The 54563-nt window shown below is 70.4% G+C and carries 55 protein-coding genes; 22 read left to right on the top strand and 33 right to left on the bottom strand.

The genetic code is table 11. The annotated features are described in order from the left end of the window. Positions 1-621: 621 nt before the first annotated feature. The 7 genes from MFF06_RS17820 to MFF06_RS17850 all read right to left on the bottom strand — a co-directional run bounded on the left by MFF06_RS17820 (position 622) and on the right by MFF06_RS17850 (position 7776). Complete coding sequence (locus MFF06_RS17820) at positions 622-921, bottom strand: hypothetical protein (RefSeq protein ID WP_238206420.1); 300 nt, start codon at positions 919-921, stop codon at positions 622-624. Between the two features lie 75 nt (positions 922-996). Continuing rightward, the gene (locus MFF06_RS17825) at positions 997-1380 is read right to left on the bottom strand and encodes an SUF system Fe-S cluster assembly protein (RefSeq protein WP_238206422.1); all 384 of its coding nucleotides are present in this window, start codon (positions 1378-1380) and stop codon (positions 997-999) included. Positions 1381-1428: 48 nt separating this feature from the next. Next, a complete protein-coding gene (locus MFF06_RS17830) occupies positions 1429-2673 on the bottom strand; it encodes a cysteine desulfurase (protein WP_238206424.1) in 1245 nt (414 codons plus the stop codon). Positions 2674-2814: 141 nt separating this feature from the next. Next, positions 2815-4137, bottom strand: a complete 1323-nt coding sequence (locus MFF06_RS17835) for a SufB/SufD family protein (protein WP_238206426.1) — start codon at positions 4135-4137, stop codon at positions 2815-2817. Beyond that, complete coding sequence (gene sufC / locus MFF06_RS17840; RefSeq protein ID WP_238206428.1) at positions 4137-4889, bottom strand: Fe-S cluster assembly ATPase SufC; 753 nt, start codon at positions 4887-4889, stop codon at positions 4137-4139. The genes MFF06_RS17835 and sufC overlap by 1 nt, the downstream gene beginning before the upstream one ends. A gap of 182 nt (positions 4890-5071) precedes the next feature. Beyond that, positions 5072-6541: a Fe-S cluster assembly protein SufB gene (gene sufB / locus MFF06_RS17845; RefSeq protein WP_238206429.1), complete on the bottom strand. Its 1470-nt coding sequence runs from the start codon at positions 6539-6541 to the stop codon at positions 5072-5074. Between the two features lie 65 nt (positions 6542-6606). Continuing rightward, positions 6607-7776: a cysteine desulfurase family protein gene (locus MFF06_RS17850; RefSeq protein ID WP_238206431.1), complete on the bottom strand. Its 1170-nt coding sequence runs from the start codon at positions 7774-7776 to the stop codon at positions 6607-6609. A gap of 267 nt (positions 7777-8043) precedes the next feature. Here MFF06_RS17850 and MFF06_RS17855 point away from each other — a divergent pair, with 267 nt between their 5' ends. The 3 genes from MFF06_RS17855 to MFF06_RS17865 all read left to right on the top strand — a co-directional run bounded on the left by MFF06_RS17855 (position 8044) and on the right by MFF06_RS17865 (position 10596). After that, positions 8044-8700 carry an alpha/beta hydrolase gene (locus MFF06_RS17855; RefSeq protein WP_238206433.1) on the top strand — a complete coding sequence of 219 codons (657 nt, stop codon included), beginning with the start codon at positions 8044-8046 and terminating at the stop codon, positions 8698-8700. A 130-nt stretch (positions 8701-8830) separates the two neighbouring features. Further along, on the top strand, positions 8831-9217 hold the full coding sequence (locus MFF06_RS17860; protein WP_238206435.1) for a response regulator: 387 nt from the start codon (positions 8831-8833) through the stop codon (positions 9215-9217). 86 nt (positions 9218-9303) lie between these two features. Then, positions 9304-10596 (top strand): O-acetylhomoserine aminocarboxypropyltransferase/cysteine synthase family protein, encoded by a 1293-nt coding sequence (locus MFF06_RS17865; protein ID WP_238206437.1) that lies wholly within the window; start codon positions 9304-9306, stop codon positions 10594-10596. Between the two features lie 27 nt (positions 10597-10623). Here the strand turns inward: MFF06_RS17865 and MFF06_RS17870 are convergent, their stop codons facing one another. The 14 genes from MFF06_RS17870 to MFF06_RS17930 all read right to left on the bottom strand — a co-directional run bounded on the left by MFF06_RS17870 (position 10624) and on the right by MFF06_RS17930 (position 22324). Further along, on the bottom strand, positions 10624-10926 hold the full coding sequence (locus MFF06_RS17870; RefSeq protein WP_238206439.1) for a type II toxin-antitoxin system RelE/ParE family toxin: 303 nt from the start codon (positions 10924-10926) through the stop codon (positions 10624-10626). Then, positions 10923-11204, bottom strand: coding sequence for a type II toxin-antitoxin system ParD family antitoxin (locus MFF06_RS17875; RefSeq protein ID WP_238206441.1), 282 nt, complete (start codon positions 11202-11204; stop codon positions 10923-10925). Before MFF06_RS17875 ends, MFF06_RS17870 begins: the two co-directional genes overlap by 4 nt. 64 nt (positions 11205-11268) lie before the next feature. Beyond that, a complete protein-coding gene (locus MFF06_RS17880) occupies positions 11269-12438 on the bottom strand; it encodes an acetyl-CoA acetyltransferase (RefSeq protein WP_238206443.1) in 1170 nt (389 codons plus the stop codon). A 47-nt stretch (positions 12439-12485) separates the two neighbouring features. After that, entirely contained in the window at positions 12486-14192 is a 1707-nt protein-coding gene (locus MFF06_RS17885; RefSeq protein WP_238206445.1) for an IlvD/Edd family dehydratase, read from the bottom strand. Between the two features lie 16 nt (positions 14193-14208). Further along, complete coding sequence (locus MFF06_RS22715; protein WP_283207288.1) at positions 14209-14331, bottom strand: hypothetical protein; 123 nt, start codon at positions 14329-14331, stop codon at positions 14209-14211. 4 nt (positions 14332-14335) lie between these two features. Then, positions 14336-15817 (bottom strand): aldehyde dehydrogenase, encoded by a 1482-nt coding sequence (locus tag MFF06_RS17890; RefSeq protein WP_238206447.1) that lies wholly within the window; start codon positions 15815-15817, stop codon positions 14336-14338. Positions 15818-15944: 127 nt separating this feature from the next. Beyond that, positions 15945-16865, bottom strand: a complete 921-nt coding sequence (locus MFF06_RS17895; protein WP_238206449.1) for an ACP S-malonyltransferase — start codon at positions 16863-16865, stop codon at positions 15945-15947. Between the two features lie 175 nt (positions 16866-17040). Next, positions 17041-17688, bottom strand: a complete 648-nt coding sequence (gene mdcG, locus MFF06_RS17900) for a malonate decarboxylase holo-[acyl-carrier-protein] synthase (protein WP_283207289.1) — start codon at positions 17686-17688, stop codon at positions 17041-17043. Then, complete coding sequence (gene mdcE, locus MFF06_RS17905; RefSeq protein ID WP_238206451.1) at positions 17678-18394, bottom strand: biotin-independent malonate decarboxylase subunit gamma; 717 nt, start codon at positions 18392-18394, stop codon at positions 17678-17680. The genes mdcG and mdcE overlap by 11 nt, the downstream gene beginning before the upstream one ends. Further along, positions 18381-19307 (bottom strand): biotin-independent malonate decarboxylase subunit beta, encoded by a 927-nt coding sequence (locus MFF06_RS17910; RefSeq protein WP_238206454.1) that lies wholly within the window; start codon positions 19305-19307, stop codon positions 18381-18383. The genes mdcE and MFF06_RS17910 overlap by 14 nt, the downstream gene beginning before the upstream one ends. 1 nt (position 19308) lies before the next feature. Then, positions 19309-19617: a malonate decarboxylase acyl carrier protein gene (gene mdcC, locus MFF06_RS17915; RefSeq protein WP_238206456.1), complete on the bottom strand. Its 309-nt coding sequence runs from the start codon at positions 19615-19617 to the stop codon at positions 19309-19311. Between the two features lie 141 nt (positions 19618-19758). Further along, entirely contained in the window at positions 19759-21405 is a 1647-nt protein-coding gene (gene mdcA, locus MFF06_RS17920; RefSeq protein WP_238206458.1) for a malonate decarboxylase subunit alpha, read from the bottom strand. Positions 21406-21630: 225 nt separating this feature from the next. Continuing rightward, positions 21631-22026 (bottom strand): cell division protein ZapA, encoded by a 396-nt coding sequence (gene zapA / locus MFF06_RS17925; RefSeq protein WP_238206460.1) that lies wholly within the window; start codon positions 22024-22026, stop codon positions 21631-21633. Positions 22027-22030: 4 nt separating this feature from the next. Continuing rightward, on the bottom strand, positions 22031-22324 hold the full coding sequence (locus tag MFF06_RS17930) for a DUF4164 family protein (protein ID WP_238206462.1): 294 nt from the start codon (positions 22322-22324) through the stop codon (positions 22031-22033). A gap of 531 nt (positions 22325-22855) precedes the next feature. Between MFF06_RS17930 and gap the strand changes: the two genes are divergently transcribed. The 6 genes from gap to MFF06_RS17960 all read left to right on the top strand — a co-directional run bounded on the left by gap (position 22856) and on the right by MFF06_RS17960 (position 28661). Next, on the top strand, positions 22856-23860 hold the full coding sequence (gap, locus tag MFF06_RS17935) for a type I glyceraldehyde-3-phosphate dehydrogenase (protein WP_238206464.1): 1005 nt from the start codon (positions 22856-22858) through the stop codon (positions 23858-23860). A gap of 72 nt (positions 23861-23932) precedes the next feature. Then, positions 23933-24424, top strand: a complete 492-nt coding sequence (locus tag MFF06_RS17940) for a hypothetical protein (protein WP_238206466.1) — start codon at positions 23933-23935, stop codon at positions 24422-24424. 41 nt (positions 24425-24465) lie between these two features. After that, complete coding sequence (locus MFF06_RS17945) at positions 24466-25668, top strand: phosphoglycerate kinase (protein WP_238206468.1); 1203 nt, start codon at positions 24466-24468, stop codon at positions 25666-25668. Between the two features lie 210 nt (positions 25669-25878). Next, positions 25879-26949 (top strand): class II fructose-bisphosphate aldolase, encoded by a 1071-nt coding sequence (gene fba / locus MFF06_RS17950; protein WP_238206470.1) that lies wholly within the window; start codon positions 25879-25881, stop codon positions 26947-26949. Positions 26950-26985: 36 nt separating this feature from the next. Continuing rightward, complete coding sequence (locus MFF06_RS17955) at positions 26986-27639, top strand: thiamine phosphate synthase (protein ID WP_238206472.1); 654 nt, start codon at positions 26986-26988, stop codon at positions 27637-27639. Then, positions 27636-28661, top strand: coding sequence for a tetratricopeptide repeat protein (locus MFF06_RS17960; RefSeq protein ID WP_238206474.1), 1026 nt, complete (start codon positions 27636-27638; stop codon positions 28659-28661). Before MFF06_RS17955 ends, MFF06_RS17960 begins: the two co-directional genes overlap by 4 nt. Before the next feature lie 100 nt (positions 28662-28761). On the opposite strand, the gene mfd is transcribed toward MFF06_RS17960, so the two are convergent. Together mfd and MFF06_RS17970 are read right to left on the bottom strand one after the other, a co-directional pair. After that, the gene (gene mfd, locus MFF06_RS17965; RefSeq protein ID WP_238206476.1) at positions 28762-32376 is read right to left on the bottom strand and encodes a transcription-repair coupling factor; all 3615 of its coding nucleotides are present in this window, start codon (positions 32374-32376) and stop codon (positions 28762-28764) included. Positions 32377-32487: 111 nt separating this feature from the next. Beyond that, positions 32488-33513, bottom strand: coding sequence for a gamma carbonic anhydrase family protein (locus MFF06_RS17970; RefSeq protein ID WP_238206478.1), 1026 nt, complete (start codon positions 33511-33513; stop codon positions 32488-32490). Between the two features lie 176 nt (positions 33514-33689). Here MFF06_RS17970 and MFF06_RS17975 point away from each other — a divergent pair, with 176 nt between their 5' ends. Beyond that, positions 33690-34157, top strand: a complete 468-nt coding sequence (locus tag MFF06_RS17975) for a molybdenum cofactor biosynthesis protein MoaE (protein WP_238206659.1) — start codon at positions 33690-33692, stop codon at positions 34155-34157. An 11-nt stretch (positions 34158-34168) separates the two neighbouring features. Here the strand turns inward: MFF06_RS17975 and MFF06_RS17980 are convergent, their stop codons facing one another. After that, positions 34169-34309, bottom strand: coding sequence for a hypothetical protein (locus MFF06_RS17980; RefSeq protein WP_238206480.1), 141 nt, complete (start codon positions 34307-34309; stop codon positions 34169-34171). A gap of 129 nt (positions 34310-34438) precedes the next feature. On the opposite strand from MFF06_RS17980, the gene MFF06_RS17985 reads away from it, so the two are divergent. Further along, a complete protein-coding gene (locus tag MFF06_RS17985) occupies positions 34439-35584 on the top strand; it encodes an AI-2E family transporter (protein WP_238206482.1) in 1146 nt (381 codons plus the stop codon). Positions 35585-35591: 7 nt separating this feature from the next. On the opposite strand, the gene MFF06_RS17990 is transcribed toward MFF06_RS17985, so the two are convergent. Then, entirely contained in the window at positions 35592-36821 is a 1230-nt protein-coding gene (locus tag MFF06_RS17990; protein ID WP_238206484.1) for an amidase, read from the bottom strand. Between the two features lie 131 nt (positions 36822-36952). Here MFF06_RS17990 and MFF06_RS17995 point away from each other — a divergent pair, with 131 nt between their 5' ends. From MFF06_RS17995 to MFF06_RS18025, 8 genes are all read left to right on the top strand, one after another. After that, positions 36953-37960, top strand: coding sequence for an extensin-like domain-containing protein (locus tag MFF06_RS17995; RefSeq protein ID WP_238206486.1), 1008 nt, complete (start codon positions 36953-36955; stop codon positions 37958-37960). Between the two features lie 64 nt (positions 37961-38024). Continuing rightward, positions 38025-38156, top strand: coding sequence for a hypothetical protein (locus MFF06_RS22720; protein ID WP_283207290.1), 132 nt, complete (start codon positions 38025-38027; stop codon positions 38154-38156). Positions 38157-38231: 75 nt separating this feature from the next. Next, a complete protein-coding gene (locus tag MFF06_RS18000; protein WP_238206489.1) occupies positions 38232-38492 on the top strand; it encodes a type II toxin-antitoxin system ParD family antitoxin in 261 nt (86 codons plus the stop codon). Then, entirely contained in the window at positions 38485-38784 is a 300-nt protein-coding gene (locus MFF06_RS18005; RefSeq protein ID WP_238206491.1) for a type II toxin-antitoxin system RelE/ParE family toxin, read from the top strand. The genes MFF06_RS18000 and MFF06_RS18005 overlap by 8 nt, the downstream gene beginning before the upstream one ends. Before the next feature lie 132 nt (positions 38785-38916). After that, entirely contained in the window at positions 38917-39381 is a 465-nt protein-coding gene (locus MFF06_RS18010; protein ID WP_238206493.1) for a hypothetical protein, read from the top strand. Further along, a complete protein-coding gene (locus MFF06_RS18015) occupies positions 39378-40064 on the top strand; it encodes a ribonuclease T2 family protein (RefSeq protein WP_238206495.1) in 687 nt (228 codons plus the stop codon). Before MFF06_RS18010 ends, MFF06_RS18015 begins: the two co-directional genes overlap by 4 nt. A 66-nt stretch (positions 40065-40130) precedes the next feature. Then, entirely contained in the window at positions 40131-40985 is an 855-nt protein-coding gene (locus MFF06_RS18020) for a 23S rRNA (adenine(2030)-N(6))-methyltransferase RlmJ (protein WP_238206497.1), read from the top strand. Positions 40986-41189: 204 nt separating this feature from the next. Next, a complete protein-coding gene (locus tag MFF06_RS18025; protein WP_238206498.1) occupies positions 41190-42458 on the top strand; it encodes a porin in 1269 nt (422 codons plus the stop codon). 96 nt (positions 42459-42554) lie between these two features. Here the strand turns inward: MFF06_RS18025 and MFF06_RS18030 are convergent, their stop codons facing one another. Then, entirely contained in the window at positions 42555-43103 is a 549-nt protein-coding gene (locus MFF06_RS18030) for a GNAT family N-acetyltransferase (protein WP_238206500.1), read from the bottom strand. Positions 43104-43271: 168 nt separating this feature from the next. Here MFF06_RS18030 and MFF06_RS18035 point away from each other — a divergent pair, with 168 nt between their 5' ends. After that, positions 43272-44738 carry a peptidoglycan DD-metalloendopeptidase family protein gene (locus tag MFF06_RS18035; RefSeq protein WP_238206502.1) on the top strand — a complete coding sequence of 489 codons (1467 nt, stop codon included), beginning with the start codon at positions 43272-43274 and terminating at the stop codon, positions 44736-44738. Positions 44739-45114: 376 nt separating this feature from the next. On the opposite strand, the gene MFF06_RS22825 is transcribed toward MFF06_RS18035, so the two are convergent. Beyond that, entirely contained in the window at positions 45115-45654 is a 540-nt protein-coding gene (locus tag MFF06_RS22825) for a YidB family protein (protein ID WP_373323130.1), read from the bottom strand. Continuing rightward, positions 45594-45992 carry a YidB family protein gene (locus MFF06_RS18045; RefSeq protein WP_238206505.1) on the bottom strand — a complete coding sequence of 133 codons (399 nt, stop codon included), beginning with the start codon at positions 45990-45992 and terminating at the stop codon, positions 45594-45596. Before MFF06_RS18045 ends, MFF06_RS22825 begins: the two co-directional genes overlap by 61 nt. Positions 45993-46109: 117 nt before the next feature. Between MFF06_RS18045 and MFF06_RS18050 the strand changes: the two genes are divergently transcribed. Continuing rightward, positions 46110-47009 (top strand): alpha/beta fold hydrolase, encoded by a 900-nt coding sequence (locus MFF06_RS18050; RefSeq protein ID WP_238206506.1) that lies wholly within the window; start codon positions 46110-46112, stop codon positions 47007-47009. A gap of 655 nt (positions 47010-47664) precedes the next feature. On the opposite strand, the gene MFF06_RS18055 is transcribed toward MFF06_RS18050, so the two are convergent. Further along, complete coding sequence (locus MFF06_RS18055) at positions 47665-49014, bottom strand: sensor histidine kinase (protein ID WP_238206507.1); 1350 nt, start codon at positions 49012-49014, stop codon at positions 47665-47667. Between the two features lie 4 nt (positions 49015-49018). Then, positions 49019-49753, bottom strand: coding sequence for a response regulator (locus MFF06_RS18060; protein WP_238206661.1), 735 nt, complete (start codon positions 49751-49753; stop codon positions 49019-49021). A 240-nt stretch (positions 49754-49993) separates the two neighbouring features. Here MFF06_RS18060 and MFF06_RS18065 point away from each other — a divergent pair, with 240 nt between their 5' ends. Beyond that, positions 49994-51043, top strand: a complete 1050-nt coding sequence (locus MFF06_RS18065; RefSeq protein ID WP_238206508.1) for an HpcH/HpaI aldolase/citrate lyase family protein — start codon at positions 49994-49996, stop codon at positions 51041-51043. Between the two features lie 116 nt (positions 51044-51159). Here MFF06_RS18065 and MFF06_RS18070 read toward each other — a convergent pair whose 3' ends face one another. From MFF06_RS18070 to MFF06_RS18080, 3 genes are all read right to left on the bottom strand, one after another. After that, positions 51160-52086 (bottom strand): HEPN domain-containing protein, encoded by a 927-nt coding sequence (locus MFF06_RS18070; protein ID WP_238206509.1) that lies wholly within the window; start codon positions 52084-52086, stop codon positions 51160-51162. 67 nt (positions 52087-52153) lie between these two features. Further along, positions 52154-53065, bottom strand: a complete 912-nt coding sequence (locus MFF06_RS18075; RefSeq protein ID WP_238206510.1) for an ROK family protein — start codon at positions 53063-53065, stop codon at positions 52154-52156. Beyond that, on the bottom strand, positions 53062-54453 hold the full coding sequence (locus MFF06_RS18080; protein WP_238206511.1) for a dicarboxylate/amino acid:cation symporter: 1392 nt from the start codon (positions 54451-54453) through the stop codon (positions 53062-53064). Before MFF06_RS18080 ends, MFF06_RS18075 begins: the two co-directional genes overlap by 4 nt. Between the last annotated feature and the right edge of the window lie 110 nt (positions 54454-54563).

A 54563-nucleotide genomic window follows, 5' to 3' on the forward strand; every position in this document is an offset into this window, starting at 1 on the left:
CCGGCCATGGGGATGCAGCGCGGATCGAACGAGGCATCTGAGGTCGTGATGAGCTCCCGTCTTGAAGACCTGAAGTTTCTCTTCACCCTCAGCGCCGTCGTCCTGTGCGGCAGCGGCCTGGACCTCATCCTGCGGCATTGAGCCGTTCCGGTTCGACCGGGATTACTTCGGAAAACTTGAAAAACCCGTCGATGGATCCCCGGTCGTCTTTGCGAGCGACGCGAAGCAATCCAGGGAGCCGCCTCGTTCTGGGACGTCCCGCTGCCCTCGATTGCTTCGCTGACGCTCGCAAGGACGGCGGCGGCGTATGATCCAAGTTTCCCCGGAAACGCGCTCGCGCCGGCACGCACTCACTCCGTTCATGCGTGCCGGCGCGAGCGAATTATCTTTGCATCGATGTTTCCAGTCTCGGCTGACGCCTCCGACTTGATCGATGCACGAGTCGCCATGGCGGTGCAGCAACCGCCGACTTGGTCGGTTCTCCGGCCCCCGCGCCCTGTCTGTCGCTTCCCCGTTCCGGAAACGGCCGCTGCCGTCGTCCGGATCGATGCGACGGGGCCCCCTGCGATACATCCATCGCACCGGGGCCGCCTCCGCGCGACAGCGATGCCCGGCGATCGGTCAGGCGGCTGAGCGGTCCAGTTGCGTGTAGAGGCCGAGGGCCCTGTGCAGCGCGGCCCGGGCCGCCGTGGCGTCGTGCTGCGTGTTGGCGGGCGTCGGGACGACGATCACGCGGTGGGGAGCCGGTGCGCCGGAGCGGTGGCCGCCTGCGCCGGCGGCGGTGGCGTTGCCGGTGAGGAGGAGGCCCCGCAGGCCGGCCGCCCGCTCCCGCCGCTCGGTCCGCATCCGCAGAAGGCCGACGACGAGTCCGATCAGCCCGGCGGCCTCGCATGTCAGCGCGATCACATATCCCGGAGCCATCAGGCCGTCCCGCCTCGGTGTGAGGGGCAGACCGTGCCGAAACAGGGTTAATGCAATCCTAACCCGCCCCGTCCCTCACCACATGTCGAGGGCGACGCGGGCCTCGTCGGACATGCGGCTCTGGTCCCACGGCGGATCGAACACCATGGTGACGGAGCAGGATTGAACGCCCTGCACCGCCGAGACGGCGTTCTCGACCCAGCCCGGCATCTCGCCCGCCACCGGGCAGCCCGGCGCCGTGAGGGTCATGTCGATGGCGACCTTCCGGTCGTCGTCGATATCGACCTTGTAGATCAGGCCGAGCTCGTAGATGTCCGCCGGGATCTCCGGGTCGTACACGGATTTGAGGGCCGCGACGATGTCGTCTGTCAGGCGGTCCATCTCGGCCGGCGGGATCGCCGAGGCGCCCTCGACGGCGGGCGTGTTGTTGCCGCCGGTGATGGTGGCGTCGGTGCTCATCGGTCTCACCCTTCCCTCGCCGCGGTCAAGGCGCGGCCGGTTCCCATATCAGGCAAACAGCATTTCGGCCTTTGCCAGCGCCTCCGCAAGCGCGTCGATTTCGGAGGTCGTGTTGTAGAGCCCGAAGGAGGCGCGGCAGCTCGAGGTCATGCCGAAGCGCTTCAGCAGCGGCATGGCGCAATGGGTCCCCGCCCGCACCGCCACGCCCTGCCGGTCGATGACCGTGGCGATGTCGTGGGCGTGCGCGCCCTTCATCTCGAAGCTGACGACGCCACCCTTGCCCTTGGCGTTGCCGATGATGCGGATCGCGTTCATCGCGCCGAGGCGCTCGTGGGCATAGGCCGTGAGCGCCGCCTCGTGCGCGGCGATGTTCTCGCGGCCGAGCGTCATCATGAACTCTAGCGCGGCGCCGAGGCCGACCGCCTCGATGATCGCCGGCGTGCCCGCCTCGAACCGGTGGGGCGGATCGTTGTAGGTGACCGCGTCCTCGCTCACCGTGCGGATCATTTCGCCGCCGCCCTGGTAGGGGGGCAGGCGCTCCAGCCACTCCTTCTTCCCGTAGAGCACGCCGATGCCGGTCGGCCCGTAGACCTTGTGGCCGGTGAAGACGAAGAAGTCGCAATCGAGCGCCCGCACGTCCACGGGCTGGTGGACGGCGCTCTGGGCCCCGTCGAGGAGCACCGGCACGCCGTGGGCGTGGGCGATGCGCACGATCTCGGCCGCCGGCGTCACCGTGCCGAGTACGTTCGACATATGGGTGATCGCCACCATCTTGGTGCGCGGCGTGAACAGCTTTTCGAAGTCCTCGACGAGGAAGTTGCCCTCGTCGTCCACCGGCGCCCACTTGATCACGGCGCCCCGGCGCTCGCGCAGGAAGTGCCAGGGCACGATGTTGGAGTGGTGCTCCATGATCGAGAGGATGATCTCGTCCCCCTCCCCGATCAGCCCGCCCCAGCCCATGGAGGACGCCACGAGGTTGTAGGCCTCGGTGGCGTTGCGGGTGAAGATGATCTCGTCCGTGGAGGCGGCGTTGAGGAACTGCCGCGTCGTCTCGCGGGCGCCTTCGAACCCCTCGGTCGCCGCGTTCGCCATGTAGTGCAGGCCGCGGTGGACGTTGGCGTAGCCGGTCTGCATGCAGGTGACCATCGCGTCGATCACGGCGCGGGGTTTCTGCGAGGAGGCCGCGTTGTCGAGGTAGACCAGCGGCTTGCCGTAGACCTTCTCCGCCAGGATCGGGAATTCCTTCCGGATCTCGGCGACGTCGTAGGTTGGGGTGAGGACGGGTGCGTTCATCGCTTCTCACTCACAGGTTTCCCTCCCCCTTGCGGGGAGGAGTAGGGGTGGGGGTGGTGCCGGATGAGGCGCAACGGTGCCTCCTGAACCACCCCCACCCCCCGCCCCTCCCCGCATAAGGGGGAGGAGAGCGCGGCGCGCTTAGCCCCGCGCCGCCAACCAAGCCTCGATCTCGCCGATCAGCACCGCGCGGGCGCCCTCGTGCGTGACCGTCTCGATGGCTTCGCCGAGGAAGGCCTGGACGAGCAGGCTCTCCGCGATGGGGCGGGGCAGGCCGCGGGCCATCAGGTAGAACAGCAGGTCGTCGTCCGGCGCGCCGCAGGTGGCCCCGTGGCCGCACGCGACGTCGTCGGCGAAGATCTCCAGCTCCGGCTTGTTCATCATCTGCCCCTCGTCGGTGAGGAGGAGACAGTCGGACTTCATCTTGCCGTCGGTCTGCTGGGCCGCCTGGCGGACGATGATCTTGCCCTGGAAGACGCCCGTGGCGTTGCCGTCGATCACCGTCTTGAACTGCTCCCGGCCGACGCCCCCCACCGCCGCATGGTCGGCCAGCAGGGTCGAATCGGCGAGCTGTCCGTCACGGAGCATGGAGGCGCCGTTGACGACCACGTTCGTCCCCTCCCCCGCGATGTTGAGGAAGATCTGGTGACGGGACAGCACGGCGCCCGTCACCACGGCGACGGTCTCCAGCTGCGCCTCGTCCTCCAGCTTGACGCTGATGGTCGAGAGGGCGACGGCGGCCGAGCCTTCCTTGTTCAGGCGGCTGTGCCGGAACGCGGCGCCCTTGCCGATATGCACGTCGAGGGCGTCGTTCGGCTGGTAGGTCAGCCCGTCCGGTCCCTCGTGGCTCTCCAGCACGGTGAAGTCCGTCCCCTCGGCCAGATCGACCAGCACGCGGGTCGCGGTGGAGAAGGCGTCCGCGCCGGTGTTCACGAAGCGCAGGTGAACCGGCCGGTCGGGCTTGGCGCCGGCCGCGACGCTGATCAGCGCGCCGTCCGCGAGGAAGGCCGTGTTCAGCTGGTAGACCGGGTTGTCGCGCGCCTGGGGCACGGGGGCGAGGCGCTTCAGGCGCGCGTCGCCCTTGCCCATGGCGTCGTTGATCGGGGTCACGCTCACGCCGTCCGGAAGGCCGGAGAGGTCGGACAGGGCGCGGATCAGGTGGCCGTTGACGAAGGTCAGCCGGGCGGCCTCGATCGTGTCGAAGCCCTTGGCGGCGGCGACCGCCTTGCGGGCGGCCTCGGCCGAGGGGGCCTCGGCGGGCGGGGCCGCCTCGGTGATCGCGGCGCGAAGGTCGGTGTACTTGAACGCCTCGACCCGGCGGCTCGGCAGGCCCGTGGCCTCGAAGAACTTGAACGCCTCCTCGCGGCCGATGGCCTCCTCGGTGGCGAAGCTCTTGCGCCCGGCCTCGAACAGGGCCGACAGGCCGGTCTCGGCGCCCGTGCGGAGGTTCTTGACCTCGGCCATCACGCGGCCTCCCCGGTGCGGTACTCGGCGTAGCCGGAGGCTTCGAGTTCCAGCGCCAGCTCCTTGCCGCCCGACTTCACGATCTGCCCCTTGGACATGACGTGCACCACGTCCGGGACGATATGGTTCAGGAGGCGCTGGTAGTGGGTGATGACGAGGAAGGAGCGGCCCTCCGCGCGCAGCGCGTTCACGCCCTCGGAGACGATGCGCAGCGCATCGATGTCGAGGCCGGAATCGGTCTCGTCCAGCACGCAGAACTTCGGCTGGAGCAGCGCCATCTGCAGGATCTCCATGCGCTTCTTCTCACCGCCGGAGAAGCCGACGTTGAGGGCGCGCTTGAGCATTTCCTTGTTGATCTCGAGCTTGTCGGCGGCGCCGTTCACCGCACGGATGAAGTCCGGCGTCGACAGCTCGTCCTCGCCGCGCGCCTTGCGTTGGGCGTTCAGGCACGCCTTCAGGAAGGTCATGGTGCCGACGCCGGGGATCTCCAGCGGGTACTGGAAGGCCAGGAACACGCCGGCGGCCGCGCGCTCGTCGGGGGCCATCTCCAGGAGGTTCTGGCCGTCGAGCAGGATCTCGCCCTCGAGGACTTCGTAGTCCTCCTTGCCGGCGATGACGTAGCTGAGCGTCGACTTGCCAGAGCCGTTCGGCCCCATGATCGCGGCGACTTCGCCGTCCTTCACGGTGAGGTTGAGGCCGTTGAGGATGCGGTTGTCCTCGATCTGCACCACGAGGTTCTTGATTTCGAGCATAGGTTGGTCGTCCTGTTTGAATTCGTGGTTCTCCCCGAGCGCGAGGCGCTCTCCTCCCCCTGGCGCGGAGGAGTGGGAGGTAGGGGTGGTTCAGGAGGCACCGCCGAGCATCATCCGGCACCACCCCCACCCCGACCCCTCCCCACAAGGGAGAGGGGGGATGCTCACAGCTGTCGTGACCGTCAGCCCACCGAGCCTTCGAGGCTGATCGAGATCAGCTTCTGGGCCTCGACGGCGAACTCCATCGGCAGTTGCTGCAGCACGTCGCGGACGAAGCCGTTGACGATGAGGGCGGTCGCCTCCTCCTCGGAGAGGCCGCGCTGCAGGCAGTAGAACTTCTGCTCCTCGGAGATCTTTGAGGTGGTGGCCTCGTGCTCGAACACGGCGGAGGCGTTCTTCGACTCGATGTAGGGCACGGTGTGCGCCCCGCACTGGTCGCCGATGAGCAGCGAGTCGCAGTTCGTGAAGTTGCGCGCGCCCTTGGCCTTCTTGTGGGCCGAGACGAGGCCCCGGTAGGTGTTCTGCGACCGCCCGGCCGAGATGCCCTTCGAGATGATCCGGCTCGTCGTGTTCTTGCCGAGGTGGATCATCTTGGTGCCGGAATCGACCTGCTGCATGCCGTTCGACACCGCGATCGAGTAGAACTCGCCGCGGCTGTCGTCACCGCGCAGGATGCAGGACGGGTACTTCCAGGTGATGGCCGAGCCGGTCTCGACCTGCGTCCACGAGATCTTCGAGCGGGCGCCGCGGCAATCGCCGCGCTTCGTCACGAAGTTGTAGATGCCGCCCTTGCCGTCGTTGTCGCCGGGGTACCAGTTCTGGACCGTCGAGTACTTGATCTCGGCATCCTCCAGGGCGACGAGCTCGACCACCGCCGCGTGCAGCTGGTTGTCGTCGCGCTTCGGCGCGGTGCAGCCCTCGAGATACGAGACGTAGGAGCCCTTGTCCGCGATGATCAGCGTGCGCTCGAACTGGCCGGTGTCGCGCTCGTTGATGCGGAAATAGGTCGACAGCTCCATCGGGCAGCGGACGCCCGGCGGGATGTAGACGAACGAGCCGTCCGAGAAGACCGCCGAGTTCAGCGTCGCGAAGAAGTTGTCCGTCACCGGCACGACCGAGCCGAGGTACTTCTTCACGAGGTCGGGATACTCCTTCACGGCCTCGGAGATCGGCATGAAGATCACGCCGGCCTTCGACAGCTCCTTCTTGAAGGTCGTGGCGACCGAGACGCTATCGAACACCGCGTCCACGGCCACCCGGCGCTCGGGGGCGATGCCCTCCAGCACCTCGACCTCGCGGAGCGGGATGCCGAGCTTCTCGTAGGTCTTCAGGATCTCGGGGTCGATCTCGTCGAGGGATTCGGGTCCCTTCCGCTTCGGCGCGGCGTAGTAGTAGATGTCGTTATAGTCGACCTTGTCGTAGGAGACGCGCGCCCACTCCGGCTCCTGCATGGTGAGCCAGCGCCGGTAGGCGTCGAGGCGCCATTCCAGCAGCCACTCCGGCTCGTTCTTCTTGGCCGAGATGAAGCGCACGACATCCTCGGAGATGCCCTTCTCGGACTTCTCCATCTCGATCGTGGTCTCGAAACCGTACTTGTACTGGTCGAGGTCGATCGAGCGGACCCGATCGATGGTTTCCTGCACGGCAGGCATCAGCGTCTCCTGGCATGCCCGGCGTCAAGGGCCGGGAAGCGTGTGGATGGCTTGGAGGGCGGCGCTCAGGCCGCCCGCCCTCGCCTCTCATATAGGGATGTCACGACCCGTTCTAAGGCGTGGAGGAGACGTGACGCATCTTCCTCCACGGTATTCCAGCCCAGACTGACCCGCAGCGCCCCCGCCGCCAGCGCCGGAGGGACCCCCATCGCCGCCAGGGTCGCCGACCGCGCGACCTTGCCCGAGGAGCAGGCCGAACCCGACGAGACCGCCACGCCCGCGAGGTCGAGGGCGATCAGCGCCGCCGGGGCGTCGAGGCCCGGCACGGCGAAGCTCAGGGTGTTCGGCAACCGGGGCGCCCCCGCCCCGAACACCACCGCGTCCGGCGCGAAGGCGCGCACGCCCGCCTCGATCCGGTCGCGCAGCGCGCCGAGCCGCAGGGACTCCGCCTCCCGCGACGCGGCCGCGATCCGGGCCGCCTCGCCCATCCCGGCCAGCGCCGGAAGGGCCTCGGTGCCGCAGCGCAGGCGCTTCTCCTGGCCGCCGCCCCGGACGAAGGGCGCCTCCAGGCTCACGCCCTCCGCGAGGACGAGGGCGCCGACGCCCTTCGGCGCAGCGAACTTGTGGCCCGACAGCGTGAGCGCATCGAGCCCCAGCCCAACGAAATCCACGGCGATCTTGCCCATCGCCTGCACCGCGTCGCTGTGGACGAGGGCCGCGCCATGGGCCTTGGCCAGCGCCACGATGTCGGCCAGCGGCTGGACGACGCCCGTCTCGTTGTTGGCGGCATGCACCGAGATCAGCACCGTCTCGTCCCGCAGTGCGGCCAGACGGGCTTCGAGATGCGCGAGATCGAGAACACCCGCGCCGTCCACCGGCAGAGTCTCGCACGCCTCCGCCGGGAAGCGATGACCCGCCGCCACGCAGGGATGCTCGGTGGCGCTGAACAGAAGGCGCGTCGGCGCGGGCAGGCCCCCGCGCCGCAGGGCGCCGGATAGGACCGCGTTCGCGGCCTCGGTGCCGCCGCTCGTGAAGACCACCTGCGCCGGCTTGGCATGGACCAGGGCCGCCACCTCGGCGCGGGCCGCCTCCAGCACCACGCGGGCCGCCCGGCCCTCGGCATGGATCGAGGACGGATTGCCCGGCAGGAGGAGCGCGCGCGCCACCGCCTCCGCCACGGCCGGACGAGCCGGGGCGGTCGCGTTGTGGTCGAGGTAGGCGCGCTGCGTGCCCATCACCGAACGTTTCGTCTCCTGCGAGCGTGCGATTTGCTTGCACGCGGGGTGGTTCGCCGTGTTAAGGCGCGCCGACGGAAATACCGGTCCCTCCGGCCGGGAGAGTCCCGGACGGGTTGCCGATCACTGGATCTCGCTACTCTTTAGAACTATTCTAATCACCTAGAATTGTTCTAAGAGCGCTTTTATGGCGTGCATCCCTTGAGTCAAGGCGGCCCGTTGCGGCGCGGCATCCCACGGCGAGGGCGACGGAGCGAGAGGACGAACATGCCTGAGGTCATCTTCACCGGTCCCGCCGGCCGCCTGGAGGGCCGGTACCAAGCCCCCAAGAAGCGCGGCGCGCCCATCGCCATCGTGCTGCACCCGCACCCGCAATTCGGGGGCACCATGAACAATCAAATTGTGTACAACCTTTTCTACACGTTCGCCAACCGCGGATTCGCAGCCCTGCGCTTCAATTTTCGCGGGGTCGGCCGCAGCCAGGGCTCCTTCGACCACGGCTCGGGCGAACTCTCCGACGCCGCCGCCGCCCTGGATTGGGTGCAGGCGGTCAACCCGGAGGCCAAGGCGTGCTGGATCGCGGGTGTCTCCTTCGGCTCGTGGATCGGGATGCAGCTCCTGATGCGCCGCCCGGAGATCGAGGGCTTCATCTCCATCGCGGCCATGGCCAACCGCTATGATTTCACCTTCCTGGCGCCCTGCCCCTCCTCCGGCCTGTTCGTCCACGGCTCCGAGGACCGCGTGGCCCCCGCCCGCGAGGTGATGCCGGTGATCGAGAAGGTGAAGACGCAGAAGGGCGTCATCATCGAGCACCAGATCGTGGACGGGGCGAACCACTTCTTCGACGGCAAGGTCGACGAGCTGACCCAGACCGTCGACACCTACCTCGACAAGCGCCTCGGCAAGCGCGAGGAGGCGGCCTGAGTCGCCCAGGCCGTCCACCGGGACCGGGCGCGGCATCGCCCCGCGCCCGGTCCCGGGCGCCTTGACGCAGGGCAGCGCGGCGAATAGGGCCGCCGGTAGACGCCTCTTTCATGGAACTCCCCCTGGCCTGATGACGGACAGCCCCTCCGAGCAACCGGTCGTTCTTCTGGTCGAGGATGACGGCCTCCTCCTGATGGAGGCGTCCGACACCCTGGCCGATGCGGGCTTCACGGTGCTGGAGGCGTCGCACGCCGACAAGGCCTTGGCCGTGCTGGAGAATCGGAGAGACGTCGAGGTCCTGATGACCGACGTCGACATGCCCCAGGGCTCGATGGACGGCTTCGCCCTCGCCCGCCTCGTCGCCCACCGCTGGCCGGGGATCCCGGTGCTGGTGGTGTCCGGGATGGGGACGCCGGGCCCGAACGACATGCCCGACGGGGCACGCTTCATCCCCAAGCCCTACGAGCCGACAACCCTGGTCCGAACCCTGCGCTCCTTCATCCGCCGGGCGGCCTGAGGCATAACGGGCGCCGCCGCGCTCCGGCGCGCCGGGAATCGCGGATGCCGGTTCCAGACGTGCCGGGCCAAAAGCCGATGAGTTCCATGACCGACGACAGCCGACAGCACCGGTTCGCGACCCTGGCGATCCACGCGGGCGCCGCCCCCGATCCGGCCACCGGTGCGCGGGCGCAGCCGATCTATTTCACCAACGGCTTCGTGTTCGAATCCTCCGAGCAGGCGGCGGACATCTTCGCCGTGCGCAAGACCGGCTTCTCCTATTCCCGGGGCTCGAACCCCACCGTCGCCGCCCTGGAACGCCGGGTCGCCGCCCTGGAGGGGGCCAAGGCCGCCGTCGCGGTGGCCTCCGGCCAGTCGGCCGTGCTCCTCGTGCTGATGACGCTGATGCGCTCGGGCGATTCCTACGTCGCCTCCCCGCGCCTCTTCGGCGGGTCGCTCGGCCTGATGCGCCGCCTCGACGGTCGCTACGACCTGAAGCCCCGCTTCGCCACGGGCATGGAGCCCGCCGACTTCGAGGCGGCGATCACGCCGGAGTGCAAGGCGATCGTCTGCGAATCCATCGTGAACCCCTGCGGGTTCGTGACCGATCTCGAAGGGATCGCGGCGGTGGCCAAGCGTCACGGCCTGCCGCTCATCGTCGACAACACCCTTGCCTCGCCCGCGCTGATCCGGCCGATCGCCCACGGCGCGGACATCGTGGTGCACTCGACCTCGAAGTTCCTGGCGGGCTCGGGCCAAGTGATCGGCGGCATGATCTGCGATGGCGGCACCTTCGACTGGGTGAAGGCCGGCGGCTACGACCTCATCAACGAGCCCTGGCCGGATTACGACGGCCTCGTCATCCCCCAGCGCTTCCCGGAGACGCCCTTCGCCGTCGCCTGCCGCCTGTTCGGCCTGCGCGACCTCGGGCCGGGCCTGTCGCCCATGAACGCCTTCCTGACGCTCACCGGCATCGAGACCTTGCCGCTGCGCATGGAGCGGCACTGCGCCAACGCCAAGGCCGTGGCCGCCTTCCTGCGGGACCACCCGGCGGTGGCGTGGGTCAGCTATCCCGGCCTCCCCGGCCAGACCGGCGAGGCGAATGCCGCCCGCTACACGCCGAAGGGGCCCGGCGCGATCTTCACCTTCGCCCTCAAGGGCGGCGAGAGCGCGGCGAAGACCTTCATCGCCTCCCTCGATCTTGTGTCGCACCTCGTGAACATCGGCGAGATCAAGACCCTGGCGATCCACCCCGCCACGACCACCCACCGGCAATTGCCGGACCGCGAGAAGGCCATCGCCTTCGTCGGGCCGGAGACGGTGCGGCTCTCGATCGGGCTGGAGAACGTCGAGGACCTGATCGCCGACATCGCGCAGGCGCTGGAGAAGGTGGGCTGAGGGGAAGAGATTCGCTCCGCGCGGATCTCAGCGCAAGGCGCCGCTCCAGTCGCGGCCCCCGGAAGAAATCCGCAGGATCACGATGCGATCGTCTTCGACGGCGAAGGCCACAGCGACTCGCCGTTCGAAACCGATGACCTGCAGCCCCGGACGGATATCGTCGCGAAGGCTTCCGCGCTCGGCGCCGAGACCGAGCCCTGCGCAGAAGCGGAGGATCCGCTCTTCATAATCCGCGGCGACCGCAGGCCCGGCCGTGTCGGCAATGTAATCGTAGAGTGAGTCCAGGTCGTTGGCGGCGTCCGGCGTGTAGACGACACGCCGCCGCTTCATGCTTCGCCGTTCAGGCGGGAGGCGTGGCGTCGCCGCATCCGCTCGACCATGTCCTCCGGCGTGAGTATGAGGGACGGATCGGTCCGCCAGCGGTCGTAGGTCGTCGCCACATCCTCGCGAAGCCATCGCTCGACGGCGGCGTCCCGTTCCTGCAGTGCGCGAAGGCCGGCACGCACGACCTCGCTCGCGCTGGCGAAGGTGCCCGATTTCACCTGGGCATCGATGAAGGCGGCCTGTTCGGCCGGTAGACTGAACGTGCGCTTCTCGGCGGCGGCCATGCGATCCCCCAACGGAACGGTCGAACACCCCGGTATGACGGTATCATACCGGAGTCCCGTCATCCTATCGCCGCCGCTCCAGGATCGACACGTAGTTGGCGACCGCCGCGCCGCCCATGTTGAACACGCCGGCGAGTTCGGCGCCGGGGATCTGCATGTCGCCCGCCTCGTTCATGAGCTGCAGGCAGGCCATGACGTGCATGGACACGCCGGTCGCGCCGACGGGGTGGCCCTTGGACTTGAGGCCGCCCGAGGGATTGACCGGCAGCTTGCCGCCCTTCTCCGTCATGCCCTCGCGGACGATCCGGTAGCCCTCGCCCGGCGCGGCCAGACCCATCGCCTCGTACTCGATGAGTTCCGCGATGGTGAAGCAGTCGTGGGTCTCCACGAAGGAGAGGTCCTCGTTGGCGATCCCGGCCTGTTCCCGGGCCTTGGCCCAGGCGCGGCGGGCGCCCTCGAAGGCGGTCGGGTCCCGGCGGGAGAGGGGGAGGATGTCGTTGACCTGGGCGCGGGCGCGGAAGCCCACGGCGCGCTCCAGGCGGGCGGCGGTCTCGGCGTCGGCCACCACGAGGGCGGCGGCGCCGTCCGAGATCAGGGAGCAGTCGGTCCGGCGCAGGGGCGCGGCGACGTAGGGGTTCTTGTCCGAGACGCGGTTGCAGAAGTCGAAGCCGAAATCCTTGCGCATCTGCGCGTAGGGGTTGGCGACGCCGTTGTGATGGTTTTTGGCGGCGATGCGGGCCAGTTCCTCGCTGCGGTCGCCGTAGCGCTGGAAGTAGTTCGCCGCGATCCGCCCGAACACGCCAGCGAAGCCGCCCTCGATCTCGGCCTCCTCCTTCCGGTAGGAGGCGCCGAGCAGGATGTCGCCGGTCTCCGCGACGGACTTGGCCGTCATCTTCTCGGCGCCGACCACCAAAGCGATCCGCCCCCGGCCGCTATCCACGAAGTCGAGGGCGGCGTAGAGGGCGGCCGAGCCGGTGGCGCAGGCGTTCTCCAGGTGCGTCGAGGGCACGTGCGCCAGGTCGGGCTGGTTCGTGGCGACGAGGGAGCCCTCGAACCCCTGCTTCGAGAAGCCGGTGTTCATGACGCCGACATAGATGCCGTCGACCTCGGAGGCCGCCACGCCGGCGTGGGACAGGGCCTCCCCGGAGACGCGGGCGATGAGGCTCTCGGTGTCGGGGTCCTCCAGCTTGCCGAAGGGGGTGTGGGCCCAGCCCACGATGCAGGCGCGCGTCATCGTTTCCTCTCAGTTTGTCGGGACGATGGCCCCGGGGGCCGCCCGGATCAAGGGTGGTCGGGTGACGGTCCGGCCAGGAAGTCGAAGTCGCAGCCCTCCGGCGCCTGGGTGACGCTGCGCCGGTAGAGGGCCTTGTAGCCCCGCGCCGGGACCGGCGGCGGGGTGTGGGCGGCGAGGCGCCGGGCGATCTCCTCCGGCTCGACCAGCAGGTCGATCCGCTTCTCGCGCACCGAGAGCCGGAGGCGGTCGCCGTCGCGCACCGCCGCCAGGGGGCCGCCCACCGCCGCCTCGGGCGAGACGTGCAGCACGATGGCGCCGAAGGCCGTACCGGACATGCGCGCATCGGACACGCGCACCATGTCCTTCACCCCGGCCTTCGCGAGCTTCTTCGGGATGGGCAGATAGCCGGCCTCGGGCATCCCGGCGGCGTGGGGGCCCGCATTCTGCAGGACGAGGATGTCGTCGGCCGTGACATCGAGGTCGGGATCGTCGATCCGGGCGGACAGGTCCTCCAGGCCGGTGAACACCACCGCGCGCCCCTCGGTCTCGAACAGGGCGGGCGTCGCGGCGGCGCGCTTGAAGATGGCCCCGTCGGGGGCGAGGCTCCCGCCCAGGGCGATCAGCCCGCCCTGGGGCGAGACCGGATCGGAGAACGGGCGGATCACCGCCCGGTCCACCCACGGTTCCGGCTCGTCAAGCCGCTCGGCCAGGGTGCGGCCCTCGACATCCACGGTGTCGAGGTGGAGGAGGGGGCGCAACTCGCGCAGCAGGGCGCCCATGCCGCCCGCCGCGTGGAAATCCTCCATGTAGCCCTCGCCGACCGGCTTCAGGTCCACCAACACGGGGGTCTCGTCGGAGATAGCGTTGAACCGCTCGTAGGGGATGCGGATGCCGAGCCTCCCGGCGATGGCCGTGAGGTGGACGATGGCGTTGGTGGAGCCCGACACCGCCATCAGCACGCGGATGGCGTTCTCCACCGAGTGGCGCGTGATGACCCGGGAGGGCCGGATCCTCGTCTTGATCAGGCGGACGGCGGCCCGGCCGGTCTCCTCGGCGGCGACGAGCCGGTCGGAGTGGACGGCAGGGATCGCCGCCGTGCCGGGCAGCGACATCCCCAGCGCCTCCGCGATGCAGGCCATGGTCGAGGCGGTGCCCATGACGGCGCAGGTCCCGGCGGTGACGGAGAGCCGCCCTTCGACCTCGGCGATCTCCTCCGCATCGACGGTCCCGGCCCGGTACTTCGCCCAGAAGCCCCGGCAGTCGGTGCAGGCGCCGAGCCGCTGGCCCCGGTGACGGCCGGTGGACATCGGCCCCGTGACGAGCTGGATCGCCGGCAGGTCGGCCGACGCCGCGCCCATCAGCTGGGCCGGCACGGTCTTGTCGCAGCCGCCGATCAGCACCACCGCATCCATGGGCTGGGCGCCGATCATCTCCTCGGTGTCCATGGCCATCAGGTTGCGGTACATCATGCTGGTGGGATTGAGGAAAACCTCCCCCAGCGACACCGTGGGAAACGGCCGTGGCAGGGCGCCTGCCGCCAGCACCCCGCGGGAGACCGCCTCGACCAGGTCGTCCATGCCGCGGTGGCAGTTGTTGAAGCCCGACGGCGTCATGGCGATGCCGACCACCGGCTTTTCGAGCAGGCGCGTCGAGATCCCCATGGACCGGGCGAAGGAGCGCCGCAGGTAGCGGGCGAAATCCCGGTCGCCGTAGTTGGTAAGCCCCCGGTCGAGGCCGTGCGGTCCGTCGGTCATGGGCTTTCCTCGGGCGCTACCGCAGATGAAACGCGATCCAGGCCACGGCGAGGAGGGCGAGGATCGTGAGGGCATAGCGCATCACAGGCTTCACCGCCTCATGTCCCTCCCCCCAGTGCGGGGGAGGGAGGGGAGACATCCTCTCACCGCATCACGAAAGGGTTCTCCGGCGCGTCGCGGCTCGTGGAGATCCACACGCTCTTGGTCTCGAGATATTCGCGGATCGATTCGATGCCGCTCTCGCGGCCGAGGCCGGAGCGCTTCATGCCGCCGAAGGGCATCATGTAGCTCACCGCCCGGTAGGTGTTCACCCAGACGGTCCCGGCCTTGAGGCCCTTCGACATGCGCATGGCCCGGCCGATATCCTGCGTCCACACGCCCGCCGCGAGGCCGTAGATCACGTCGTTGCCCAACTTCAGCGCCTCGGCCTCGTCCTCGAAGCCGATGATGGAGAGGACGGGGCCGAATACCTCCTCCTGCGCGATCCGCATGGAGTTCGTCACGTCCGCGAAGATGGTCGGCTGGACGAACTGGCCGCCCCTGACGCCCTCCCCCGTGGCCGGGCCGCCGCCGAAGACGCAGCGGGCGCCCTCGCCCTTGGCCACCGCGATGTAGTCGAGCACCTTCTGGTACTGCGGCGGCGTGGTGATGGGGCCGATGTTGGTGCCCGCATCCATCGGGTCGCCGAGCTTGGCCGACTTCGCGAGCTCGATCAGCCGGGCCGTGAACTCCTCGCGGATGCTGTTCTGCACCAGCAGGCGGGATCCCGCGATGCAGGTCTGGCCGGTAGCCGCGAAGATGCCGGAGATGGCGCCGGCGGCGGCCATCTTCAGGTCGGCGTCGGCGAAGACGATGTTGGGCGACTTGCCGCCGAGTTCCAGGGCCACGCGCTTGATCTGCTTGGCCGCCTGCTCATAGATCCGCGCCCCGGTGACGTCGGAGCCGGTGAAGGTGATCTTGGCCACGTCCGGGTGATCGACGATCGCCGCGCCGGTCTCGGCGCCGTAGCCGGTCACGACGTTGAACATCCCGTCCGGCAGGCCCGCCTCCTTCATCAGCCCGGCGAATTCCAGCGTGCTGGCGGAGGCGAATTCCGAGGGCTTGATCACCACGGCGCAGCCCGCCGCCAGCGCCGGGGCGCATTTCCAGGCGACGAAGAGCAGCGGCGAGTTCCAGGCGGTGAGCGCGCCCACCACGCCCACCGGCTCGTGAGTGGTGAAGGCGAAGGTCTCCGGCTTGTCGATCGGGACCTGCGCGCCCTCGATCTTGTCCGCGAGGCCCGCGAAGTAATACCACCATTCCGGCTGGTACCGGGTCTGGCCGTGCATCTCGGCGAAGAGCTTGCCGTTGTCGCGGGTCTCGACCTCCGCGAGGTGCTGCGCCTCGCGGGCCACGATGTCGCCGATGCGCCGCAGGACCTTGCCCCGGGCGGAGGCGGTCATGCCCGCCCAGGGACCCTCGGTCATGGCGCGCTTGGCCGCCGCCACGGCCCGGTCGACATCGGTCTTGGAGGCGCGGGGAATCCTGGCCCAGGGCTCGCCGCGATAGGGATCGACCGAGTCGAACCACTCGCCCTCGACCGGATCGACGAACTGGCCGTCGATGTAGAGTTGATAGGTCTTCACGGCGCGGCTCCCCTGTTGCGGGTGGATGGGGCGGATATGGACCAGCCCGGCGGGTGGGGCCAGCCCATCCGGCCCGGCCCCGGTTTCAGCGCCGCCCGCATGGCGTGCGGCGGCAATGCGGGGGGATCTACGGCCTGGCGATCCAGTCCCGCACGCCCTCCGCCGAACGGAATGCGTCGAGGGCGTGGACCCTCGCCCCCGGCAGGGCGGCCTGGGCCATCGTGGCGAGGGCGTGGCCGGGGCCCAGTTCGAGGACATGCGTCGCGCCGTACTCGCCGCAGGCGTCAAGGCAGGCGGCCCAATCGAGGGTCTGCGAGACCTGCCGGGCCAGCTTGTCGAGCCCGGCTTCCGGCCGGAAGACCGCCGCGCCGTCGAGCCCGCTCAGCAGGCGCGGCGCCGAGGGCGGCGGCTGGTGCAGTTCCGCCCCGGCAAGGAGCGCCCGGAACCGGTCGCTCGCGGCGGCCAGGAGCGGCGTGTGCGAGGGCGTCGCCACGGCGAGGGGGACGGCGCGCTGCGCCCCGCGGGCCAGGGCCTCGCGGCAGAGGGGATCGAGGTCGTCCCGTCGGCCGCCGACGACGAAGCTGTCGGCGGCGTTGCGGATCGCCAGATGGCAGTCATGCCGGCGGATCAGGCCGTCGAGGGTGTCGCGCCCGAGGCCGCGGATCCCGGCGAGGCCGAACCCCTCCCCCGAGGCCGCGTCCATCGCCTCGGCCCGGGCGGCGGCGAGGCGCAGGACGGTCGGGGCGTCGAAGCGCCCGGCGACGCCCCAGGCGGCGAGGTCGCCGATGCTGTAGCCCGCCACGATCGACCGGCCGTTCAGGCCCGCCGCGATGACGCTCCAGCCCGCCAAGGCCGCGACGCAGCACAGGACCTGCCCGACGCGGTTACCGTGCAGCCCCTCCGCCGCTCCGGCAAGATCGCGCGGGTCGGCGCCGAGGAGCGGCCGGGCCGCCTCGAACACGGCCCGCGCCTCCGGCCGGTCGGCGGTGAGGGCGAACATGTCCGGGTGCTGGTTGCCCTGGCCGGAGAGGAGGATCGCGAGGGTCATGGGTGCGGCTCGCTCTGACGGGACGGACGGCGACGGGACTGGTTGCCCGCGACGATCCTCGGCATGTTCGCGAACGCCGTGACGCAATCCAGGATGTGGGCCGTTGCCGGATGTGGCGTGTCCCTGGATTGCTTCGCTTCGCTCGCAACGACGGCACAGGTACGATGCGGCGCTTTTAGCGCACCAGCTCGTCCGACCGCTTCATCGCCACGCGGTCGAGCGCCTTCACCAGCACGCTCCCGCCCTCCGGCGCCTCGTGCAACTCCCGCCACTGCACGCCTCCCCCGTCCGGCAGCAGAACCTCCCCGTCGAGGCGCATCGGTGCCGTGGCGTCGATCCGCGCCAAGCCGGCGAGCAGCGTGCGCGGAACCGGGCCGGGGCAGGGCCAGAGCAGGTCGAGGTCGGAGGTGGCGCCGAGGTAGGTCAGCCCCGTCACCGCCTGCCACAGCAGGGCGCCGAAGGGCCGGACCGTGAGGGCGTGCCCGGCCGCGAGCGCCAGCAGGGCGTCGAGGGTGGGTCGCCACGCGGCGGGCGCGTGGGGGGCGGCTTCGGCGAGGTCCGGCGCCGCCACCGGCTTCAGCGCCTCGGCCGGGAGGGCAAGGCCGATCCGGCGCTTGCCGGCGGCGGGGGGCAGGGGCAGGCCGAGGGGGACGAGGCCCCTCTCCTCCCCCGGATAGAGGCGCCGGACGATCAGCGGGCGACCGTCCTGCGCCCACCGGGCCACGTGCGGCAGCCCTTCGAGGTCGGGGCGGGTCGCGAGCATCGCCGCCCAAGCGGCGGGATCGGCCGCGACGAGATCGTGGCGGGCGGGCTCAGCCGCCACGGACCTGCCCGGCCACCACCTCCGCCACCGCCTGCGCCACCGGACGCCCGCCTCGCTCCCGGCCGAGCCGGTCCCGCTCGTCCCGCTCCGGCAGGGCGGCGATGAGGTCGCGGATCTGGGGGCCGAGGGCCGTGTCGGGATCGAGCACCGCGTGGACGGCGCCCATCGCGAGCATGTTGTCGAGGCCGGGCGCGAAGACCGGTGTCGAGTGCGCCATCTCCTGCAGCGTCTCCAACGGCAGCTTGGTGACGCGGGCGACGGAGGGCAGGTCCATCACGCTCGGGGCGGCGCCCGGCAGGGCCGCCAGCACCCGCGTCGCCAGCGCCGTGGCGATGAAGGCGCCCGCCGCCGAATGCCCGTAGAGCAGCCCCACGGTGGGGTGGCCGTGACGGTCCGCGAGCAGCAGCGCCTTGGCGAGGTGGGCGAGGCATTCGTTGAGGCCGAGCAACTCGTCCCGGCGGCTCATCCGCTGGCTGTCGGAATCGACGGCCACCAGGATCGGCGCCCTGTCCCCCGCCCGCACCGCGTCGAGGACATGACCCGCGAGGTCGAGGGCGCCCTCGACGCCGAGCGGCGTGTCGCCGTCGATCCCGATCACCCGCAGGCGTCCGCCCTCGAAGGGGCCGTCCCCGGAAACGAGACCGTCCGTCACCGCGACGGCGTGGCCCCCGGGGAAGAGGGAGGCCAGGATCTCAGCGAGCGTCATGGGCCGCCTCCCCTATCCGCGCCACGGTCTCGTCGAAGGCGCGGGTGTCCAGGGAGGGCACCGCGTCCGGATCGTTGACGCCGAGGCGCGCCCAGATCTCCGTCCCGTCGCGGCACTCCCCGAACCGCTCGATCCGCTCGCGCAGGCGGGCCTGCTCGGCCATGAGCGTGTCGAGGTCGAAGGCCGGGGCGTCGGCGATCAGCGACAGGGCCGCCGCGCGGAAGGAGGCGATCGTGTCGTCGCAGAAGGCGTCGGCCCCGCCGATCAGGCGCCGGTGCTTGCCGCCCATGGTGCGCCAGACGAGCGCGCGATCCTTCGAGTCGAATTCCTCGGCGCCCTTGTTGGTCTCGATCACCTCCGGCCCGGAGACCGAAATGCGGCCGCCCTCGGAGACCGCCAGCCGTGAGCAGGTGCCGGCGATGAGCCCGCCCCCGCCGAAGCACCCGGCCCGGCCGCCGATCAGCCCCACCACCGGCACTCCGGCGGCGCGAACCTCGGTGATGGCGCGCATCGCCTCGGCGATGGCGGTCTCGCCGGCATTGGCCTCCTGCAGGCGCACGCCGCCGGTATCGAGGAGGAGCAGCACGGCGGCGGGCCTGCCCTCCACCGCCGCCCGGAGCAGGCCGACGAGCTTGCCGCCATGGACCTCCCCGAACGCCCCGCCCATGAACCGGCCCTCCTGGGCGGCGACGTAGACGGGGCGCCCGTCGAGGGTGCCGGTGCCGACGACGATGCCGTCGTCGAAGGCGCGGGGCAGGTCGAACAGGGGCAGATGCGGGCTCATCCGCCGCTCTTCCGGGCCCAGCGCCTCGGTGAAGCTGCCTGGATCGAGGAGGGCGTCGAGGCGCTGGCGGGCGCTGGCCTCGTACCAGCTCAGGCGGTCGCGGTCGGGTCCGGCCGAGGGTCCTGCCATCTCACGCCTCCATCAGCCGGGCGCCCTGGAGCAGGCGCAGGGAGACGGTGTCGGGCCGGGCGCCCCCGTCGTTGATCGAGATGCGCACGCCGCCCGGCTGCGCGCGGGCGACGAAATCCGCCACCACCGCCTCCCAGACCGGGCCGTAGCCGGCGATCGGCGTCTCGATGGCGACCTCCACCGCGTCCGGCGGCAGCACCCGCTCCAGCAGGATCTCCAGGTTGCCGGAGGCCACGACGCCGGTGATCGCCTGGGGCTTCGTGCCCGGCAGCGGCTTCGTCGTGGTGTGGCGGAACGTCAGGGATTCCATCCGGCCGTGTCCTCACAGGCGTGCTCCCCTCCCCCTTGCGGGGAGGGGTAAGGGGGTGGGGGTGGTTCAGGAGGCACCGCCGCGCTTCGTTCGGCACCACCCCCACCCCTGACCCCTCCCCGCAAGGGGGAGGGGGAACGATCACCAGTTCCTGAACTTCGCGGGCGGCTCGTAGAGGCCGCCGGACCAGTGCACGAGATCCTTGATCGAGCGCGCGGCGAGCAGCGAGCGGTCGGCGTCGAGGGGTTCGATGCCGAGGTCCTCCGGGCGCCGGATGATGCCCCGCGCCCGCAGTTCCTCCACCTTCGCCCGGTCGCGGCCCCGGCCGATCTCCGTGTAGCCCGCCACCCCCCGGATCGCCTGCTCGCGGTCGTCCGCATCGCGGCAGAGGAGGAGGTTCGCGATCCCCTCCTCGGTGACGATGTGGGTGACGTCGTCGGCGTAGATCATGACCGGCGCCAGTTCGAGCCCGATCTTGCTCGCCAATTCCATCGCGTCGAGCCGTTCCACGAAGGTCGGGACGAGCTTGTCGCCGAAGGTCTCGACCAACTGGACCACGAGCTTGCGCCCGCGCATCAGCGCCGGATCGCCGGTGATCTGCGCCTCCCGCCCCGCCTTCATCCAGGCGTCGGAGGGGTGGCGGCGGCCGTGCGGATCCGAGCCCATGTTGGGCGCCCCGCCGAAGCCCGCCACGCGCGACTGCGTGACGGTGGAGGAATGGCCCATCAGGTCGATCTGGAGGGTCGCGCCGATGAACATGTCGCAGGCATAGAGGCCCGCCGTCTGGCACAGCGCGCGGTTGGAGCGGAGCGACCCGTCCGCCCCCGTGAAGAACACGTCCGGTCGCTCGCGGATGTAGCGGTCCATCCCGACCTCGGAGCCGAAGCAGTGGACCTGCTTCACCCAGCCCGACTCGATCGCCGGGATCAGCGTCGGGTGCGGGTTGAGGGCGAAATGCGTGGCGATCTCGCCCTTGAGCCCGAGCTTCTCGCCATAGGTCGGCAGCAGCAACTCGATGGCCGCCGTCCCGAAGCCGATGCCGTGGTTGAGGCGGCGGACGCCGTACTCCGCATAGATCCCCTTGATCGCCATCATGGCGATGAGGATCTGCGTCTCGGTCATCAGTGCCGGATCGCGGGTGAAGAGCGGTTCCACGAAGAAGGGCGTGTCCGCCTCGACCACGAAGTCCACCCGGTCCCCGGGGATGTCGACCCGTGGCACCCGGTCCACGATCTCGTTCACCTGCGCGACGACGACACCGTTCTTGAAGTGCGTCGCCTCTACGATGGTCGGTGTGTCCTCGGTGTTCGGCCCCGTATAGAGGTTGCCCTCCCGGTCGGCGCAGACGCCCGCGATCAGCGCCACGTGCGGCGTGAGGTCGATGAAGTAGCGGGCGAAGAGTTCGAGGTAGGTGTGCACCGCCCCGAGCTTGATCTGCCCGCCGTAGAGCATCCGCGCGACGCGGGCGCCCTGGGGGCCGGAGTAGGAGTAGTCCAGCCGCTCGGCGATGCCGGTCTCGAACACGTCGAGGTGCTCCGGCAGCACGATGCCCGACTGCACCATGTGCAGGCCGTGGACCCTCTCCGGGTCGCAGCGGCAGAGGGCGCGGGCGAGGCAATCCGCCTGCTTCTGGTTGTCACCCTCCAGGCAGACCCGGTCGCCGGGGCGAAGAATCGCCTCCAGCAGGGCGGTGGCCTCGCCGGACGGCACCACCTTTCCGCGCGCGAGGGCGCGGCCCGCCTCAAGGCGCGCGTCGCGGGCCTTCCGTTCCCCGCGCCAGTCGGCCATCCCCCCGCCTCCGTCTGAATTCAGTATACAAAGTAGCGCATCACTGTTCGATCTCAAACCCGATGCCGTGCGGGTGGCGCGGGTTTTCGACGGCCCCGTTCCGGGCGGGCCGAGGGCCGTGGCCGACCGGGTCGAGCCACATCCGTCGGCGGATCCGTCGTCGTCATGGCTTCGCTGTCGCTCGCAATGACGGAACTGCGTGAGCCGAATTGGTCGGCTCCGGCTCTAGGACGGTTCGGAGCCCGTGAGCGCCGCCGCGCCGGAGCGGCTGGTGAAGGCGTCGGCGAGGCGGGTGATCCGGCTCGCGGCGCGCTCGATGCCCTCGGCGGTGCGCGCCGCCGCCTCGTCCCGCGCCCGGTAGGCGGCATCCACCACGGAGCGGGCCGAGGCGACCTCGGTCTCCATGGCGGCGAGGCGCTTGCGCAGGTCGACGAGCTCGTCCGAGATGGTGAGCGCGGCCATGACGTGCAGGCGCATGTCGCCGATCTCCCCGAAGCTCTCGCGCATCTTCCCGATGCGTTCGCTCAGGTCGTCGGTGAGGGCGGTGAGGTGGGCTTCCTCGCCCTGCCCGCAGGACATCCGGTAGGTGCGGTTGTCGATGGTGACGGTGATGATCGGCATCGCGTCAATGTCTCTCCAGCACGCCGGCCACGGCCGCGATGGCCCTGTCGAGCCGCTGCCCGACCTCGCCCGAATTCGCCTCCACCTGCGCGAGGCGGGCGCTCGCCGCGTCGAGGGCGGCGGCGAGGCGGGCGCGGTCCTCGGTCATCAGAGACAGTTCCGTGTCGCGGTCGTCCGGCGAGTCTTCGGATTCGAGGCGCCGGATCGCGGCCGCCTCCAGGCGCGACAGGGCCGCGTCGAGCTTGCGCAGGGCGTCCGCGAGGGGATCGCGGGAGGGGGCGTCGGGCGGCGTCGTCATCGGGGTCGCTCACTCCGTCGGCCGCGGGCCGGCGGCGGACCGGCGGGGCGGGCGTGGTGGAACACGTAAGGTCTCTGGCCGGAAGCCGTGCCGCCCGGCCTCCCCCGAGGCAAGGCTCCGGTACAGATTTCGGCCGGTTCGCCTTGGATTTCCAGGAAAAAGAGCGCTGCCGCGGGCCGGTGCTGTCCTGTCCGGCGCAGAATTCACCGAACCTCGAGACAGGCGTGGGTTTGTCACGCCCACGCGTTTGACAGGTCGAAGTGCCATGCTAGACAGCCGCGCATCTGCCCAGGACGGGCCGGGATAGTCCACCGGGGGCGACGATGTCCGTCGCTCGACCCCCCGGAAAGACGGACAGGATGGCCCGGCGCGATGCCGGTTCATCGCCGGTTCAAACCCATCCGCCCACAGCCCCTCCCCTGAGGGTGCACCGGGCCGGACGTGGCCTGGGACGCGGGGCCGCCGGGGGCACCGGGCGATCGGGCCATCGCGACGTCGGCAGGTGCCCGGCTTGAGGAAGGATTCACCGCCGTGACGAAGGTTGCCATTAACGGGTTCGGGCGCATCGGCCGCAACGTGCTGCGCGCCATCGCCGAGGCCGGCCGCAAGGACATCGAGGTCGTGGCGATCAACGATCTCGGCCCGGTCGAGACCAACGCCCACCTCCTGCGCTACGACTCGGTGCACGGCCGCTATCCGGGCGAGGTCGCCGTGGACGGCGAATTCCTGGTGGTCGACGGGCGCCGCATCAAGGTGACCGCCGTCCGCAACCCGGCCGAGCTGCCGCACCGCGACCTCGGCGTCGACATCGCCCTCGAGTGCACCGGCATCTTCACCTCGAAGGACAAGGCCAAGGCCCACCTCGACGCCGGCGCCAAGCGCGTCCTCGTCTCGGCCCCGGCCGACGGCGCCGACCTGACGGTGGTCTACGGCGTGAACCACGACAAGCTCACCGCCGAGCACCACGTGGTCTCGAACGCCTCCTGCACGACCAACTGCCTCGCGCCGGTGGCGAAGGTGCTGCACGAGGCCATCGGCATCGAGCGCGGCTTCATGACCACGATCCACTCCTACACCAACGACCAGCCGTCGCTGGACCAGATGCACAAGGATCTCTACCGGGCGCGCGCCGCGTCCCTGTCGATGATCCCGACCACCACCGGCGCCGCCAAGGCCGTGGGTCTCGTGCTGCCGGAGCTGAAGGGCCTCCTCGACGGCACCTCGATCCGCGTGCCGACCCCAAACGTCTCGGCGGTGGACCTCGTCTTCACGGCCAAGCGCCAGACTACGGTGCAGGAGGTCAACGACGCGATCAAGGCCGCCGCCGCCGGCCCGCTCAAGGGCGTGCTCGGCGTCACCGACCGCCCGAACGTCTCGATCGACTTCAACCACGATCCTCATTCGTCCACCTTCCACCTCGACCAAACCAAGGTGATGGACGGCGTGCTCGTCCGCATCCTCACCTGGTACGACAACGAGTGGGGCTTCTCGAACCGCATGGCCGACACCGCCGTCGCCATGGCCAAGCTCATCTGATCGACCGCCACGAGCCCCGCCGTCCCACCGGACGGCGGGGTTTCCTGTGTTTCACGAAGGGTGCTTCTCGGGATGGCAGACGCGTCGCAGGGTTCGCAGGGCGGACAGGGTTTCATCCCTCCGGGGTCCGCCTCGCCTCCTCCCCCCGCCCCGCCGCCCGCCGTCTCGGCGGCCGCCCCGGCGCCGGTTCAGGCCCCGGCCCCCACGCCCGTCGCCTCGGTCTCCGCGAACCAGCTCTTCGACCAACTCGCCCGGATCGAGGACAAGGCCTCCCGGATCGAGGACAAGTACGCCCGCTCCGAGGCGCTGCTCTCGCGGGTCGAGGACAAGGTCGACGGTGCGGCCGGCCGCATGAACGACGCCGCCCGCCAAGCCGACCTCGCGGCCCTGCGCAACGAGGTGCGCGGGCTGGCCGATCGCACCCGGCGCCTGCCGGGGACGGGCGCCCTCGTTCTCACGGCCGTCATCACCGCCGTGCTCACCGTGGTGCTGACGGTCGCCGTGCAGCGGCTCAACCTCGATGGGTTGCTGCCGCCCAAGGCGAACTCCGCCGCCATCCGCTGATCTCCCATCAGACACCCGCGACAATCGCAGACAAGGACCCGATGAGCGCCTTCCGCACCCTCGACGATGCCGGCTCTCTCCAGGGCAAGCGCGTCCTCATGCGCGTGGACCTGAACGTGCCGATGGAGAACGGCCGCGTCACCGACGCCACGCGCATCGAGCGGGTCGCCCCGACGATCCGGGAGGTCGCGGGCAAGGGGGCCAAGGTGGTGCTTCTCGCCCATTTCGGCCGTCCGAAGGGCAAGCGCGACCCGAAGGACACGCTGGAGCCGGTGGTTCCGGCCCTGTCGAAGGCGCTCGGCCAGCCGGTCTCCTTCGCCGCCGACTGCGTGGGCGACGAGGCGGCCAAGGCCGTCGCGGCGCTGAAGGACGGCGACGTGCTCCTCCTGGAGAACACCCGCTACCATGCGGGCGAGGAGAAGAACGACGCGGCCTTCGCCGACGCGCTCGCCGCCAACGGCGACGTCTATGTCAACGAGGCGTTCTCCGCCGCCCACCGCGCCCACGCCTCGACGGAGGGCCTCGCCCACCGCCTGCCGGCCTACGCCGGCCGGGAGATGCAGGCCGAGCTGGAGGCCCTGACCAAGGGGCTGGAAGCGCCCCAGCGTCCGGTGATCGCGCTCGTCGGCGGCGCCAAGGTCTCCTCGAAGATCGATCTTCTGGAGAACCTCGTCGCCAAGGTCGACATGCTGGTGATCGGCGGCGGCATGGCCAACACCTTCCTGCACGCCGAAGGCAAGGCCGTCGGCAAGTCCCTCTGCGAGAAGGACCTCGCCGACACCGCCAAGCGGATCCGCGCCGCCGCCGAGAAGGCCGGCTGCCGGATCATCCTGCCGGTGGACGCCGTCTCGGCCTCCGAGTTCAAGGCCAACGCCGCCCACGAGACCGTGCCGGTCGATGCCGTGCCGGAGACGGGCATGATCCTCGATGCCGGTCCGAAGTCCGTCGCGGAGATCAACGCGGCCATCGACACCGCCAGAACGCTCGTCTGGAACGGCCCCCTCGGCGCCTTCGAGCTGACGCCCTTCGACGCCGCGACCGTCGCGGCCGCGAAGCACGCCGCGGCGCGGACCGAGGCGGGCCAGCTCGTCTCCGTGGCGGGCGGCGGCGACACCGTGGCCGCACTCAACCACGCTGGCGTCGGCCAGACATTCACCTACGTCTCCACGGCGGGCGGCGCCTTCCTCGAATGGCTGGAGGGCAAGGCCCTGCCGGGTGTCGAGGCGCTGCGCGCCAAAGTCTGAGGCAACGGCTGAGGGCAAACGGCGCGTTTCCAAGTCTCCACCTCGTTCCGAGGTGCCCGCTCCAGCGGGCCTCGAAGGAGGCATCCAGGAAACGCGGTGAGATCTGGAGGCCTCCTTCGAGGCCTCCGCTTCGCTCCGGCACCTCAGGATGAGGGGGCCGGGTTGGAATTGGCGGGACGCTCCCGCCGGCATGAAACCGAGGTGGGACACATGGCACGCATCACCCTGAGGCAGCTCCTCGACCACGCCGCCGAGCATGAGTACGGCGTGCCGGCCTTCAACCTGAACAACATGGAGCAGGGGCTCGCCATCATGGCGGCGGCCGACGCCACCGACTCGCCGGTGATCCTGCAGGCGAGCCGCGGCGCCCGCGCCTACGCCAACGACATCGTGCTCGCCAAGCTGATCGACGGCCTCGTCGAGATCTACCCGCACATCCCGGTCTGCATGCACCTCGACCACGGGAACAACGAGGCGACCTGCGCCACCGCCATCCAGTACGGCTTCACCTCCGTGATGATGGACGGCTCGCTCAAGGCCGACGGCAAGACCCCGGCCGACTACAACTACAACGTCGAAATCACCCGCAACGTCACCAAGATGGCCCATTGGGCGGGCGTCTCGGTGGAGGGTGAACTCGGCGTGCTCGGCTCGCTGGAGAGCGGTCAGGGCGAGGCCGAGGACGGCCACGGCGCCGAGGGCACCCTCTCCCACGACCAGCTCCTCACCGATCCGGAAGAGGCGGTGAAGTTCGTGGAGGCCACCAAGGTCGATGCCCTGGCAGTGGCCATGGGCACCAGCCACGGCGCCTACAAGTTCACCCGCCAGCCTGACGGCGAGGTGCTGGCCATGAACGTGATCGAGGAGATCCACCGCCGCCTGCCGACGACCCACCTCGTCATGCACGGCTCGTCCTCGGTGCCGCAGGACCTGCAGGACATCATCAACCAGTACGGCGGCCAGATGAAGCCGACCTGGGGCGTGCCGGTGGAGGAGATCCAGCGCGGCATCAAGCACGGCGTGCGCAAGATCAACATCGACACCGACAACCGCATGGCGATGACCGGCCAGATCCGCAAGGTGCTGACCGAGAACCCCTCCGAGTTCGACCCGCGCAAGTACCTGAAGCCCGCCATGGACGCGATGACGAAGCTCTGCCGGCAGCGCTTCGAGGAGTTCAACACGGCGGGCCAGGGCTCGAAGATCCGCCCGATCTCCGTGGCGGAGATGGCCAAGCGCTATGCCAGCGGCTCCCTCGACCCGAAGATCGGGGCGCAGTAAGCGGGAGCGGATTGTCCGCTTTCGATCCCAAGGCCCATGGCTGAACAGCGTCTCGCCCTCCTCGGTCCCCACGGCCTCGATGCCGCGGGGGCCGAGTCCCTGTTGCCCGCCCTCGAGGCCGCCTGCGCGGCCGGCGACGTCGCGGCGGTGATCCTCCGGCTCGCCGCGGCCGACGAGCGGAGCCTCGTCACCCTGGTGAAGAAGGCCGCCGCCATCACCCAGGCCCGGGAGGCCGCCCTGGTGATCGCGTGCCACGACTTCGCGGGGGACCTCGTGCAGGTCGCCGCCCGGGGCGGGGCCGACGGCGTGCACCGCGACAAGCCCCAGGATCCCGCCTCCGACCTCGGCGACCTGCGCCGCCGCCTGAAGGACGGGCGCATCCTCGGCGCCGGGGGCTTGGAGGCGAAGCACAGCGCGATGGAGGCCGGCGAGGCCGGCGTCGACTACCTGCTGTTCGGCGGCCTCTACCCGGACGGCGTCGCCCCCGACCCGCAGACGGTGCGCGACCGCGCCGCGTGGTGGGCGGAGATCTTCGAGACGCCCTGCATCGCCGTGGCCTCCGCGGAGGCCGACCTTCCCGCCCTCGTCGCCACGGGGGCCGAGTTCGTCGGGCTGGAAAGCGCCCTTTGGGCCACCGACCCCGCCGCCGTGGGCCGGGCGCAGGCGCTCCTCGGAGACCTCGCGGCATGAGGCGGCTGACCCTGGTCCTCGCGGGGCTGCTGCTCGTCTCCGGACCCGCCCGGGCGGTCCCCCCGGCCGATCCGAAGCCCGCCGATTCCAAGCCCGCCGCCCTCGAATCCAAAAAGATCTCGCGGGAATTGCCCACGCCCTACACGGGCAACTTCACCGGTGCCGCCGTGCCCCCGGCCTCGTCCCAGCCGCCGGACGTCGCCTACGGCGCCTACCAACGGGGGCAGTACATCACCGCCTTCCGGGAGGCGACGAAGCGGATCGAGGCCAATCCGAAGGATGCGGCGGCGATGACTCTGCTCGGCGAACTCTACAACCAGGGGCTCGGCGTGCCCCAGAACCCCGTGAAGGCGGCCGAGTGGTACAAGGTGGCGGCGGGCTTGAGCGACCCGGCGGCCCTCTCCTCCCTCGGCCTCATGGCCCTCGACGGCCGGGGCATTCCCCGTGACCAGAAGGCGGGGCGGCGCTGGCTGGAGCAGGCGGCGGCCCTCGGCTCGCCCACCGCCGCCTACAACCTCGGCCTGATCCTCGTGGGCACCGGCAACGCCGCCGACGAGGCCGAGGCGGCCAAGCAGTTCCGCAAGGCGGCCGAGGCGGAGGTCGGTCCGGCGCAGCACGACCTCGGCGTGCTCTACCTCCAGGGCCGGGGCGTGCCCAAGGACCCCACACAGGCGGCTTCCTGGTTCCGCCGGGCGGCGGATAACGGCGACCTCGCGGGCGAGGTCGAGTTCGCGATCCTGCTGTTCAACGGCACGGGCGTGACCAAGGACGAGAAGGCCGCCGCGCGCTACTTCCTGCACGCCGCCCGCCGCGGCAACGCCATCGCCCAGAACCGGATCGCCCGGCTCTACGCCGCCGGGCGCGGCGTGCCGAAGAACCTCGTGGAGGCCGCCGCCTGGAACCTCGCCGCCGCCGGCCAGGGCCTGTCGGATGCGTGGCTGGACCAAGCCGTGACCGGCCTCACCAAGGACGAGAAGGTCCGGGCGGAGCGGCTGGGCAACGACCGGGCCGAGCCGCAATAGGGTTTTCTTCGAGCGGCACCCGTCTTTGCTCGCAAGGACGGCGAGGCTTGGACGGGGTCGTCGCGGCCCTCTCCGCGCAGGCGGGGAGAGGGAACCCCCCTCACGCCGCCTTCTTCCCCGCCCGTTGGGCGATTTTCACGAGGCTGCGCAGCACCTCCGTCGCCGTCTTGAGGCGGGCCTGGACCGAGGGCAGTTCGCGCACGAAGACCACGCTCATGTCCGGCCGCACCTTCGCGAAGGAGGCCTGCTCGGCAACGTAGGCGACGAGGCCCGTCGGGTTGGCGTAGGACCGGTCGCGGAAGTGGACGACGACGCCCTTCGGCCCCGCCTCGACCTTCTCGACGTTGGCCTTGAGGCACAGGATCTTGATCGTGCCGATCTTCAGGAGCTGCTCCACCTCCGGCGGCAGGGGACCGAACCGGTCGATCATCTCGGCGCCGAAGACGTCCATCTCGGCGTCGTCCTGGATCGTGGCGAGCCGCCGGTAGAGGCCGAGGCGGACCGAGAGGTCCTCCACATACGTCTCCGGGATGGTGACGGGGGCGCCGAGCGCGATGGTGGGCGACCACGCCTCCTCCGGCACGTCCTCGATGCCCGCCTTCAGGGCGGTGACCGCATCCTCCAGCATCTGCTGGTAGAGTTCGTAGCCGACCTCCTTGATGTGGCCGGACTGGGCATCGCCCAAGAGGTTGCCCGCGCCGCGGATGTCGAGATCGTGGCTCGCGAGCTGGAAGCCCGCGCCCAGGGTATCGAGGCCCTGCAGCACCTTGAGCCGCTGCTCGGCCTGCGGGGTGAGCTGCCGCCCGGCCGGTGTCGTGAACAGGGCATAGGCCCGCGCCTTCGAGCGCCCGACGCGCCCCCGCAGCTGGTAGAGCTGGGCGAGGCCGAACATATCCGCCCGGTGGACGATGAGCGTGTTGGCGGTGGGGATGTCGAGGCCCGATTCCACGATGGTCGTCGAGAGCAGCACGTCGAACTTGCCCTCGTAGAAGGCGGTCATCACGTCTTCGAGCTGCCCCGCCGCCATCTGGCCGTGGGCCACCGCGACCTTGATCTCCGGCATCTCCGCGTCGAGGAATTTCTTGACCTCCGCCAGATCCTCGATGCGCGGCACCACGTAGAAGGATTGGCCCCCGCGGTAGCGCTCGCGCAGCAGCGCCTCGCGGATCGAGAGCGGATCGAAGGGCGTGATGAAGGTGCGGACCACCAGCCGGTCCACCGGCGGGGTCGCGATGATCGAGAGCTCGCGCACCCCGGTCATGGCGAGTTGCAGGGTGCGCGGGATCGGCGTCGCCGAGAGGGTCAGCACGTGGACATCCGCTTGGAGCGCCTTCAGCCGCTCCTTGTGGGAGACGCCGAAATGCTGCTCCTCGTCCACGATCAGCAGGCCGAGATCCTTGAAGGCGATGTTTTTCGCGAGCAAGGCGTGCGTGCCCACCACGATATCCACGGTGCCCGCCGCCAGTCCGGCGCGGGTCTGCTTCATGTCCCCCGCCGAGACGAAGCGGGAGAGCTGGGCCACCTGGATGGGGAGACCCTTGAAGCGCTCGGCGAAGGTCCGGTAGTGCTGGCGGGCGAGCAGCGTCGTCGGCACGATCACCGCCACCTGCTTGCCGGCGATGGCCCCGGCGAAGGCGGCCCGCAGCGCCACTTCGGTCTTGCCGAAGCCGACATCGCCGCAGACCAGCCGGTCCATCGGGCGGCCGGCGTTCAGGTCGTCGAGCACGGCGTCGATGGCGTTCGCCTGATCCTCCGTCTCCTCGAAGGGGAAGCGCGCGGCGAATTCCTCGTAGAGACCCTCCGGCGGCTTCAACAGCGGCGCCTTCTTCACGAAGCGCTGCGCCGCGATCTTGATGAGTTCGCCCGCCATCTCGAGGATGCGGCGCTTCATCTTGGCCTTGCGGGCCTGCCACGCGCCGCCACCCAGCCGGTCCAGGGCGACTTCCGAGTCCTCCGAGCCGTAGCGGGTGAGAAGCTCGATGTTCTCCACCGGCAGGAGCAATTGCCCGCCGGTATATTGCAGTTCGAGGCAATCGTGCGGGGCGCCCGCCGCGTGGATGGTCTTGAGGCCGATGAAGCGGCCGATGCCGTGGTCGGCGTGGACCACGAGGTCGCCGGTCTGGAGGGCCTGGACCTCCAGGATCACGTCCTGCGGGCGCTTGGCCTTGCGCTTCTGGCGCACCAGCCGGTCGCCGAGGATGTCGCCCTCGGACACGACCGCGAGTTCGCCGACGGTGAAGCCGGCCTCCAGCCCCCACACCGCCACCGCCACGTCGGTGCCGCGCTTCAGCGCGTAGACGTCCGCGAGCCGCGTGATCGCCACGGGCTTCTTCAGGCCGTGGTCGGAGAGCACGCCGCAGAGCCGGTCGCGGGAGCCGTCGGACCAGGATCCGAGGATCACGTGATGACCGGATCCCTGAAGGTCGCGGATATGGGCCACCGCCGCGTCGAACACGCTGGCGGCCTCGTCCGCCCGCTCGGGGGCGAAGCTCCGGCCGGGCTTGGCGCCGCAATCGATGACGGCGCGCTCGGGCGAGTCCGGCTGGTCGAAGGGCGTCATCCGCGCGACCGTCGCGGTGGCCAAGCGCTCCTTCACCTCGTTGGGCGTGAGGTAGAGGGCGCGGGGCGGCAGGGGCTTGTAGGGCGCCACGCCCGCCTGCGGCTGTTTCAGGGCCGTCTCGCGGGCCTGATAGTAGTCCTGCACCAGGGCGATGCGCTCGGAGGCCGCCTCCTCCACCTGCGGATCGAGGAGGAGCGGCACCCCGGCGAGGTAGTCGAACAGCGTGTCGAGGCCGTCGTAGAACAGCGGCATCCAGTGTTCGAGGCCGGCATAGCGGCGGCCTTCGCTCACGGTCTCGTAGAGGCGGTCGTCGCGGGTCGCCGCGCCGAAGCTCTGGATGTAGTTCTGCCGGAAGCGCCGGATCGTCTCGGTGGTGAGCTGCACCTCGCTCATCGGCACGAGGTCGAGGGAGCGGAGCTGCCCGGTGGTGCGCTGCGTCTCGGGATCGAAGGCGCGGATCGATTCCAGCGTGTCGCCGAAGAAGTCGAGGCGGATCGGCGCGGGCAGGCCCGGCGGCGACAGGTCGAGGATGCCGCCGCGCACGGCGTACTCCCCGGTATCGCGGACGGTGCCGGTGCGCAGGAAGCCGTTCGCCTCCACCCAGGCGACGATCCCGTCCATCGCCACGGCGTTGCCCACCGCCGCCGAGAAGGTCTCGCGGGCGATGTGGGCCTTGGGCGGCACCCGCTGCACCAGGGCGTTGATGGTGGTGCAGAGGATGCGCGGTCGCTCCTCCGAGGAGCGCGTCCGGGCGAGGCGGGCGAGCGCCGTCACCCGCTGCGCCGCGACGCCGGTCGTGGGCGAGACCCGGTCGTAGGGCTGGCAGTCCCAGGCGGGCAGGGTCATCACGTCGAGTTCGGGGGCGGCGAAGCCGAGCGCCGCCTGGAACGAGGCCGAGCGGCCGGAATCGCGGGCCACGTGGACCAGCACCGCCGGACCCTTCGAGTCCGGCGCGAGCGCGCGGGCGAGGTCGGCCGCCACCACGGCGTCGAACCCTTCGGGCACGCCCGCGAGGGTGGGGCTGTCGCCGCGCTTGAGCGCCTCCATGGCCTTGGCGAGGGCCGAGGATTTCGGCAGGGCGAAGCGGGCGGCCTGCGGCTTGCCCGCAGGGGTGTTCACCGCCGGGGCTTGCGGCTTCGGGTGTGGCTTGGCCATCGGGGCTCGTTCGCGGGATGTCCGTCCGCCGGGGCGGAGTCCATGAGATGGGCGGGCGTTAACCCATCGCGGGGCGGCGATCCAGGGTTCCCGCCGCGGCGCGGCCGTGCGTCAGCCCGCCGTCAGCCCGTCCTGCGCCTTCCGGTAGGCCCGGCCGTGCTGGCGGTAGCCCTCGACGATCCGCAGCATCATCGTCCGGCGCTCGGCGTCGAGGGGGGCGAGGATGCGGGCGGGGCGGCCGCCCCAGAGGTGGCCGGAGGCGAGGATCTGGCCGGGATCGGTGGTCGATCCCGCCGCCAGCATCACGTCGTCGGCGATCAGCGTGCCCGGCGCCACGGTCGCGCCGATGCCGATGAGGGAGCGCGCGCCGATACGGCAATCGCCGATGCGGACGTTGTGGGCGACGGTGGTGTCCCGGCCGATGATCACGCCCTCGCCGCGGGTGCGGATGACGGTGTTGTCCTGGATGTTGGTGTCGGCGCCGATCACGATCGGGCCCGCCTCGGCCTCCAGGGCGCAGCAGAACAGCACGCTCGCCCCCGCCCCGAGGCCGACCCGGCCGCGCAACCGGGCGGTGCGGGCGATGAACACGTCGGGATCGAGGTCCGAGACCGGCTCCGCCTCCGGGCCGATTCCCTCGGTTCCGCCCTCGCGCAGGCGCTCCGCCCGCTCGGCGACCTCGCCCTGCCCGACGGGCCGCACGGCCCGCGCCGGGCTGCCGGCATAGGCGAAGCCGCCCGCCAGCTCCGCCCGGGGGAACACCGTCGCCCCGGCCTCGATGATGGCCCCGTCCCCGACGCTGGCCTCGTCGAGGATCACCACGTCGTCCTCGACCACCACGTCCGAACCCAGGGTGCAGGCGTGGAGCACGCTGTTGCGGCCCACCGTCACCCGGTCGCCGCAGGTGGTCCCCTGGCCGAAGGTGGCGATGTGGACGGTGGAGCGGTGGCCGAGCCAGAACCGGTCGCCAAGGATGACCGGCTGCCCGTCCGCGCGGATCACCGCCGCGTCGCCGAGCCACGCCTGCGCCCCGATCCGCACCGCGCCGATCACCGTGCTGTCGCGGCCGCACCAGACCGGGCGGGCCGAGAATTCGGGCACATGACCATCGTGCGGCAGGGTCAACTCGGGGTTCATCGCGGGCTTATCGCCTCCGTGGTGCGGGCACGACGATCGGTCTATGCGGTGCCGGACCGTGCCCCTGCGTGCCATATAGGGCGGATCCGGGACAACCGGTGGCCCCCGATGGGACCGCGGCTCCACGGGCGAGCGGGCGGAGCCGGACAGTGGAGAGCGACGACGTGGACCGCGTGATGGCCGCCCCGAGCGTGTCGATCCAGGCAGACCCCTTCGATTCCGCCGCCGAGGTGGCGCGGATCACCGCGGCCCATCCCGGCCGGATCGGCGCGGTCGTGACCTTCGCGGGGCTCTGCCGAGACGAATCCGGCCGCCTCGCCGCCCTCGAACTGGAGCATTATCCCGGCATGGCCGAGGCCGAGATCGCGCGCGTGGCCGGAGAGGCCGCCGCGCGCTGGCCCCTTCAGGCGGTGCGGGTGATACACCGGCACGGACTGATGGCACCGGGCGACGGCATCGTGCTCGTCGTCACCGCCTCCAGCCACCGCGTCGCCGCCTTCGAGGCCGCGAGTTTCCTGATGGACTACCTCAAGACGCGGGCACCCTTCTGGAAGCGGGAGCACCTGTCCGACGGCAGCGTCGGCGGCTGGGTCGAGGCGACCGCCGCCGACGACGCGGCGGCGGAGAAATGGGCCGGCGGCTGAGGGGCGCCGCCTCAGTGGATCAGCGCGGTGAGCACCAGCGCGACGAGGCCGCCCACCGCCGCGATGCCGAGGATGACGACGCTGCTCAGCTGATCCCCCGAATCGACCGTGTGGCCAAGGGAGTGGGCGTGCGGGTTGCCGTGGAAATCCATGGAGGGTGTCCTTGCCTGTCGGGATCGACCCCGGCTCAACGCGCCTCCCGGCAAATCGTCGCCTGCCGGGGTTGACCCGGCGGGCCGGGCGGCGTTCCAGGGGCGGCCCTTCCGGCGCCCGAGGCTCCCATGACCGACTCGAAGCTGCACCAACTGGACGGGCCGGTCGGTCCGTGGCGGGGGGCGGCGCCCCTGGCCGGCTCGGGCATCGCGGTCGTCTGCTTCACGGCGGCGCTGGCGCTCGCCTGGATGTCGGCGGGCACCCTGCTCCTGATCTTCGCCGGGATGCTGCTCGGCGTCTTCCTCGACGGCCTCACCCGCGCCCTGGCCTACGTCCTTCCCCTGCCCCGCAGCCTGCGGCTGACGCTCGCGAGCCTCGCGGTGGCCGTCTGCGCGGTGAGCTTTGCCACCTACGGCAGCGCCACGGTGGCCCAGCAGGGCCGCGACCTCGGCAGCACCATCAAGACCCAGGCGGATTTCGTGAATGGCTGGCTGTCGGAGCACGGCATCGACGTGCCGCTCCTGCAATCGCCGAAGGAGGACGGGCGGTCGGGCCGCGAGCCGGGCCAGCAGGAAGGGGGGCTCGGCGGCCTCGCCTCGGGTCTGCTGAAGAGTTCCGGCGCGGTCCTGTCGAGCGCGAGCAGCGTGCTCGGCCCCGCCACCGCCGTGGTGCTCGGCCTGTTCGATGCCGTGGGCAACCTGCTGGTGATCGTTTTCCTCGGCCTTGCCTTCGCCGCCGATCCGAAGGTCTACCGGGACGGGGTCCTGCGCTTCGTCCCCCCGGGGAAGCGGCGGCGGGCGGGGAAGGTGCTCGACAGCGCCGGGGAGACCCTGCGCCACTGGCTCTTCGGCCAGATCCTCACGATGACCGCGATCTTCCTGTTCACCTGGGCCGGCTTGTCCTTTCTCGGGATCGGCGGCGCGCTGATCCTCGGCCTGCAGGCCGGGCTCCTCGCCTTCGTGCCGACCGTGGGCCCGCTCGTCGCCGGCCTCGTGATCGTCCTCGCCGCCCTCGCCTCGGGCCTCAAGGCCCTCGTCGGGGCGCTTGGCGTGTACCTCGCCGTCCAGTGCCTGGAGAGCTACGGCCTCACGCCCTTCATCCAGAAGCGCGCCCTCGACATCCCCCCGGCGACGATCTTCGCCGGACAGCTCGTGCTGGGCGTGATCTTCGGCCTGTGGGGCATCGCCCTGGCACTGCCCCTGCTGGCGGTGATCAAGGTGCTGCTGGAGCAGCTCTACGTCGAGGACACCCTGGGCGAGCATCCGGGACGGTAGACCGGGCTCACCGCCGCAGCGCGTCCTCGATCAGCTTCGCGACGGCGAGGGTGCGCCCGTCGCCGCCGAAGCGGCCCACGACCTGAACGCCCACGGGGAGCCCCTCGCCGGGGACGGGCACGTTCACGCAGGGCACGCCCATCAGGGTCCAGAGGCGGTTGAACCGCGCGTCGCCCGTCGAGGCGAGGGTGGCGGGCGCCGGGCCCGGAGCCGAGTAGGTCAGGAGGACATCGACCTCCTCGAACAGCGCCTTCAGCACCCGCCGCGCCCGGTGGGCGTGGCGCCGGGCGTCGTCGTAGTCGGCGGCCGTGATCCGTCCGCCTGCTTCGAGATGTTCCCGGATCCGGGGCGGCAACGCCTCCCCGTGCTCGGTGAACTCCCACCCCAGGGCTTGGCGCGCCTCGAAATCCTGGATCTCGGGATGCCGCGCCCAGGCGCTCGCGAGTTCCGGCGGCAGGGCGATGTCCACCAGGCGTGCCCCCGCCCGCCCGGCGGCCTCCGCCGCGCGGAGAAGCGCCGCCTCGGCGGCAGGCTCCGGTGCCTGCGCGAAATCCTGGCGGACGAGGGCGATGCGCGGGGCCGATGCGGCCTCCGTCTCGATCCCCTCGCGACCGGTGACCGCCGCCAGGGCGTAGGCGAGGTCGCCGACGCCGGCCGCGAACAGGCCGACCGTGTCCAGCGCCCAGGAATAGGTCTTCACCCCCACGGTGGGGATGAGCCGGAAGGAGGGCTTGATCGCCGCGCAGCCGCAGAAGCTCGCCGGGCGGATCACCGAGCCGCCCGTCTGGGTGCCGAAGGCCAGCGGCAGCATCCCGCCGCCGACCGCCGCCGCCGAGCCCGCCGAGGAGCCGCCGGGGGTGTGGCCGGGATCGTGGGGGTTGCGGGTTTCCGTCGGGTCCAGGCTCGCGAAGGCGGTGGTCGTCGTCTTGGCGAGCGTGACGGCGCCCAGCGCCTTCAGGCGGCTCGCCACGGCGGCGTCGGCGCGCGGGCGCCAGCCCTCGTAGATCGCCGAGCCCATCTGCGTCGGCAGTCCGGCGGTGTCGATGATGTCCTTGAGGCCCACCGCGATGCCGGCCAGGGGCCCCTCATCGGGGATGGCGGGATCGGGATCGAGCGCGACGAACGCCCCGATCGCCGGATCGCGGGCGGCGATGGCCTCCCGGCACAGGTCGATGGCGCCGCGCGGCGTGAGGGAGCCGGCACCGATGCGGGCGCGGAGGTCGAGGATCGAGATCATCGCGTATTTGGTCGACCGCAGGCGGGACCTGTCAACAGGCCGTTTCACGAGGCGGTGAGGACGCCACGGCCGGCCCGAAACTGAGAACGGCCTTGACGAAGCCTTTACGGGATCGTGCGCACTTGCCCGACATGCGTCGTAGCGTTCATGCGTTCCTGGCCATCGCGCTGTTCGGCGCGGCCCTCACCGCCTGTTCGGTCAACAGGTTCGAGCAGCGCGAGCCGTGGCGGGACCAGGCCGAGCAGGTCTGCCTCGCCAAGAAGCTCGTGACGCCCACCGAATTCATCACGCCGGCGGCCGCCATCGACGGGCCGGGGCCCTGCGGCATGCAGCAGCCCTTCCGCGTCACGCGCCTGGGCAACGGATCCGTGATCCTGAAGCAGCGCATGACCCTGGGCTGCCCGGCCCTCGCGGAGGCGGAGGCGTGGCTCGCGGACACGATCCAGCCCGCCGCCGAGCTGTATTTCGGCGTGCCGGTGGCGGAGATCAACGCGGGCTCCTATTCCTGCCGCGGCCGCAACAACCAAGCCGGCGCCAAGCTCTCCGAGCACGGGTTCGGCAACGCCGTGGACATCATGTCCTTCAAGCTGGCCGACGGCCACGTCATCACGGTGAAGGGCGGCTGGCGCGGCACCGAGGCCGAGCAGGGCTTCCTGCGCGAGGTCTTCCTCGGCGCCTGCCAGCGCTTCACCACCGTGCTCGCGCCGGGCTCCAACGTCTTCCACTACGACCACATCCACGTCGATCTCGCCCGGCACGATCCGCGGGGCCTGCGCCGCATCTGCCAGCCGCTGATCAAGTTCACGCCGCAGCTCGGCGCGGACGGCGCGCGTCCGGTCTCGCGGCCCCTGCCCCCGCAGCGCCTCCCGGCGCCGCCGCAGGCCCCTGTGGATATCGAGGAGGACGATCCCTACGGCGCCTCGCCGATGTCCAAGGCGGCGAGCCCGGCGCAGGTCGCCCGGGCCCGCGCGCCCCAGGCTCCCTCGGCCTACACCTCGGTGCAGGCCGCCCGTCCGGCCCCGATGCCGCGCCCCCTCCCCCGCGTGACCGCCGCCGAGCCGGACGCCGTGGGCGAGGAATACGGCGAGCCGCTGCAACTCGGCGCCCCGCCGGCCTCCGTGGGCGGACCGATCTACTGAAAGGGCCGCGCGCAAACCCGCGCGCGCCCCTCGGCGGCCCGCGCCGGCGCCCTATACCGCTGGCATGAAGCGCATCGTTCTCGTCGGAATCATCGCCGCCCTCCTCGCCGGCATCCTCACGATCGGTCTCGTATGGACGAAGGTGACGCCGGTCGTGCCCGCCACGCCCCCGGATTCCGCCTCGACCCCGCGGTAGCGTGGGAGCCTCGCTGGAGGCTCACCCGCGACTATCATTCTATGATAGTGTCGGTTCGGCTGTCCGGAGAGTCGCATGCCGTCGAGCTATACCCTCGGTGCCCATTACGAGCGCTTCGTCCGAGATCTCGTGGCGAGCGGACGCTATGCCTCCGCGAGCGAGGTGATGCGCGATGGCCTCCGGCTGGTCGAGGAGCGGGAGCAGGTCCGTGCCGCCAAGATCGAGGCATTGCGCCGGGATATTCACGAGGGATTGGCGAGCGGTCCGCCCGAGGTATTGGACATGGACGCCATCAAGCGCGAAGGGCGTCGCCGGATGACGGCGGAGCGTGAGTAGAATCCTTCGGCACCCGCGTGCCGTCGATGATCTGCTCGACCTCTGGTCCTACGTCGCCCAGGATGACGTCGCCGCCGCCGATCGCCTCCTCGACACGATCCAGCACAAGCTGGAACTGATCGCGGACCGGCCCCTCCTGGGTCGGGCACGCCCCGAACTGGCGCAGGATCTCCACAGTGTCGTCGTCGGCAATGTCGTCTTGTTTTATCGGCCTGTCGCCGACGGCATCGTCCTGATCCGTGCGCTGAGTCGCTATCGCGATCTCGAGAGCATCGCGTTCGATCCCGGATAGCGGTTTCGTCCCCCCTCGCCACCGTTGCGCCCACGCCGCACCGCCTCGTCAATCTCTAGCCGCGCGGTCCACCTCTCTTGACTGGCGGCGCGCTCGGGGCATCGTCCGCGGATGCCGGTCAGGATCCACGTCATGCGCCCCCTCCTCCGTCGTCTTTCGGTCGGCCTGCTCCTCGGGCTGACGGTCGCCGGCGCGGCCCAGGCCCGCTCGGCCCGCGAGGATATCGAGCCCGCCGAGGAGCGGGTGTTCCCCTTCGACGCACAGATCCCTGGCTGCCAGGACGCGGACGTACTGGAGAAGGTCGCCACCAACTTCGCGGAGAAGGAGGCGAAGTTCTGGAACTCGTCGATGACGATCGTGTCCTTCGACACGATCGAGCGCACCGCGTGGCGCCCCTGGGGTCTCGACACCTATCCCCGCCGCTTCTGCTCGGCGGTGGCGACGACCTCCGACGGCCTGCGCCGCAAGGTCGATTACTCGGTGCGCGAGAGCCTCGGCATCATCGGGTCGACCTGGGGCGTGGAGTTCTGCGTCCACGGCCTCGACCGTGACCTGTCCTACGCCTACGCCACCGCCTGCCGCATGGCCCGCCCGTGAGGGGACGGACGGCCCGGATCACGCTCGGCCTCCTCGCCGGGTTGACGGCGGCGGGCCTGGGACTTTCCCGGCTGGCCGCCGCGCAGGATCTCGGCGGGTTCGGCCGGAACGGCGCTCCCGGCGACTTCGATTTCTACGTCCTCGCCCTGTCGTGGTCGCCGGCCTATTGCGAGGGCCGGGGCGACCGGCGGGACGACGCGCAATGCGCCCCGGGCCGGGGCCTCGGCTTCGTGGTCCACGGACTCTGGCCGCAATACGACCGGGGCTACCCGGAGAACTGCTCGGCCGTGAACCGCCCGATCACCCGGCAGGCCATGGATGCGGCGGGCCAGGTCTACCCGAGCGAGGGGCTCGCCCGGTACGAGTGGCGCAAGCACGGCACCTGCTCCGGCCTCGACCCCGCCGCCTACTTCGCCGCCGCGCGGACGGCCCGGCTCGCCGTGACGATCCCCGACGGCCTGAAGGCCGGGGGCCAGCGCCTCGCCCCCATCGAGATCGCCCGGCAGTTCGTGGCCGCCAACAAGGGCCTGCGCCCGGACATGATGGCCGTGGCCTGCGCCCGCGGCAGCCTCACCGAGGTGCGGATCTGCTTCTCGAAGGATCTGCGCGGCTTCACCGCCTGCCCCAACGTCGCGCGGTCGAACTGCCGGGCGCCGGAGATCGCCGTGGACGCGGCCCGGTAGGTTTTTTCGATCGCGAAGGCCGATCACGGCTGGACCCGGGCCGCCGGATCCGGTTGACCGGCGGGCATGAATTACCGGCACGCCTTCCACGCGGGCAACCACGCCGACGTGCTCAAGCACCTCGTGCTCGCCCGCGTCCTCGCCCATCTCTGCCTGAAGGACAAACCCTTCCGGGCGCTCGATGCCTTCGCCGGCCTCGGCGTGTACGACCTCGGCGCCGACGAGGCCCGGCGCACGGGGGAATGGCGGGACGGATGGGGGCGCCTGGAGGCCCCGTTTCCCGCGTCGGTGGAAGCCCTGCTCGCGCCCTACCGCGCGGTGGTGGCCGCCACCCGCGCCCGCCACGGGGAGGCGACCTATCCCGGTTCGCCGGCGGTGATCCGGGAATTCCTGCGGCCGGGCGACCGGGGCGTGTTCGTCGAGCTTCACCCCGACGACGCGGCCGTGCTGCGGGACCGCTACAACAGCGACACGCGCACCAAGGTGTTGCATCTCGACGGCTGGACGGCGGTCAACGCGCAGATCCCGCCGCCGGAGCGCCGGGGCTTGGTGCTGATCGATCCGCCCTACGAGGTGCCGGGCGAGATCGACCGCCTCGGCGCCCACCTCCTCAGGGCGGTGGCGAAGTGGCCGACCGGCGTGTTCCTCGCGTGGTATCCGATCAAGGACGTCGCGGCGATCGACCGGTTGGCGGCCCAGCTCGATGCCGGCCTGCGCCGTCCCGCCCTGCGCCTCGACCTCCACATCCACCGGCCGGACGAGGCCACGCGTCTCAACGGAAGCGGGCTCGTCGTCGTGAACCCCCCCTGGCGACTTGCCGAGGACGCCGAGATCTTCCTACCCGCCCTGGCCGAACGACTCGCCCAGGGAGCCTATGGCGGCTACCGCTGCGAGGCTCTCGCACAGCATAGCGCGGCGTGAATACACGCCGGAGCCACTCTCGGCCCTTATGGATTCCTAACAACCAGTCGAGAAAATGTGACCCCAAAGTCACATGCGCTGCGGTGATCCCTTCGTAGCGCGGCAATTGCCCAAAATCGAGGCAAATGCCCGAACTTTGCTTTTGTGAGTTTGCGGCACTGGTGTCAGCTTGACCATAGCACCCACCAACCGGACTGCATGAACATGCCGACGCGTTCCACCCTGGCCGGTCTGGTCACCGCGCTCCTCTCCTCGACCACCGTGTTCGCCGCGGATCTCGCCGCCCCGAAGCCGGTGCCGGCTCCCGCGGAGCCCTGCAAGGCCACGCTGATCGGCCCCGCCTACGGCGGCGTCATCAAGGCGAACCCGAACCCCACCTGCTTCGCGGTGGGCGGTCTGGGCGACCTCTACATCGGCGGCGCGCTGACCGGTTACGGCTACACCCAGTCGAACCCCTTCCCCGCCGCCTTCGCGCCTCCCGGCGTCCCGGCCGACCGGGCGGCCCGGTTCGACATCTCGAACCTCCAGGGTTGGATCCAGAAGCCGGAGGGCTTCTTCCAGTTCTACGTGCAGGGCGGCGCCTACGCGATCCCCGGCCTCGGTGTCGCGAACTACAGCGCGCTCGACCAGACCGACCTGCTGTTCACCCCGCTTCCGGTGGCGTTCGGCAAGATCCAGATCAACGACGCATGGTCCGTCCAGGGCGGCCGGATGCCGACCATCATCGGGTCCGAGGCTCCGTTCACCTTCCAGAATCTCAACATCAACCGCGGCCTGCTCTTCGCGCAGGAGAACGTGATCAACCACGGCGTGCAGGTGAACTGGGCCGAGGGACCGTGGTCGGTGTCCGTGGCCGGCACCGACGGCTTCTTCTCGGGTGAGATCACGTGGTTCACCGGTAACGTCGCCTACAAGATCGACGATTCGAACACGATCGGCGTGAACGGCGGCGTGAATCTCGGGCGCCAGAACACCGCGCTGCGGAGCCTGCGCTACCAATACGCAACCCCGCTGAACCAGCAGAACAGCGGCATCTTCAACATCAACTATACCTATTCGAACGGCCCGTGGATCATCACGCCGTACTTCCAGTTCACCAACGTCGAGGCCGACGCGCGCCTCGGCATTACCACCAGCGCCTCGACCTACGGTGGCGCGCTGCTGGCGGCCTACTCCTTCACGGACAATTTCGCCCTCGCCGGCCGCGTCGAGTACGAAGAGCAGACCGGTGTGCGCGGTTCGGGCACGACCAACCTCCTCGGCTACGGCGCCGGCAGCAACGCCTTCTCCGTCACGATCACGCCGACCTTCACCTGGGACCGTTACTTCTTCCGGGTCGAGTACGCCCACGTCGAGCTCGGCGGAATCACCCGCGGCAGCATCGCCAACGGCACCCTCGGCACCGGCTTCGGCCGCACCGGCAACCGCACCTCCCAGGACCGCTACATGGTGGAGACCGGCATCACCTTCTGATCGCCGTCCTCATCCGAACGACGGGAAGCCCCGGACCCCACGGTCCGGGGCTTCTTCGCGTCTCGTGGCCTCTCGCGTGTCGTGGTCTCTCGCGTTTCAGGGGCCGTCGCGCCGGAGGAGGCGGCGGCCGGGGCGGTGGCCCTCCTCCCCCGTGTCGACGAAGCCGAGCTTGTGCAGCAGGCCCCAGGAGGCGACGTTGCCGGGGCGGCATTCCGCCACGACGGTGCGCCGGGGGAAGCGCCGGGCGAGGTCGGCGATGAGGGCCGAGACCGCCTCGAAGGCGAGGCCCCGTCCCCGCGCCGCGCCGCCCATCCAGTAGCCGATTTCGATCAGGCCCGCCCCGCGCAGGTGTGCGCCGACCACGCCGACGAGGCCGGAGACCGGGAGGTCCGGCGGCTCCCGCTCCCGCGTCCAGGCCCCGAGGAAGCGATCCGTGGCGCGGGCGCCACCCCGGATGAGATCCCGCGCGTCGTCGAGGGTGAAAGGCGCGGGCAGGAAATCGACGGCGCCGGTGATGGCGGGGTCGTCGGTGAGCCGGCACAGGGCGTCGGCATCCTCGGGCCGCAGCCCGGCGATCCGCAGGCGGGCTGTGTCCAGGCGGGGCAGGTCGGCGAGGCTGTCGCGCGGCCGGGATAGATTGAACATCGCACCGATGTGGGGCCCGCACGCTCCCTCGAAAAGACATTCGCCGCCCTGCCGCACCGCAGCACGGGGTCGCGAAAGAGGCTCCTCCTATGGTGAACGGGAACGGTTGCTTAACCTGAATCCGGCTTCATTGCGGCATCGGGTAGCGTGGTGCGGGCGGGTGCGTCGATGCGGGTGCGAGGAGCAGTTGTTGGGTTTCGGACGCTGTCACGCGTCGCCCTCGTGGGAATGATCGGCGGCGCTGCGGCCGCCTGTTCCTCGGATGCATCGCGGCTGACCAGCCCCTTCGCGAATCCCTTCGCGGAGCCGGCGGCGACGGGCAGCCTGCCGGATGACGAGCCGAAGCCGGTGGCGCCCCTGCGCACCGGGCAGATCCAGTCGGAGGCCCTCGGCGCCCCCGGCGCGGTGCGCTCGGCGCCCCTGGCCAGCGCGATTCCCGCGCCCCCGGCCTCCGCCTCGAATCGCGTCGCCTCGGTCGGCTCGTCCGGGTGGAGCGCCCAGGGCGGCACCCGGATCACGGTGGCCAAGAACGACAGCCTGCAGCAGATGGCCACGCGCTACGGCGTGCCGGCCTCCGCGATTCTCCAGGCGAACGGCCTGTCGAGCGCCGCGCAGGTCACGCCGGGCCGCGAACTGGTGATCCCATCCTACAGCAACGTCTCGGGCCTCAACCCGGCGGCGGCCTCCATGTCGGCCCGGCCCGCCCGGGCGGCCGAGGAGCGGCGCGAGGACGCGAAAGCCCTGGAGGCCCGCGAGAAGGATGCCAAGGCCGAGGCCGCCAAGCGCGTCGCCGCCAAGGAGAAGGAGGCCAAGGAGGCGTCCGCCCGCGAGCTGAAGGAGAAGGAGGCCAAGGAGGCCGCCGCCCGCAAGCTCGCGGAGACCAAGGCCGCCGAGGCCAAGGCGGCCGAGGAGAAGGCCCGCAAGCTCGCCGCCAAGGATGGCGACAAGAAGCACGTCCGCCCCGGCCAGACCCCGAAGGTCGCCGAGACGAAGGCCGAGAAGGCCCGCGAGGAGGCCAAGCAGGAGGCCAAGACCGCCGCGAAGGCCGAGGCCGCCCAGAAGCTCGCCGAAGCCAAGGCGGCCCGCGATGCCGCCCGCGAGGCGGCCAAGGAGACCGCCAAGGAGAGCGCGAAGCAGGCGGCGGCGAAGGAGAAGCCCGCCAAGGTCGAGGCGAAGGCCGAGACCAAGGCGCCCAAGGCCGAGGTCGCGAAGGCGGAGCCGGTCAAGGCCGAGCCCGTCTCCACCGGCGCGGTCGCCCAGGCGGATGCCGAGAACTTCCGCTGGCCGGCGAAGGGCCGGGTGATCTCGGGCTACGGCACCTCCGGCAACGAGGGCATCAACATCGCGCTGCCCGAGGGCACGCCGGTGAAGGCCGCCGAGGAAGGCACCGTCGCCTATGCCGGCTCCGACGTGAAGGGCTACGGCAAGCTCGTGCTGGTGCGGCACGCCAACGGCTTCGTCTCGGCCTACGCCCATAACGGCGAGATCGACGTGAAGCCCGGCGACAAGGTCAAGCGCGGCCAGACGATCGCCAAGTCCGGCGCCTCCGGCAACGTGACCTCGCCGCAGCTCCACTTCGAGATCCGCAAGAGCGGCGCGCCGGTGGACCCGATGTCCCAGCTCGCCAGCAACTGACGCGAATTCTCGCGAAGGATCGTGGCGGCGGCTCCCCCGGGGGCCGCCGTTTGCGTTCCTCGTGCATCGATCCAGACGGAGGCGTCGGCCGTGTCGGAAAAGACTGATGCGAACACAAAAGGCTGGTGTAGAGGCGTGTGAACGAAGTGAGTGCGTCACTGCCCTAAAGCGGTTTCGGTTTGACTTGGATCGTCGCGCCCCGATGGGGAACGCGGGCTCCCTCCCCCTTGCGGGGAGGGGAAGGGGTGGGGGTGGTGCAGAAGGCACCGCCGCGCTTCGTTCGGCACCACCCCCACCTCCCACTCCTCCCCGCAAGGGGGAGGAGAGCGCGTCGTGCAAAACCGATTCAGGTTTCCCCGAAAACGCTCTGGCGGCGTCACGCCTTCGGCAGGTGCAACTCGCCGTTGGGGCTGTGCTGGTCCACCGCCTCGGGCAGGGTCTTGGCCAGCGTCGGGAAGAGCTGATCAACCGGGACGCCGAGTTTGGTGGCGAGGTCGCGCACCTGTTGGTTGTCGATGACCTTCTGCAGGTCCTCGGCGGTGATCGGCTCGTTCGGCCCACGGCCGAGCCAGGAACTGACCTGGCTCTCGTAGCCGGCGCGCCGGAGGCGATCGAGGAGGGCGTTGAGCCCGCCCGGCAGCACCTGCTGGATGAGGCCGGGCAGGGCCTTCATCGCCATCTGGCCCAGCGAGCCGCCGAGGGAATCGAAGATGCTCATGGCCACTCCCTTCCCGCGCCCGGCCGGAAGGGGGCGGGCGCGGCGCTGACTGACCACACGTTGTAGCGCCCGCCGACACCGTCCGAAATCCGTGGCCGCCGGAAACCCTGTGCACCGCAGGTCCGGCGGCGGGCGCCTCAGCCCGTGATCTGCGTGCTGGAGAAGGTCGGCTGCTCCTTCAGCCGCCCGTTCTCGCACTGGCCGGCCACCGCCGCGGGCAGGAACTCCGCCAGGGCGGTGGGAAGGCGCTCGGGGGAGACGGACAGGTCGGTGGCGATGGCCTCGGCCACCGGCCCCGGCAGGGCCCCGGTCACGGCCGTGGCCGGGATCGGGCGGGGGTCCGTGCCGGCCAGCCAGGAGTCGACCTCCGCGCCGTGCCCCGTCTCCCTGAGGCGGTCGAGGAAGGCCGGGAGGCCGCCGGGATAGAACTTCGCGAAGGCCATCGGGATGTTCTGCCCGCCGATCTCCGCGATGGCCGACTCGGTGGCGGCCGCGAGATCGCCGAGCACACCCTTCACTCCGTCCAACAGACCCATGCGCCGGTCCCCCAATCGCGCGAAAAACTGCAACAGAGATCGGGCGCTGGACAGGCTCGGCAATCCTGTGCGACGCGATTGCCGGTGGGCCGAAGCCACGGCCGGAACGGGCGGGTCATGATCGCAGGCGGCTCTTCCTCCCATGTTCAGGCGGGCGTCCTCGATGTCGCCTACTGGCAGGCCGGCCCCGAGGGCGGCCCGGTGGCGGTCCTGCTGCACGGCTTCCCCTACGATCCCCATGCCTGCGCGGCGGCGGCGGAGCGGCTGGCGGCGAAGGGCGTGCGCTGCCTCGTCCCCTTCCTGCGGGGCTACGGCCCGACGCGCTTCCTCTCGCCGGAGACGCCCCGCTCGGGCGAGCAGGCGGCGCTGGGCGCCGACCTCCTCGCCCTCCTCGACGCGTTGGGGATCGAGCAGGCGGTGCTGGCGGGTTACGATTGGGGCGGGCGCGCCGCCTGCGTCGTCTCCGCCCTCTGGCCCGAGCGGGTCATCGGGCTGGTCTCGGGCGGCAGTGGATACAACCTGCACGACGTGGCCCGCTCCGGCCGCCCCGCCCCGGCGGAGGCCGAATGCCGCCTCTGGTACCAATACTACTTCCACACCGAGCGCGGCCGCGCGGGCCTGACGGAGAACCGCGACGGGATCGCCCGGCTCCTGTGGCGGCAATGGTCGCCCCACTGGGACTTCGACGAAGCGACCTTCGCCCGCACGGCGGCCTCCTTCGACAACCCGGACTTCGTGGAGGTGGTGATCCACTCCTACCGTGTGCGCTACGGCGTGGTGCCGGGCGACCCGGCCTACGCCGCCATCGAGGCGCGCCTCGCCGCCCAGCCCCAAATCGCTGTGCCGACCGTGGTGCTCGAAGGCGAGGTCGGCGGGGTCTTCCCGCCGCATTCCGATGACGGCGACGCCCGCCATTTCAGCGGGCCCTATCGCTACCGCCGCCTCCCGCGCATCGGCCACAACGTGCCCCAGGAGGCACCGGACGCCTTCGCCGAGGCAGTGCTCAGCCTGCTCTGACCGCGAGCCGCACGGGCCCCGACAAGAAACGAGCGCGCCGGCAAACCGGACGCGCTCGCAGTGTGATTCGGGTCAAAGCTTCATCGGAGAGCCTAGCGAAGACAAGACGACTTCGCAGGCCCATCGCGACGATTGTAGACACAAAAATAGTCGAAGCCAATACAGGTGTCGCCTTAGGTGAACATTCCTTCGACGGTCTGCGTTGAAGTGTTTGTATTCAAAAGACAGGGCGAAGATTCACTGTCACGCCGGTGCCCCGAAATCATTCAGAGGCCGGCCATGTCCCGGGCGGGAAGGGGGCCAGTGCAGTGACGCACTCACGCCGTTCATGCGCGCCTGCACCTGAGCGTGTTCGGTTCGATCCGGGTCGCCTGCTCGACCGTCTTTGCGAGCCTCAGCGAAGCAATCCAGGGATCCGCCACGGTCGGTCGGGTCCCGCTGCCCTGGATTGGTTCGCTTCGCTCGCAATGACGGGGACGGCGGATGATCCGGGCTGCGCCGAAAGCGCGCTAGCTCATTGCTCCTGCATTAGTTTTTCCAGTCTCGGCTGACGCCTCCGTCTGAATGCACGAAGGTCGTCGTTCCGGTCGCGCGCGTGGCAGCGCAGCCGAAAGGACGGACGCGTGACGGTGCGCATGCGGGCGCCCGGCCCGCCTCAGCCGCCCGCCCGGGGCAGGGTGAGGGTGAAGCAGGCGCCGCCGAGGCGTCCGGCGCAGACCGCGATCGACCCGCCATGGGCCTCGGCGATCTGCCGGGCGATGGCGAGGCCGAGGCCGCTGCCGCCGGTTTGGCGGTTGCGCGAGCCCTCGATCCGGTAGAACGGGCTGAAGATCGCCGCCGCCTCCAGCGCGCCGACGCCCGGCCCGTCATCCTCCACCCGCAGGCTGCAGTGCTGCGGCCCCGATTCGAGGGCGATCTCCACCCGCTCCCGTCCGAACTTCACGGCGTTGTCCACGAGGTTCGCCACCACGCGGCGGAGGGCGACGGCGTCTCCCGGCACCGTCGCCTCGGCGGTGTCGTCGCTCGCCAGCGCCACGGGCTGGCCCAGGGCGGAGCGTTCCGCCGCCTCGACGGCGGCGAGGTCGGCGAGATCGACCCGCCCCCGGATCTGCGAGACCGTGGTGCCGCGGGCGAAGGCGAGGGAGGTCTCGATCAGGTCCGTCATCGTGTCGATGTCGGCGGCCATGCGGTCGCGACCCACGGGATCGGGCCAGGATTCGGCGCGCAGACGCAGGCGGGTCAGGTAGGTCTTCAGGTCGTGGGAGATCGCGCCGATCAGGAAGGAGCGTTCCTGCAGCAGGGCGGCCACCCGCTCCTGCATGGCGTGCACCGCGCGGACGAGCCGCTGCACGTCCGGCGCACCCGAGACCGGCACGGGGCTAGCGGGCGGCGAGCCGTCGAAGGCCTCCGCCGCCGCGCTCAGGCGGCGCAGCGGCCGCATCTCCCGCTGTGCCCCGAGCAGGGCCAAGCCCGCCACCGCGATCCCGAGGATGCCGATCCAGAAGCCCGGCGCGAGGCCGAACAGGGTGAGGGAGAATTTGCGCGGGGTCTCGATCTCGTCGATCACGAGGTAGTGGCCGTCCGCGAGGCGGGCGACGATGCGCGCCGGGCGGTTGCCCTTGGCGTCCCCGTCCGCGAAGACCCGCAGCCCGTCGTCCTGCCCGGACTCGGCCCGGGGGATCGTCTCGGAGAGGGCGCGCAGGATCGTCTCGGACCGCGCGAGCCGCCGGTAGCCGGCCGGATCGGGCGGCGCATCCTTGATCGTCGCGACCACGCGGGTTCCCGAGACCGCCCGCAGGGCCGTCGGCCGCTCCGCGGGATCGAGCCGCGCCAGCAGGTCGATCGCCCCCGCCGCCTGCTCCAGGCGCGGGTTGGCGCCGAGCGGCGAAGGGGGCGCGCTGCCGCGCTCCACGTAGCCGATGGCGATGGCCGCGACGATGACGGCGGTGAGGGCCGCCATCAGGATCAGCATGATCCGGCCGAGGAGTCCGATGCGGCCGAGCATCGGATCAGGCCGGTCCGACCGGAGCGGCGAGGATGTAGCCGGCGTTGCGCACGGTCTTGATCAGGGCCGGCACGGTGCTGCCTCCCTCGTCCAGCCGCTTGCGCAGGCGGCTCACCTGCACGTCGATCGTCCGGTCGAACACGTCCGCCACGCGGCCCCGCGTCCAGTCGAGGAGCTGATCCCGGGAGAGCACCCGCTGCGGTCGCGTGACGAAGCACATCAGCAGGTCGAACTCCGCGCTGGTCAGGACGATTTCCCTTCGCCCGCTCGAATCGCCGGTGGCGTGGACCGAGCGCGAGGCCGGATCGACCACGAGGTCGGCGACCTTCAGGCGCTCCTGCGCGGGTGCGTCGCCCAATCCGACGCCCTTGGCACGGCGCAGCACCGCCCGGATCCGGGCCAGCAGGACCCGCGGGTTGAAGGGCTTCGAAACGTAGTCGTCCGCGCCCATCTCCAGGCCGAGCACCCTGTCGATGTCCTCGTCCTTGGCGGTGAGCATCACCACCGGCGGGCCGCCCTCGTCCCTGAGGCGGCGGCAGATCGACAGCCCGTCCTCGCCCGGCAGCATCCAATCGAGGATGACGAGGTCCGGCGGGCGACCCTGCGTCAGCCGTTTGTCGAGGGCCGCCCCGCCGTCGAAACACTCGACGCGGAAGCCCTCACCCTCCAGAAAGCCGGCGAGCAGTGAGCGGATTTCGGCGTCGTCCTCGACGACGGCGAGCGTGGTGCCCTCGTTCATGGGTGGCAAGGATAGGCACGCCATATCCCCAGGCAACGGCGGAAGCGCCGGGGTCACAAAACGTTACAGGACGAAAGCACGCTTTACCTCGGCCCCTGCGACGCCATAACGGCTGAAGCGCCCTCCGCCGGAGTGGAAGCCGGTTCGGCGTTAGAGGGCGCGTCGAGACAAGGGTAGAGGGCCGTGTGCGATGGCAGCGCCAGCGGGCACGGCTCGATATCCATTCAGGGAGGCCCGCCGATGAAACTGCCCCGCCGCTTCTTCCAGCCCCTCGCGACCGGAGCCCCGGCCCCCTTCCGGGACCTCCCCGTGAAGCTGGAGCGGATGATCCACTTCGTGCCGCCGCACAACGAGAAAGTCCGCGCCCGCGTGCCGGACCTCGCCGGCACGGTGGACGTGGTGCTCGGCAACCTCGAGGACGCGGTGCCCGCCGACCAGAAGGAGGCCGCCCGCGCTGGCTTCGTCACCATGGCCAAGGCCACCGATTTCGCCGCCACCGGCACGGGGCTGTGGACGCGCATCAACGCCCTGAACTCGCCCTGGATTCTCGACGACCTCTTCACCCTCGTGGCCGAGTGCGGCGACAAGCTCGACGTGGTGATGGTGCCCAAGGTCGAGGGGCCCTGGGACATCCACTACATCGACCAGCTGCTCGCCCAGCTGGAGGCCCGGCACGGGGTCAAGAAGCCGATCCTCGTCCACGCCATCCTGGAGACGGCGGAGGGCGTCGCCAACGTCGATTCCATCGCCAGCGCCTCGCCGCGGATGCACGGCATGAGCCTCGGCCCCGCCGACCTCGCCGCCTCGCGCGGGATGAAGACCACCCGCGTCGGCGGCGGCCACCCCGATTACCGGGTCATCGCCGATCCGGCCGGGGACGCCGCCCGCGCCAGCGCCCAGCAGGATCTCTGGCACTACACCATCGCCCGCATGGTGGATGCCTGCATGGCCAACGGCATCAAGGCCTTCTACGGCCCCTTCGGCGACTTCTCGGACTCCGAGGCCTGCGAGGTCCAGTTCCGCAACGCCTTCCTGATGGGTTGCGCCGGGGCCTGGACCCTGCACCCCAGCCAAGTCGCCATCGCCAAGCGCGTCTTCGCGCCAGACCCGGCCGAGGTCGCCTTCGCCGCACGCATCGTCGCCGCCATGCCCGACGGGACCGGCGCCGTGATGCTCGACGGCAAGATGCAGGACGACGCCACCTGGAAGCAGGCCAAGGTCATTGTGGACCTCGCCAAGCTCGTGGCGGCGAAGGACCCGGATCTGGCGAAGGTGTACGACCTGGGGTGAGAGTGCCGCTTACGCCGTGATTTCGAGCAACGCGAAGCAATCCAGGGTGGCGGGCCGTTTTGAAGCATCGGCGCGTCCCTGGATTGCTTCGCTATCGCTCGCAATGACGGTGAGAATTACTGGTCAGGCGAAACAGATGGTGGCTGGGGGCCGAGGCGTTCGGTGCAGATGTCGGACACGATCCGTTGCAGGACTGTCAGTCGCTCCACCAGCCAGTCCAACTCATCGCGGGTGATCGCGTAATGGCGTGAGTAGCGAGCCTTGACGTAGGCATCGTGCAACAGGTTGAACGGCTTGCGCTCCATATGGGTGCGCCGTGGCCACGCCTCGACCAAGCGGAGGTCGAGGCCCTCGGCCATGCGCCGGAGCCTGCGCAGGGCGTGGAGCTTTGGGCTGTAGAGCGTCAGCACCAACATCGTGCAGTGATAGAGTTGTTCCGCAACCTGATGCAATTCGAATGCGGCTTCTTTTGTCATTCCATGTGCAATGGCGACACGGGCGAGGAAGAACCGGTTCTCGGCTCCGGCGAACCACGTGTCGAAATGCAGCCATTCCTCTTCGCGGCGGACCTCCGGCGTGAGTAAACCCGCCGTGGCGAGTGGATAGCCCGTCGCCTCGTACAGGACGATGCCTTCCCGTGCGATGTCTGCAAAGAATGGGCGGCCCCGCGCGAGTTGATCGTTCAGATCCGCATAGCTGTGGATAATGAAACTGACCTCCGGATAGAAGGTCGGCTTGAGGAAGATGTCCTGCGCGATCCGATCCCGCACCGCATCCCAGATCTCAGATTCCTCGACCAGCGATTCGTGGTCGACGACGATGAGCAAATCGTAATCGGAAAAGTATCCCGAGCTTCGGTTTTCAACCCATCCGCCACGCGCGTAAGACCCGTACAAGATCATCTTGACGATGCGGCCACGCTTGGCCTTGTCCGTGGTCTTGTTCTTCTGGAAATCCTCGAATTCTTCGAACAGGATCTGAAGCGCGCGCTTCAAATCGCGGTGCTTGCGGCGGGGCAGGTGGGAAAGGCGATCGGCGATCACGGTCAGGGTGTCCAGGCGCCGTGTAGAGCACGGGTCCTGCGCGAAGGCGAGGCCAGCCGGGCGCTCTCTAGACCCCCCACAACCACGCCGCCCCGCGCACGCCGGAATCGTCGCCGTGGAGGCTCGCCCGGACGGGGGTGTCGGAGGTGTCGGAGAAGATGTGCGGGCGCATCGCGTCGGGCAGGCCCGCGATCAGTTCGGGGATGCGCGAGAGGCCGCCGCCGATGACGATCACGTCCGGATCGAGGAGGTTGACCACCTGCGCCGCCGCCCGGCCCAGCCGGTCGAGGTGGTCGGCGAGGCTCGCCGCCGCATCGTCGTCGCCCGCACGGGCCGCCTCGACGATCGCCTCGGCGCGGAGGGTGCCGCCGAACCGCCGGGCGTGGGCGGCGGCGAGGCCGGGGCCGGAGATCCAGGTTTCGATGCAGCCGCGCCGCCCGCAATAGCAGGCCGGACCCGGCCGCTCGTCGTCGCGGGGTGCCGGCAGGGGCCCGTGGCCCCACTCCCCTGCGATGCCGTTCCGGCCCGCATGGAGCCGTCCGTCGAGGGCGATGCCCGACCCGACGCCCGTGCCGAGGATCACCGCCCAGACCACACGGGCCCCGGCGCCGGCCCCGTCCGTCGCCTCGGAGACGGCGAGACAGTCGGCGTCGTTGGCGAGCCGTACCTCGCGGCCGAGCCGCGCGGCGAGGTCCGCGCCGAAGGCGTGGCCGTTCAGCCAGGCGGAGTTGGCGTTGCGCACGAGACCGGTGGCGGGCGAGAGGCTGCCCGGCATCCCGACGCCGACGGTGCAGGCCCGCCCCGCCTCCCCTTCGAGGCGCAGGACGAGCTCGGCCAGGGCCGCCACGGTGGCCGCGTAGTCCCCCTGCGGAGCCGGGATGCGCGCCTGCGCGAGGCGCGCTCCGGTCTCGTCCAGCACGACCCCGGCGATCTTGGTGCCGCCGAGGTCGATTCCCAAGCGGGCGCGGGGCTCGCTCACTCGGCCGCGGCGACCTTGCCGTCCGGGCGCTTGAGGTCCGTTCCCATGGGCTGGGGCGGCTCGTCGGCGATGTGGGTGCCGATGGCGACCGGGTGGGCCATGACCTCGTTGAGTTTGGCGGTGTCGAGTTCGCCCTCCCAGCGGCTCACCACGATGCAGGCCACGCCGTTGCCGACGAGGTTGGTGAGCGCCCGGCACTCGGACATGAACTTGTCGATGCCGAGCACGAGGGTCATGGCCGCCACCGGCACGGGGTTGTTCGGGATCGCCGCCAGCGTCGCCGCCAGGGTGATGAAGCCGGCGCCCGTGACACCCGAGGCGCCCTTCGACGTGAGCATCGCCACGAGGATGATGGTGACGTACTGGCCGACCGAGAGGTCCGCGCCCACGGCCTGGGCGAGGAACAGGGTGGCCAGCGTCATGTAGATGTTGGTGCCGTCGAGGTTGAAGGAATACCCGGTCGGCACCACGAGCCCGACGACGGAATCCGAGGCGCCGAGGCGGCGCATCTTGGTCATCAGCTGCGGCAGCACCGTCTCCGAGGAGGAGGTGCCGACCACGATCAGCAACTCGTCCTTGATGTAGGCGAGGAAGCGCAGGATCGAGAAGCCAGCGAACTTCGCGATGGAGCCGAGGACGACGAGCACGAACAGGATCGCGGTGACGTAGAAGGTCCCGACCAGCCACGCGAGGTCGTAGACCTTGCCGATGCCGTACTCGCCGATGGTGAAGGCCATGGCGCCGAAGGCGCCGATGGGGGCGAGCTTCACGATGATGCCGATGATGCGGAAGAAGATCTGTCCCGCCGTGTCGATGGCGTAGTTGACGCCCTTGGCCCGCTCGCCGAGCCCCGCCACCACGACGCCGGTGAGGATCGAGATCAGCAGAACCTGCAGCAGGTCGCCGGTGGCGAAGGGATCGAGGAAGCTCTTGGGGATGATCGCCAGGATGTGGGCGACGGTGGAATCCGCCGCCGCCTTGTTGGCGTAGCTCGCCACCTTGCTGGCATCGAGCTTCGACGGATCGGCGTTGAAGCCCGCGCCGGGGCGGATGATCTCACCGACCAGCACGCCGATCAGCAGCGCCACGGTGGACACCACCTCGAAGTAGACGAGCGCCTTGAGGCCGACCCGGCCGACCTTCTTGAGGTCGCCGATCGAGGCGATGCCGTGGACGATGGTGCAGAAGATGATCGGCGCGATCATCATCTTGATCAGGGCGATGAAGGCGTCGCCGAGCCATTTCATCGCCTTGCCGGTGGCCGGATCGTACCAGCCGAGCAGGACGCCGAGCGCGATTGCGATCAACACCTGGATGTACAGGACCTTGTACCACGGCTCCTTCTTGGTGACGGCGCCGCCACCGGATGCCTGGATCGCCTGAGCCATTCTTTGGAATCCCTCTCGCGCGGTCGCCCGCGCGCCTCCCCTTGGCCCCTTGCTAGCGGCAATTCCCGGTCGCCTCAACGTCGGTTCGATCATCCTAATCCCAGGGATCG

The organism is Methylobacterium aerolatum (genome assembly GCF_022179085.1).
Lineage (GTDB): Bacteria > Pseudomonadota > Alphaproteobacteria > Rhizobiales > Beijerinckiaceae > Methylobacterium > Methylobacterium aerolatum.

Excerpts from the sequence above, each read along its gene's own strand:
- MFF06_RS18035 (WP_238206502.1), top strand. The coding sequence starts at position 43,272 with ATGCGGGTGCGAGGAGCAGTTGTTGGGTTTCGGACGCTGTCACGCGTC.
- zapA (WP_238206460.1), bottom strand. The coding sequence starts at position 22,026 with ATGCCGATCATCACCGTCACCATCGACAACCGCACCTACCGGATGTCC.
- fba (WP_238206470.1), top strand. The coding sequence starts at position 25,879 with ATGGCACGCATCACCCTGAGGCAGCTCCTCGACCACGCCGCCGAGCAT.
- MFF06_RS17990 (WP_238206484.1), bottom strand. The coding sequence starts at position 36,821 with ATGATCTCGATCCTCGACCTCCGCGCCCGCATCGGTGCCGGCTCCCTC.
- MFF06_RS17955 (WP_238206472.1), top strand. The coding sequence starts at position 26,986 with ATGGCTGAACAGCGTCTCGCCCTCCTCGGTCCCCACGGCCTCGATGCC.
- MFF06_RS17940 (WP_238206466.1), top strand. The coding sequence starts at position 23,933 with ATGGCAGACGCGTCGCAGGGTTCGCAGGGCGGACAGGGTTTCATCCCT.
- sufB (WP_238206429.1), bottom strand. The coding sequence starts at position 6,541 with ATGCCTGCCGTGCAGGAAACCATCGATCGGGTCCGCTCGATCGACCTC.
- MFF06_RS22720 (WP_283207290.1), top strand. The coding sequence starts at position 38,025 with ATGAAGCGCATCGTTCTCGTCGGAATCATCGCCGCCCTCCTCGCCGGC.
- mfd (WP_238206476.1), bottom strand. The coding sequence starts at position 32,376 with ATGGCCAAGCCACACCCGAAGCCGCAAGCCCCGGCGGTGAACACCCCT.
- MFF06_RS17970 (WP_238206478.1), bottom strand. The coding sequence starts at position 33,513 with ATGAACCCCGAGTTGACCCTGCCGCACGATGGTCATGTGCCCGAATTC.
- MFF06_RS17910 (WP_238206454.1), bottom strand. The coding sequence starts at position 19,307 with ATGGCAGGACCCTCGGCCGGACCCGACCGCGACCGCCTGAGCTGGTAC.
- MFF06_RS17975 (WP_238206659.1), top strand. The coding sequence starts at position 33,690 with ATGGCCGCCCCGAGCGTGTCGATCCAGGCAGACCCCTTCGATTCCGCC.
- MFF06_RS17865 (WP_238206437.1), top strand. The coding sequence starts at position 9,304 with ATGACCGACGACAGCCGACAGCACCGGTTCGCGACCCTGGCGATCCAC.
- MFF06_RS17945 (WP_238206468.1), top strand. The coding sequence starts at position 24,466 with ATGAGCGCCTTCCGCACCCTCGACGATGCCGGCTCTCTCCAGGGCAAG.
- MFF06_RS17895 (WP_238206449.1), bottom strand. The coding sequence starts at position 16,865 with ATGACCCTCGCGATCCTCCTCTCCGGCCAGGGCAACCAGCACCCGGAC.
- MFF06_RS17860 (WP_238206435.1), top strand. The coding sequence starts at position 8,831 with ATGACGGACAGCCCCTCCGAGCAACCGGTCGTTCTTCTGGTCGAGGAT.
- sufC (WP_238206428.1), bottom strand. The coding sequence starts at position 4,889 with ATGCTCGAAATCAAGAACCTCGTGGTGCAGATCGAGGACAACCGCATC.
- MFF06_RS17930 (WP_238206462.1), bottom strand. The coding sequence starts at position 22,324 with ATGACGACGCCGCCCGACGCCCCCTCCCGCGATCCCCTCGCGGACGCC.
- MFF06_RS17870 (WP_238206439.1), bottom strand. The coding sequence starts at position 10,926 with ATGAAGCGGCGGCGTGTCGTCTACACGCCGGACGCCGCCAACGACCTG.
- MFF06_RS18050 (WP_238206506.1), top strand. The coding sequence starts at position 46,110 with ATGATCGCAGGCGGCTCTTCCTCCCATGTTCAGGCGGGCGTCCTCGAT.
- MFF06_RS18010 (WP_238206493.1), top strand. The coding sequence starts at position 38,917 with ATGCGCCCCCTCCTCCGTCGTCTTTCGGTCGGCCTGCTCCTCGGGCTG.
- MFF06_RS18030 (WP_238206500.1), bottom strand. The coding sequence starts at position 43,103 with ATGTTCAATCTATCCCGGCCGCGCGACAGCCTCGCCGACCTGCCCCGC.
- MFF06_RS17850 (WP_238206431.1), bottom strand. The coding sequence starts at position 7,776 with ATGGGCACGCAGCGCGCCTACCTCGACCACAACGCGACCGCCCCGGCT.
- MFF06_RS17830 (WP_238206424.1), bottom strand. The coding sequence starts at position 2,673 with ATGAACGCACCCGTCCTCACCCCAACCTACGACGTCGCCGAGATCCGG.
- MFF06_RS17835 (WP_238206426.1), bottom strand. The coding sequence starts at position 4,137 with ATGGCCGAGGTCAAGAACCTCCGCACGGGCGCCGAGACCGGCCTGTCG.
- MFF06_RS17980 (WP_238206480.1), bottom strand. The coding sequence starts at position 34,309 with ATGGATTTCCACGGCAACCCGCACGCCCACTCCCTTGGCCACACGGTC.
- MFF06_RS18055 (WP_238206507.1), bottom strand. The coding sequence starts at position 49,014 with ATGCTCGGCCGCATCGGACTCCTCGGCCGGATCATGCTGATCCTGATG.
- MFF06_RS17855 (WP_238206433.1), top strand. The coding sequence starts at position 8,044 with ATGCCTGAGGTCATCTTCACCGGTCCCGCCGGCCGCCTGGAGGGCCGG.
- mdcA (WP_238206458.1), bottom strand. The coding sequence starts at position 21,405 with ATGGCCGACTGGCGCGGGGAACGGAAGGCCCGCGACGCGCGCCTTGAG.
- MFF06_RS17995 (WP_238206486.1), top strand. The coding sequence starts at position 36,953 with ATGCGTCGTAGCGTTCATGCGTTCCTGGCCATCGCGCTGTTCGGCGCG.
- MFF06_RS22715 (WP_283207288.1), bottom strand. The coding sequence starts at position 14,331 with ATGTCTCCCCTCCCTCCCCCGCACTGGGGGGAGGGACATGAGGCGGTG.
- mdcE (WP_238206451.1), bottom strand. The coding sequence starts at position 18,394 with ATGACGCTCGCTGAGATCCTGGCCTCCCTCTTCCCCGGGGGCCACGCC.
- MFF06_RS18065 (WP_238206508.1), top strand. The coding sequence starts at position 49,994 with ATGAAACTGCCCCGCCGCTTCTTCCAGCCCCTCGCGACCGGAGCCCCG.
- MFF06_RS18045 (WP_238206505.1), bottom strand. The coding sequence starts at position 45,992 with ATGGGTCTGTTGGACGGAGTGAAGGGTGTGCTCGGCGATCTCGCGGCC.
- MFF06_RS18080 (WP_238206511.1), bottom strand. The coding sequence starts at position 54,453 with ATGGCTCAGGCGATCCAGGCATCCGGTGGCGGCGCCGTCACCAAGAAG.
- MFF06_RS17875 (WP_238206441.1), bottom strand. The coding sequence starts at position 11,204 with ATGGCCGCCGCCGAGAAGCGCACGTTCAGTCTACCGGCCGAACAGGCC.
- MFF06_RS17885 (WP_238206445.1), bottom strand. The coding sequence starts at position 14,192 with ATGACCGACGGACCGCACGGCCTCGACCGGGGGCTTACCAACTACGGC.
- mdcC (WP_238206456.1), bottom strand. The coding sequence starts at position 19,617 with ATGGAATCCCTGACGTTCCGCCACACCACGACGAAGCCGCTGCCGGGC.
- MFF06_RS17820 (WP_238206420.1), bottom strand. The coding sequence starts at position 921 with ATGGCTCCGGGATATGTGATCGCGCTGACATGCGAGGCCGCCGGGCTG.
- MFF06_RS18025 (WP_238206498.1), top strand. The coding sequence starts at position 41,190 with ATGCCGACGCGTTCCACCCTGGCCGGTCTGGTCACCGCGCTCCTCTCC.
- MFF06_RS17960 (WP_238206474.1), top strand. The coding sequence starts at position 27,636 with ATGAGGCGGCTGACCCTGGTCCTCGCGGGGCTGCTGCTCGTCTCCGGA.
- MFF06_RS18020 (WP_238206497.1), top strand. The coding sequence starts at position 40,131 with ATGAATTACCGGCACGCCTTCCACGCGGGCAACCACGCCGACGTGCTC.
- MFF06_RS17825 (WP_238206422.1), bottom strand. The coding sequence starts at position 1,380 with ATGAGCACCGACGCCACCATCACCGGCGGCAACAACACGCCCGCCGTC.
- MFF06_RS18000 (WP_238206489.1), top strand. The coding sequence starts at position 38,232 with ATGCCGTCGAGCTATACCCTCGGTGCCCATTACGAGCGCTTCGTCCGA.
- MFF06_RS17880 (WP_238206443.1), bottom strand. The coding sequence starts at position 12,438 with ATGACGCGCGCCTGCATCGTGGGCTGGGCCCACACCCCCTTCGGCAAG.
- MFF06_RS17985 (WP_238206482.1), top strand. The coding sequence starts at position 34,439 with ATGACCGACTCGAAGCTGCACCAACTGGACGGGCCGGTCGGTCCGTGG.
- MFF06_RS18060 (WP_238206661.1), bottom strand. The coding sequence starts at position 49,753 with ATGAACGAGGGCACCACGCTCGCCGTCGTCGAGGACGACGCCGAAATC.